The 52,969-nt window shown below is 59.0% G+C and carries 43 protein-coding genes; 9 read left to right on the top strand and 34 right to left on the bottom strand.

Annotated features, from left to right (window positions below; genetic code table 11):
- Positions 1-279: 279 nt before the first annotated feature.
- Complete coding sequence (locus VL547_RS06255) at positions 280-570, top strand: hypothetical protein (protein ID WP_325576364.1); 291 nt, start codon at positions 280-282, stop codon at positions 568-570.
- A 30-nt stretch (positions 571-600) separates the two neighbouring features.
- Here the strand turns inward: VL547_RS06255 and VL547_RS06250 are convergent, their stop codons facing one another.
- The 5 genes from VL547_RS06250 to VL547_RS06230 form a co-directional block, all read right to left on the bottom strand.
- The gene (locus tag VL547_RS06250) at positions 601-2,556 is read right to left on the bottom strand and encodes a protein-disulfide reductase DsbD family protein (RefSeq protein WP_325576362.1); all 1,956 of its coding nucleotides are present in this window, start codon (positions 2,554-2,556) and stop codon (positions 601-603) included.
- Between the two features lies 1 nt (position 2,557).
- Positions 2,558-3,016, bottom strand: a complete 459-nt coding sequence (locus VL547_RS06245; RefSeq protein ID WP_325576360.1) for a protein-disulfide reductase DsbD domain-containing protein — start codon at positions 3,014-3,016, stop codon at positions 2,558-2,560.
- Between the two features lie 49 nt (positions 3,017-3,065).
- Positions 3,066-3,731 carry a phosphoribosylformylglycinamidine synthase subunit PurQ gene (gene purQ / locus VL547_RS06240; protein WP_325576358.1) on the bottom strand — a complete coding sequence of 222 codons (666 nt, stop codon included), beginning with the start codon at positions 3,729-3,731 and terminating at the stop codon, positions 3,066-3,068.
- An 80-nt stretch (positions 3,732-3,811) separates the two neighbouring features.
- The gene (locus tag VL547_RS06235; RefSeq protein WP_325576356.1) at positions 3,812-4,795 is read right to left on the bottom strand and encodes a hypothetical protein; all 984 of its coding nucleotides are present in this window, start codon (positions 4,793-4,795) and stop codon (positions 3,812-3,814) included.
- A 3-nt stretch (positions 4,796-4,798) separates the two neighbouring features.
- Positions 4,799-6,343 carry a hypothetical protein gene (locus VL547_RS06230; protein WP_325576352.1) on the bottom strand — a complete coding sequence of 515 codons (1,545 nt, stop codon included), beginning with the start codon at positions 6,341-6,343 and terminating at the stop codon, positions 4,799-4,801.
- A gap of 68 nt (positions 6,344-6,411) precedes the next feature.
- Here VL547_RS06230 and VL547_RS06225 point away from each other — a divergent pair, with 68 nt between their 5' ends.
- A complete protein-coding gene (locus VL547_RS06225) occupies positions 6,412-7,353 on the top strand; it encodes a TIGR01777 family oxidoreductase (protein ID WP_325576350.1) in 942 nt (313 codons plus the stop codon).
- Here the strand turns inward: VL547_RS06225 and VL547_RS06220 are convergent.
- The 8 genes from VL547_RS06220 to VL547_RS06185 form a co-directional block, all read right to left on the bottom strand.
- Positions 7,333-8,460, bottom strand: coding sequence for a TlpA disulfide reductase family protein (locus tag VL547_RS06220; RefSeq protein WP_325576349.1), 1,128 nt, complete (start codon positions 8,458-8,460; stop codon positions 7,333-7,335). The genes VL547_RS06225 and VL547_RS06220 overlap by 21 nt on opposite strands.
- 14 nt (positions 8,461-8,474) lie before the next feature.
- Complete coding sequence (locus VL547_RS06215; protein ID WP_325576347.1) at positions 8,475-10,859, bottom strand: 3-hydroxyacyl-CoA dehydrogenase/enoyl-CoA hydratase family protein; 2,385 nt, start codon at positions 10,857-10,859, stop codon at positions 8,475-8,477.
- A gap of 34 nt (positions 10,860-10,893) precedes the next feature.
- The gene (locus VL547_RS06210; RefSeq protein ID WP_325576345.1) at positions 10,894-11,697 is read right to left on the bottom strand and encodes a phosphate ABC transporter ATP-binding protein; all 804 of its coding nucleotides are present in this window, start codon (positions 11,695-11,697) and stop codon (positions 10,894-10,896) included.
- Entirely contained in the window at positions 11,673-12,536 is an 864-nt protein-coding gene (pstA, locus tag VL547_RS06205; protein WP_325576343.1) for a phosphate ABC transporter permease PstA, read from the bottom strand. Before pstA ends, VL547_RS06210 begins: the two co-directional genes overlap by 25 nt.
- Positions 12,536-13,387: a phosphate ABC transporter permease subunit PstC gene (gene pstC, locus VL547_RS06200; protein WP_325576341.1), complete on the bottom strand. Its 852-nt coding sequence runs from the start codon at positions 13,385-13,387 to the stop codon at positions 12,536-12,538. The genes pstA and pstC overlap by 1 nt, the downstream gene beginning before the upstream one ends.
- Positions 13,384-14,316 carry a PstS family phosphate ABC transporter substrate-binding protein gene (locus VL547_RS06195; RefSeq protein WP_325576339.1) on the bottom strand — a complete coding sequence of 311 codons (933 nt, stop codon included), beginning with the start codon at positions 14,314-14,316 and terminating at the stop codon, positions 13,384-13,386. The genes pstC and VL547_RS06195 overlap by 4 nt, the downstream gene beginning before the upstream one ends.
- A gap of 31 nt (positions 14,317-14,347) precedes the next feature.
- Complete coding sequence (locus VL547_RS06190; RefSeq protein ID WP_325576337.1) at positions 14,348-15,532, bottom strand: porin; 1,185 nt, start codon at positions 15,530-15,532, stop codon at positions 14,348-14,350.
- A 114-nt stretch (positions 15,533-15,646) separates the two neighbouring features.
- Positions 15,647-16,927: an MgtC/SapB family protein gene (locus VL547_RS06185; protein WP_325576335.1), complete on the bottom strand. Its 1,281-nt coding sequence runs from the start codon at positions 16,925-16,927 to the stop codon at positions 15,647-15,649.
- 126 nt (positions 16,928-17,053) lie between these two features.
- On the opposite strand from VL547_RS06185, the gene VL547_RS06180 reads away from it, so the two are divergent.
- Both VL547_RS06180 and VL547_RS06175 read left to right on the top strand, forming a co-directional pair.
- Entirely contained in the window at positions 17,054-18,418 is a 1,365-nt protein-coding gene (locus VL547_RS06180) for an alkaline phosphatase family protein (RefSeq protein ID WP_325576333.1), read from the top strand.
- A gap of 26 nt (positions 18,419-18,444) precedes the next feature.
- Complete coding sequence (locus tag VL547_RS06175) at positions 18,445-20,214, top strand: cytochrome-c peroxidase (protein WP_325576331.1); 1,770 nt, start codon at positions 18,445-18,447, stop codon at positions 20,212-20,214.
- 47 nt (positions 20,215-20,261) lie between these two features.
- On the opposite strand, the gene VL547_RS06170 is transcribed toward VL547_RS06175, so the two are convergent.
- The 6 genes from VL547_RS06170 to metG form a co-directional block, all read right to left on the bottom strand.
- Entirely contained in the window at positions 20,262-20,729 is a 468-nt protein-coding gene (locus tag VL547_RS06170) for a hypothetical protein (RefSeq protein ID WP_325576329.1), read from the bottom strand.
- Positions 20,730-20,739: 10 nt separating this feature from the next.
- Positions 20,740-21,834: an efflux RND transporter periplasmic adaptor subunit gene (locus tag VL547_RS06165; protein ID WP_325576327.1), complete on the bottom strand. Its 1,095-nt coding sequence runs from the start codon at positions 21,832-21,834 to the stop codon at positions 20,740-20,742.
- A 12-nt stretch (positions 21,835-21,846) separates the two neighbouring features.
- Complete coding sequence (locus tag VL547_RS06160) at positions 21,847-25,062, bottom strand: efflux RND transporter permease subunit (protein ID WP_325576325.1); 3,216 nt, start codon at positions 25,060-25,062, stop codon at positions 21,847-21,849.
- An 8-nt stretch (positions 25,063-25,070) separates the two neighbouring features.
- Positions 25,071-26,477, bottom strand: coding sequence for a TolC family protein (locus VL547_RS06155; RefSeq protein WP_325576323.1), 1,407 nt, complete (start codon positions 26,475-26,477; stop codon positions 25,071-25,073).
- Positions 26,478-26,552: 75 nt separating this feature from the next.
- Positions 26,553-26,933, bottom strand: coding sequence for a hypothetical protein (locus VL547_RS06150; protein WP_325576321.1), 381 nt, complete (start codon positions 26,931-26,933; stop codon positions 26,553-26,555).
- A 109-nt stretch (positions 26,934-27,042) separates the two neighbouring features.
- A complete protein-coding gene (metG, locus tag VL547_RS06145) occupies positions 27,043-29,139 on the bottom strand; it encodes a methionine--tRNA ligase (protein ID WP_325576319.1) in 2,097 nt (698 codons plus the stop codon).
- 87 nt (positions 29,140-29,226) lie between these two features.
- Here metG and VL547_RS06140 point away from each other — a divergent pair, with 87 nt between their 5' ends.
- The 4 genes from VL547_RS06140 to VL547_RS06125 are packed head-to-tail and all read left to right on the top strand — an operon-like array spanning position 29,227 to position 32,661.
- Complete coding sequence (locus tag VL547_RS06140; RefSeq protein ID WP_325576317.1) at positions 29,227-30,228, top strand: LD-carboxypeptidase; 1,002 nt, start codon at positions 29,227-29,229, stop codon at positions 30,226-30,228.
- A complete protein-coding gene (locus VL547_RS06135) occupies positions 30,225-31,130 on the top strand; it encodes an LD-carboxypeptidase (RefSeq protein ID WP_325576315.1) in 906 nt (301 codons plus the stop codon). Before VL547_RS06140 ends, VL547_RS06135 begins: the two co-directional genes overlap by 4 nt.
- A 23-nt stretch (positions 31,131-31,153) precedes the next feature.
- Positions 31,154-31,888, top strand: coding sequence for a class I SAM-dependent methyltransferase (locus VL547_RS06130; protein WP_325576313.1), 735 nt, complete (start codon positions 31,154-31,156; stop codon positions 31,886-31,888).
- The gene (locus VL547_RS06125) at positions 31,885-32,661 is read left to right on the top strand and encodes an FkbM family methyltransferase (RefSeq protein WP_325576311.1); all 777 of its coding nucleotides are present in this window, start codon (positions 31,885-31,887) and stop codon (positions 32,659-32,661) included. Before VL547_RS06130 ends, VL547_RS06125 begins: the two co-directional genes overlap by 4 nt.
- On the opposite strand, the gene VL547_RS06120 is transcribed toward VL547_RS06125, so the two are convergent.
- Both VL547_RS06120 and VL547_RS06115 read right to left on the bottom strand, forming a co-directional pair.
- Positions 32,635-34,650 (bottom strand): KUP/HAK/KT family potassium transporter, encoded by a 2,016-nt coding sequence (locus VL547_RS06120; protein WP_325576309.1) that lies wholly within the window; start codon positions 34,648-34,650, stop codon positions 32,635-32,637. The genes VL547_RS06125 and VL547_RS06120 overlap by 27 nt on opposite strands.
- 43 nt (positions 34,651-34,693) lie before the next feature.
- Entirely contained in the window at positions 34,694-35,905 is a 1,212-nt protein-coding gene (locus tag VL547_RS06115; protein WP_325576306.1) for an S-adenosylmethionine:tRNA ribosyltransferase-isomerase, read from the bottom strand.
- Positions 35,906-35,949: 44 nt separating this feature from the next.
- Between VL547_RS06115 and VL547_RS06110 the strand changes: the two genes are divergently transcribed.
- A complete protein-coding gene (locus tag VL547_RS06110) occupies positions 35,950-36,249 on the top strand; it encodes a hypothetical protein (RefSeq protein ID WP_325576304.1) in 300 nt (99 codons plus the stop codon).
- Positions 36,250-36,402: 153 nt separating this feature from the next.
- Here the strand turns inward: VL547_RS06110 and ftsZ are convergent, their stop codons facing one another.
- The 13 genes from ftsZ to mraZ all read right to left on the bottom strand — a co-directional run bounded on the left by ftsZ (position 36,403) and on the right by mraZ (position 52,574).
- Positions 36,403-38,397, bottom strand: coding sequence for a cell division protein FtsZ (gene ftsZ, locus VL547_RS06105; protein WP_325576302.1), 1,995 nt, complete (start codon positions 38,395-38,397; stop codon positions 36,403-36,405).
- An 88-nt stretch (positions 38,398-38,485) separates the two neighbouring features.
- A complete protein-coding gene (ftsA, locus tag VL547_RS06100; protein ID WP_325576300.1) occupies positions 38,486-39,859 on the bottom strand; it encodes a cell division protein FtsA in 1,374 nt (457 codons plus the stop codon).
- Positions 39,860-39,927: 68 nt separating this feature from the next.
- On the bottom strand, positions 39,928-41,004 hold the full coding sequence (locus VL547_RS06095) for a cell division protein FtsQ/DivIB (RefSeq protein ID WP_325576298.1): 1,077 nt from the start codon (positions 41,002-41,004) through the stop codon (positions 39,928-39,930).
- Complete coding sequence (gene murC / locus VL547_RS06090) at positions 41,001-42,362, bottom strand: UDP-N-acetylmuramate--L-alanine ligase (RefSeq protein ID WP_325576296.1); 1,362 nt, start codon at positions 42,360-42,362, stop codon at positions 41,001-41,003. Before murC ends, VL547_RS06095 begins: the two co-directional genes overlap by 4 nt.
- Before the next feature lies 1 nt (position 42,363).
- Entirely contained in the window at positions 42,364-43,455 is a 1,092-nt protein-coding gene (gene murG / locus VL547_RS06085) for an undecaprenyldiphospho-muramoylpentapeptide beta-N-acetylglucosaminyltransferase (protein WP_325576294.1), read from the bottom strand.
- Complete coding sequence (locus tag VL547_RS06080) at positions 43,448-44,713, bottom strand: FtsW/RodA/SpoVE family cell cycle protein (RefSeq protein ID WP_325576292.1); 1,266 nt, start codon at positions 44,711-44,713, stop codon at positions 43,448-43,450. Before VL547_RS06080 ends, murG begins: the two co-directional genes overlap by 8 nt.
- The gene (gene murD / locus VL547_RS06075) at positions 44,710-46,050 is read right to left on the bottom strand and encodes a UDP-N-acetylmuramoyl-L-alanine--D-glutamate ligase (protein WP_325576290.1); all 1,341 of its coding nucleotides are present in this window, start codon (positions 46,048-46,050) and stop codon (positions 44,710-44,712) included. Before murD ends, VL547_RS06080 begins: the two co-directional genes overlap by 4 nt.
- The gene (mraY, locus tag VL547_RS06070; RefSeq protein WP_325576288.1) at positions 46,050-47,327 is read right to left on the bottom strand and encodes a phospho-N-acetylmuramoyl-pentapeptide-transferase; all 1,278 of its coding nucleotides are present in this window, start codon (positions 47,325-47,327) and stop codon (positions 46,050-46,052) included. The genes murD and mraY overlap by 1 nt, the downstream gene beginning before the upstream one ends.
- 1 nt (position 47,328) lies before the next feature.
- On the bottom strand, positions 47,329-48,795 hold the full coding sequence (locus VL547_RS06065) for a UDP-N-acetylmuramoyl-L-alanyl-D-glutamate--2,6-diaminopimelate ligase (protein WP_325576286.1): 1,467 nt from the start codon (positions 48,793-48,795) through the stop codon (positions 47,329-47,331).
- A complete protein-coding gene (locus VL547_RS06060; RefSeq protein WP_325576284.1) occupies positions 48,795-50,882 on the bottom strand; it encodes a penicillin-binding protein in 2,088 nt (695 codons plus the stop codon). Before VL547_RS06060 ends, VL547_RS06065 begins: the two co-directional genes overlap by 1 nt.
- Before the next feature lie 10 nt (positions 50,883-50,892).
- Positions 50,893-51,186, bottom strand: coding sequence for an FtsL-like putative cell division protein (locus VL547_RS06055; protein ID WP_325576282.1), 294 nt, complete (start codon positions 51,184-51,186; stop codon positions 50,893-50,895).
- A gap of 31 nt (positions 51,187-51,217) precedes the next feature.
- Positions 51,218-52,108: a 16S rRNA (cytosine(1402)-N(4))-methyltransferase RsmH gene (gene rsmH, locus VL547_RS06050; protein WP_325576280.1), complete on the bottom strand. Its 891-nt coding sequence runs from the start codon at positions 52,106-52,108 to the stop codon at positions 51,218-51,220.
- A 7-nt stretch (positions 52,109-52,115) separates the two neighbouring features.
- Positions 52,116-52,574, bottom strand: coding sequence for a division/cell wall cluster transcriptional repressor MraZ (gene mraZ, locus VL547_RS06045; RefSeq protein ID WP_325576278.1), 459 nt, complete (start codon positions 52,572-52,574; stop codon positions 52,116-52,118).
- Positions 52,575-52,969: the final 395 nt, after the last annotated feature.

Here is a 52,969-nt window from a genome sequence, read left to right as displayed (position 1 = left end):
CCCCGTGCGATCCCAAGCGCGTAGGCCGCGGAAGAGGGGTGGGGTGCCTCTTTTACCCCGTTTTGCGAAACGTTTCGCAAAACGGGGTAAAAGAGGCACCCCACCCCTCTTCCGCGGCCTACGCGCTTGGGATCGCACGGGGATAATTCCAAACGCGACGCGCGAAAGCAGCCGCTTGAGAAGTTGGTGCAAGGCCGCGCTTGGAAATGTCAGGGCGTTTTGTAACTTGGTAGACGGTAGGCATCCTACCATAACAAAATTTCACTTAAACGCTATCAGATGAAAAAAATCAAATCGTTGCTGGCGCTGCCTTTGCTGGTGGTGGCGCTCGCGCTGACCTCATTCTCGGCCAAACCAAAGGCAAACCTGGCCGGACCCTTTACCAACTATGCATGGTATACGGTGGACGGGCAGTTTGTGGCCTGGAGTACCCTCGTCAACACCGAGTTCGTTACCGGTGGAGACACCAACCCGGTCAATGGGACGCTGATTTCGGAGGGGTATACGGAAGGGGGGCCGGGCGAACCGCCTTCGGGGACGTTGGTATACAAGATATACTCGCATCCATAAAGAAAAAGCCGGGCGGATTCGCCCGGCTTTTTAGTGTTTGTACGCAGTACTCACGGAATGCAGGATTCCGACGAAGCGTTGTACATCGGGATCATACCCCCCGGCATTCTGGATGATCTTGCCATCGGGGGTTACGAATACGTATTGCGGCTGGGAATTGTTGCCGGTGAGACCGACCTCGAAGTCCAGGTTGCGGGCGCCCATGCTTTCCAGACGGGAGCCGTCGTTTTTGGACGTCACCCATTCCTCTTCGGGCAGGCGGAACTTGTCGTCGACGTACAGGGAGACGACGACGAAACCGTCCTGCAGCAGCTTCACCACCTCCGGGTCGTTGAGCACGGCCCGCTCCATCTTGCGGCAATTCGCGCAGCTGTGACCGGTGAAGTCGATCATGATCGGCTTGTTCTCCGCCGCCGCGGCCTTGGCGGCCTCGTCATAGTCGAAAAAGGTCGTAACACCCCGTATTTCCGATTCCAGGAAGTCGGTGTATTTGTGCGGCTGGGGAGCGATGGAGCCGGCTACGACTGCCGGGGCCACCGCCACCTTGTTGAGGTTGAAGTCCTGCGTCTTCATTTCGGGGAGCCACGCGCTGATGCCGTTGAGGGGCGCGCCCCAGAGACCCGGGATCATATACACCATGAAGGACAGGGCGGCGATCGCAAAGAACAGCCGGGGTATCTTCAGGTGGGGATGACCATAGTCGTTTTTGGGGAGGTCATCGTCGTGGGCGAATTTGAGTTTCCCCAGGAGATACATGCCGAGCAATCCAAATATAACAATCCAGATGCTCAGGTATACTTCCCTGTCCAGCACCCGCCAGTGATACGCCAGGTCGGCGCTGGACAGGAACTTCAGCGCCAGGGCTAGCTCGATAAAGCCCAGCGTCACCTTTACCGTCATCAACCACCCACCCGATTTCGCCATCTGGTTGAGCAGGGAGGGGAAGAAGGCAAACAGCGCAAACGGCATCGCCAGCGCCAGGGAAAAGCCAAAAAAGCCAACGATCGGCGCCACTTTGCCACCGTGCGTCGTCAGCACCGCCAGTCCCCCGATAAAGGGTACCGTGCAGGAGAACGATACCACCACGAGCGTCAGCGCCATAAAGAAAAGCCCGGAGAACGATCCCAGGTTGGCCTTTGAATCCACCCTGTTGCTGATCGAAGCCGGCAGGGTGATCTCGAAGGCGCCCAGGAACGATATCCCGAAGACAAGGAACATCAGGAAAACGAAGATGTTGAAGACGGCACTGCTCGCGAGGTTGTTCAGCGCGCCCTGGCCGAAAACGAGCGTGATCAGGAATCCGAGGAGCGTATACACCAATATGATCGACAGGGAATAATACAACGCATTCTGGATACCCTTCGACCGGCTGGTGCTGCGCTTGGTAAAGAAGCTCACGGTAACCGGCACCATGGCGTAGATGCAGGGGCTTACGAAGGCCCCGAAACCGGCGAGCAACCCACTCACGAAAATGAACCAGAGGGATTTCTCCCCCCCGGTGGGCGCCCCCGGCGCGCCGGCGGTCTCGGCGGGTATGGTCACGGAAAAGTTGTACCCGTTGGACAGGTATTGGTCCTTGACCTTGGCCAGGTAGGTAACGGTGCCTTCCACCGTCTTTCTCCGGCTGGCCGGTATTTTCAGCACCTGTATCCACTGGGCCGAGTCGGTGAAATACCGGATTTCCTGTCCCTTAAAATCGGGCGCGGCCTCCTTGTGCAGGTTGCCGCTCTCCGAAAAGCTGTCCACCAGCATGGGCGTCAGGGCGCTGTCCAGCGTGATCTGCGAATAGGGAACGTCCTCCGAAGACTTCGTGATCGAAAAAAGCCGGGTCCCGGGTTGCACGTGCGCGGTTATGATGACCTTTACCGTGTTTGTGTCCACGCGCCCATAGGCAACGGAGAAACGGGGCGCCAACGTGGAATCCTGCGCCCGCGCACCGACGGCGGCGCCCATCAGCAGCGCCCAGAAAAAAATGATTTTTTTCATACTATCCCCCGATGGCTGCACTAAGGTCAACATCCGTGGGCGGCAGGCACTCGTGGTCGTTGCACACCATGAACTCCACCTTGGAAACAAGCGTCGTTTTGACCGGGGACTTCAATTCCACCAGCTGGACAAAGTCCACCGTGTTCTCGTAATAGTGTACGTTGGACTTGAACGCCTGTTCAAAAACGGTCTTCATCTTCCCAACCTCTTTCGTCTTCCCGCTGAGCGAGAACAACGGGTTGGTCGTAAACTTGAAGGACGTGGGAACCGGTCCTTCGCCCGCATTCTGGGCATAGAGGTGCCAGCCGGCGCCGATCCTGGCGCTCATGTGCACTTCATAGACCTTGGCGCTGATCTTTTTAGCGGAGCAGGTCCATTGTACCTGGGTCGCACTGCCGCTTTGAGCTTTTGTCAGCGCTACCGTACAAAGGGCGAGCGCCAATAAGACGAGTTTCTGCATATGATGGTGATGGGATAAACGTATTCGAAAAACGCGTAGACGCATCGTCTCAAGCCGGTACCTGTTCCAGCAGCAGCGCTTTAAAAACCTCCCGGCCGTCGGTATTGCCCAGCGCCTCCGAGGTGGCGCGTTCAGGGTGGGGCATCATGCCAAAGACCGTCCGGTCCGCATTGGAAATACCGGCGATGTCCCGCAGGGAACCGTTCGGGTTGGCGCCGTGAGTGCCGCTGGCGTCGCAATACCGGTAGATGATCTGGTCGTTGACCTCGAGGGTGTCGAGGGTCGCTTCGTCAGCGTAAAAAGAACCTTCGCCATGGGCGATCGGGATGCGCAGGACCTTTCCGTCCTGGCCTTTGATATGCACATTCTTACAGATGAACTGGCGGTTGGCGTTCCGGAGCAGGGAGCCTGGCAGAAGACCCGCCTCGCACAGGATCTGGAAGCCGTTGCAGACGCCCAGTACCTTACCTCCCCTGTCGATAAAACCGGGCAGGCTTTGCATCAGCGGGCTGAAACGGGCAATGGCGCCGCAGCGGAGATAGTCCCCGTAACTGAAGCCCCCGGGCAACACGATACAGTCGCCGGCGCTGAAACCACTGAGGTCCTTTTCTTTATGCCAAAGCATCCGGACCTCGAAACCCAGGTCGTAGGTCAGGGCGTCATGCATGTCGCGGTCGCAATTGGACCCAGGGAAAACTACCACACCAAATCGCATAGTACTACTATTGAAGCACACAAAGATACGTCATTTATAGAACACCCGTCGGAGGCAATCGACCCCATTGGTTATGGGAATTATTTGTGAAAAACGAAGCACAGCACGATAAACAACACCGTGAGCCAGTGCAACAGCTGCACCCAGTAGATCCTCCTTGCATACAGATACCCCGCCGCGTGGTACACCGACAGGGGAATGGCCGCCAGGACCCAGTACTCCAGACCGGCAAACCCGTTGACCAGGGGCAACAGGAGGGCAAAACATAGGTAACAGAGCAGCAGGGCCACGCTTTTGCGCACCTGGATCAGCATCCGCCCGCGGTTGCGCTGGATATAATACCAGCCGATCAGCAGGGGCAGCGTCAGCAGGACGATACGGGTACAGAAAACAAAGTCGAATTTGAACCTGGGTGGGAAAATGGTCATATTCGGTAGCAATACCGCGAGCGAAAACTGGCCGGAAAGATAGAGATAGAGAAAAAGGAAATAATAGGGGCAAAGGATGCCCACCAGCGCCACCAGCCATTCGGTGATCGAAAACGGCCGGAATATCAGCAGGGCGATCCCCAGGAGCAGGAGGAACAGCACGCTCGGCAGGTAAAAGAAGCTGCAGATACCCAAGGCCAGACCTATATTGAAAATGATGGCCTTAGGTTGGGGATTGTTATACATGGACACCATCCGGGGCCACGCCCAAACCATGACGGAGTTGGTGATCAGTACCGAAGATAGGTAGTTCCATTCCGGGACCAGGGAGGTGATGAGGAGGTAGCTCATGGCCATTAGATAATGCGGTTTGTACATCAACCGCTGCTCTCCGATCAATTGGTTGAAAGTCAGAGCTTGTGTATACAACAGTATATACGCTATCAACGGGTAGATCACTGGATACGAATGACCGAAGGACCCCATGAACGCCAGCAGCTTATAATACAGGAAACCGTCCGCCGGGGTGGCGTCGGGGATGACGGGGTGCGTAAAGTAGGGCAGCTTTAGCAGGAACCCGTAAGCAAAAAGGAGAAAAGCGTTAAAACCGTTGTTTTCCCGGAAAGTATAGACCACCGTTTATGGAGTTGAAGCGTCAAAATCGATAAGGGCGAAGGCAATGCTGTTTCTATACGTGCAAGGTACGATCATTTGGGTGGCGTTCACCTGGAGGCCATACCGGATCAGGAATTCATACCCCCGATCCAGGTTGTGGAGGGGCTCCTGGCGGGTCAGCTGGCCGTCCGGGGTCACCGAATCGTCGGAAAGGATGGGTGTCCGGCGATTCCATTCGTTGTACAGGAAGTGGAGCGCACCGCCCTGGAGCATGATCTGGAACGACAGGCGGCTGTCCTCGTCATCGTCGTACTGGCTTTTGGGGATGATATTGGTCCATTCCAGCTTTCCGTCCTTATCGAGCGCGAACAGGGCGATGTTATCCGAATAGAAGCGGGTAGGCTGGTAGTAACCATAGCGATAATAGGGGTTCCATCCGTAGTTGCTCCAGGGGGAATAATAGTAGTAGTCGTAGTTCGGATAGAAATACGGATTGGCGCCGTACAGGTAGTCATACCGGTTGAAGGGCGTCTGGCGGTTGGTGGAATATTCGCTCTCCGCCGTGATCAGGAAACCCTGGTTGCCGGTGATAATGATGTGCTTGATAAAATAGTCGTTAAAAGCGCCCCTGACGGAGTTTTCCCCCTTTGCCCGGGCGCGGAGGTCCTGGCCAAAAGCGATGGTATCCATTTTGGGGGCGGTCTGCCCGTTCTTGTCGACGATACAGGTGAACAACCCGTCCACGTTCCCGCGGTGGGCGTTCGAATAAAACGAGTTCACCAGGATGCGCTGGTGGAAGTTATCTACTTTCAATTTGACGTCGTCCAGGAAAATATTGCCGATGTCGATCGGCATGGTCTGGAGGGAATCGCCCGCGGCGGGTTTCATCGCCAGCGTCACGTGCAGGATGTTGTCCCGGTTGTTCGGCCGTTCGCAACGGCCAAAGACAAAGTCCCCGTCGTTGTTGACATAAAAGTCCGTAAGCAGGTCACGGTGCTCTTCTACCCGGAAGGTGAACCGGCTCTTCCGTTGGACCGCCAGGTGCTGGTCGAGCAATATGGTGGTAAAGGTGAGGTAGTCACTGGTTTTCCCCTTGATCTTAAAGACCATGATCTTGGATTTGTCCTCGCTATTGATCGTGGAATAGATCTTGTTGTCACCAAATATGCCGATGTTGGTGGTGTCGAGGAGCTGGGGTTCGCCCTGGACCACCCCGTCCGAGCCGATCTTCTGGGCCATGCAATAGACGATGCCTTTTTTCTGGTACTGGAAGATCATATAGGCGAAGTCGCTGTAGGCGACGAAGTCGACGTTGATCAACCGGTCGTTGAGGGCATCCAGGTCCGTGTTCCGGACGATCTTCATGTCCTGGTCGTAAACGGTGATATAGTGTTTTGAGCGGGTATTCTTGTACACCATATAGGTGTTGCCGATCTTCCCCAGGACGTCGAAGCGGAGCTGCCGCATGTCTTCCCGGTCGGCTTCCGAATAGGTAATATGCTGCGCGGACAGTACGGCGGGAAATACCACGAGCCCAATCCAACCCAACAAGAAGCGTACGTGTTGCATAATCATTAAACTTAAAATAAAAGTACTAATTTCCGACCCTCCCGTAACGATAAAAATAAGACAAAAGTATGGCGACCGTCGCAATCTCCGGTGGAACGGGCCTGATAGGAAAGGCATTGACAGGTTTGTTGAGACAAAGGGGCCACCGGGTCGTTGTCCTGACCCGGAAACCACCCCGGGGGATAACCGCTTTCGGATCATCGGACGCCGACCTGACCTACGCCCTCTGGAACGTACGGAAGGGCGAATTCCCGTCGGCTATCTTATCCGAGACGGATTATATCGTCCACCTGGCTGGGGCGAACGTGGCCAAGGGACGCTGGACCAAAAGGCGTAAACAGGAGATCGTCCGCAGCCGGACCGTTTCTGGCGCGCTGATCGTGGAGGCCCTCCGGGCGGGACCGTGCAGGGTAAAAGGCGTCATCAGTGCTTCCGCCACCGGATGGTACGGCCCCGACACCGGCGGGAAGCCATTTAAGGAATCCGACCCACCCGCGGACGATTTCCTGGGTGGCACCTGTACCGCCTGGGAGGACGCCATCAGCCCCGTTACCACCCTAGGCAAACGACTGGTCATCCTGCGTACCGGAATCGTATTGTCCCGTGAAGGCGGCGCGCTGCCGGCCTTCCTGTCATCCTTGAGGCTGGGTGTCGCCGCCATCCTGGGGGACGGCAAACAAGTAATCAGCTGGATACACATCGCGGACCTCTGCCGGCTTTACGTGCAGGCCATCGAGGACCCCGGGATGACAGGCGTATACAATGCGGTAGCGCCAGCACCGGTCTCTAATAAGACGTTGGTGCTGGCGCTGGCCGAACGGCTCCGGGGCCGTTTCTATGTTCCCGTCCACGTCCCCTCCTGGATACTCCGGCTGGGCATGGGTGAAATGAGTGTCGAGGTGCTCAAAAGCTGTACGGCCGACGTGTCGAAAGCAAAGGCTACCGGCTTTCAGTTCGCCTACCCCACGGTCGGGGCGGCGGTTGCGGACCTACTGAAGGACGCTCGATAATTTGCTCACCAGGTCGTCGCCCCGCAGCCCCTTGCCGATGATCTTGCCATCCTTGTCCAGGAGGAAATTCATCGGGATACCGCGGATACCGTACATCGCGGCGGCTTCGCTCTGCCATCCCTTCAGGTCGGATACTTGTCCCCAGGCCAGACCGTCGTCCTTGATCGCCTTGACCCAGGGCTCCTTCTTGTCGTCGAGGGAGACGCCCAGCACCGTAAAACCCTTGGGCCCGTATTGGTGGAAGGCCTTTACGACGTTGGGGTTTTCCCCGCGGCAGGGACCGCACCAGCTTGCCCAGAAGTCCACCAGCACAACCTTGCCCTTGTTATAGTCGGAGAGCTTTATCGGGTGGCCGTCCGGATCGTTGAGGGTGAAATCGGGGGCAACCTGTCCTATGTCGGTCTTTTTGGCGATGGTCAGCATGTCGTTCAGCTGTTGGCCCAGCAAGGAATGCTTGATCGTGTCGCCGAGCGATTGGTAGGCGCTGTCAAAAGCGGGCACGTCCGGGTTATAGGAAAACAGGTTCTTCATCTCCACGGCCGAGACGAACGAGGCGGGATGCGCCTTGATGTATTGCTTGTTAAATGCGGACTCCGACTTATCCAGGGATTTCATCTCCGCTACCAGGCTGTCCTGCGTCTTTTTGGCCCGGGCGGTGTCGCTGCCCTGCGCGGCCGCTTCATACAGCGAATCCAACGTCCCCATCTTGTCGTCGAAGATTTTGGACTCGGCCTTGTACTTCAGGTATTCGTCCTCGGTCGCCCCGCCGGCGACGTGTGCCTGCGGGAGGGAATCGAGCGAACCGGTGACCGTCACGGTACCCGGTTCCACGAAGAACTGGGCGGGTCCGCTGGCCGCGCCCTTGATCACCAGGACGCAGAACATCGGCTCCGTCGTGGCGCCGGTAAAGGTGAACCGGCCCGAAACGATGTTCACCGTATCGGCCTTGGAGTTGACGCTCCCGGCTACCGGGTGGTACAGGAAAGCCTTCCCGGTGTCCGCGCCCTTGATGGTGCCGGTCACGGTATAGGCGTTCCGATCGGAAGATTTGCAGGCGGCCGCCAGGATGACGCCGCTCAGCAGTATGGGTAAACACGAATTTTTCATACCATGAAATTAAATTAATTCCGGATGGGCTTCCCCCCTTTCAAAACGGATTGCAACCGCTCCAGGGTTTTCTTTTCCCCGCACAGGCTGAGGAAAGCTTCCCGCTCCAGGTCGAGGAGATATTGCTCGCTCACCAGGGTGGGCTCGCTGAGGTCGCCGCCGCACATCACCCAGGCCAGCTTTTGCGCGATCTTTACGTCGTGCCCGGAAATATAGTTCCCCCGGAACATCCCGTTGATGCCGGTATACAACATACCCAACCCCATTTTACCGAGCACCTTGATGTCCTTCCGCTGTCCGGGCATGGTATAACCGGCCTCGTGCAGGTCCAGGACGGCGCGTTTGGCTTCACCGATCCGCCGGCCCTGGTTCACGACCACCTCGTCATGCCCCTTGCGGAGGATGCCCAGGCCATAAGCCTCTTCCGCGGACGTGGAGACCTTGGCGGTCCCGATGGTGAAGAAGCGGTTCTTGAGCGTGATGGTTTCGGGCTCGTCTTCGTGCATCTCGTCCGCGGCGCGGAGGGTGAACTCCTTGGTGCCCCCGCCCCCGGGGATCAGCCCGACGCCCAGCTCCACCAGACCGATATAGGTCTCGGCGGCGGCGCACACCTTGTCGGCGTGGAGGCTCATTTCACAACCACCCCCGAGCGTCATGCCGTGGGGCGCGATCACGACGGGTATGGCGCTGTGCCGTACGCGCATGACGGTCTGCTGGAAGGTGCGGATGGCCAGGTCGAGCTCGTCGAACTCCTGCTCCACCGCGAGCATGAAGATCATCCCCACGTTAGCGCCCACGGAAAAATTGGGGCCTTCGTTGGCGATGACCAGTCCCTTGTATTTTTCTTCGGCCAGCGAAATCGACTTCTGGATTCCTTCGATCACTTCCCCGCCGATGGAATTCATCTTGGTGCTCCATTCCAGACCGAGCACGTCGTTGCCGAGGTGGTACAACCGGCAGGCGCTGTTGCTCCACACCGTTTGTTGTTCGAAGTTCCTCAGCACGATAAAGGATTCGGCGCCGGGGATGGGTTTGTAGGATTTGCTCGGAATATCGTAGTAGAGCCGGCGGCCGTTTTCCACTTTGTAAAACGCGTCTACGCCCTCCACCCAGGACGCCGGCGCGTAGCCTGCCTTTTTCATTTCGGCGATTGTTGCCTGGACCCCGAGCAAATCCCAGGTCTCGAAGGCCCCGATCTCCCAGCCAAAGCCCGCCATCATCGCGTCGTCAATCCGGTAGAGCTCGTCGGATATCTCCGGGATGCGGTGCGAAATGTAGGCAAACAGGCCGTAGTGGAACGCCCGGTAGAACTCACCCGCCTTGTCCTGGCCGGCCATGACCAATTTTAGCCGCTGGCGCAGGTCGTCCACCGGCTTAGCGGTCTCCAGGGTGGCGAACTTGGGTTTCTGACGCGGACCGTATTCAAACGTCTTCAAATTCAACGTCAGTATCTCCGACTCGCCGGACGCGCCCTTTATCTTTTTGAAAAAACCTTGTTTGGTTTTATCCCCCAGCCATTTGTTGTCGACCATCTTTTGCAACCAGACGGGTATGTCAAACACCGCCCCGGCTTCGTCCTGCGGGCAGTTATCGTGCACGCCTTTGGCTACATTGACGAGGGTATCGATACCCACGACGTCCGCTGTCCGGAAGGTCGCGGACTTGGGACGCCCGATGACGGGGCCGGTAAGCGCATCGATGGCGTCGATGTCCAGCTGCAACCGCTCCATCAGGTGGAAGATGGCCATGATACCGTATACGCCGATCCGGTTGGCGATAAAAGCGGGGGTATCCTTGGCCAGCACCGTGGTTTTGCCCAGGTACACGTCACCATACTCCATGAGAAAACCGACCACGTCCGGGTCGGTCTCGGGGGTCGGGATGATCTCCAGCAACCGCAGGTAACGCGGCGGGTTGAAGAAGTGCGTCCCGCAGAAATGCTTGCGGAAGTCTTCGCTCCGCTTTTCCGCCAGCAGGTGTATCGGTATCCCCGAGGTGTTGGAGGTGATCAGGGTCCCGGGTTTGCGGAATTGCTCGACCTTGTCGTAGAGGGAGCGTTTGATATCCAGCCGTTCCACCACCACTTCGATGACCCAATCGGCGGTGGCGATGTCCTTCAGGTTGTCGTCGAAGTTCCCGGTCCGGATCAGGGCCACGGCCTCCTTGGTATAGACCGGGCCGGGGTTGGACTTCAGGGTAGCGTCCAGGGCGGCGTTTACGATCCGGTTTTTGACCTTATCGAGGCTGAGCCCTTTGGCTTCTTCCTCGGGTGTCAGGGTCGTCGGGGCCATGTCGAGCAATAAAACCTGTACGCCTATTCCCGCGAAATGACAGGCAATCCGGCTTCCCATAACGCCACTACCGAGTACGGCGACCTTTCTGATGATGCGTTTGTGCATACCCTCTTGGTGTTTGGGAGGGAAGGTACAATTTTCAACTGATAAACCCCTTGACATACTCCCTGGTCAGGCTCTCCCTTGGATGGAGCAGCAGCTCCTCTGCCGGACCGTATTCGATGATCTCGCCCATGTACAAAAAAACGATCGTGTCAGAGAGCCGCCGGGCCTGACGAAGGATGTGGGTGACCAGGATCATCGTATACCGGTTCTTCAGGCGGAGGAACAATTCCTCGATCCGTTGCGTCGACACCGGATCGAGGGCGCTGGTGGGCTCGTCCCCCAATATGATCTCCGGCTCCACCGCCAACCCGCGGGCCAGGCAAAGACGTTGTTGCTGGCCGATCGACAGGCTCCCCGGCGACGCCTTCAACCGGTCCTTGACCTCGTCCCAAAGCGCCGTTTCCCGGAGGTAGTGCTCGACGATCTGGTCCAGGTCGCGTCTTTTGCGGACGCCATGGATACGCGGCCCGTAGGCAATATTGTCATAGATGCTCATCGGCAGCGGGAAAGGCCGCTGCGAGAGCAAGCCCATCTTCTGCCGCATTTCGGTGACTTCTATGTCGCGACCGTAAATATCGACGCCGTCGACCAGGACCTGGCCGCTCACCTTCGTGTCGGGCTGCCGGTCCAGCAGGCGGTTGAGCGCCCGAAGCAGGGTGGTCTTACCGCAACCGGAGGGGCCTATGAAAGAGGTGATGCCCTTGTCGGGTATATCGATAGATATGTTCTTCAGGATGGGACGGTCCCCGATCTGTACGCTCAGGTTCCGGACGCTTACGTGCGGAGTGGCCTTGGGCGCCGCCACGGGGGTCGCTATATTCGATGTCTGGACAGCCATTGTTGCAAGAATTTACCGGTTAAGCTTATCGCCAGCACGATAACGGTGAGGATGATCGCTGCCGCGTAGGCGCGGTTCTGGACCGCCGCCATCGGGCTGGACAACTGGAAGAAGATCGCCAGCGGCAGCGTGGCCGCGGGCTGGTTCAGCGATGTCGGAACGCTATCGGTATACCCCGCGGTAAACAGGACCGTCGCCGCGTCGCCGATCGCCCTGCCAAACGCCAGCAGGATCGCCGTCAGGATACCGGGTAGCGACTGTCTGAGGAGCACCTGCGCGGTTTCCCAGCGCGTGGCGCCCAAAGAATACGTCGCGTCGGACAATTCCGGGGGCGCCAGCCTGACCACCTCATCCATGGCCCTGGCCAGGATGGGCACGATCATCAGCGTAACCGTAACGATACCCGCCAGCAGGGACGTTTTCAACCCGAGGACGACCATGACGGTAAACCCGAACGCGCCATAGACGATGGATGGGATTCCAAACAATACATCGAAGACGAGGCGCGCCAGGCCGGCGAACCACGTCTTTTGACGGCTGTAGGCGTTCAGGTACAATACGGCCGGCACGCTGATGCCAAGACCCAGGACGACCGACCCCAGGCTGATGTATAGGGAGCCGAGGATGGCGTTCAGGATACCGCCGCCCTTCCCGATGTAGAACCCGCCGCCGGGCACCTGCGTGATCATCTCCCAGTTCAGCGAACGGATGCCCTTGGATACGATGCTCCACAGGATGGCGCCCAGCGAGGCAGCGATAACGAGCACGGACGCCAGCATGAGCACCCGGAAAACCCGGGCCTCGAGGCGTCTTTTGCGTGTATGATAGGTCGCCGGCATCAGTAGTTCCTCCTTTCCAGGCGGTGCAGGACCAGCCTCGATATGGCATTGAAAACAAAGATAATCCCAAAAAGCACCAGGGCCGCCAGCATCAGCGCCGAGTCGTACAGGGGGATCGACAGCATGTCGCCGTAGTTGTTGGCGATCAGGGCGGGTAGTGGGTATACCGGGTCCAACAGGGAATGCGGCGGCGTGGCTACGTTGCCGCAGACCATCAACACGGCGATGGTTTCGCCGAGCGCCCGCGACACGGCCAGTATGGTCGCGGCCAGGATACCGGACTTCGACTTGGCCAGGAGCACCTTCCGCACCGTTTCCCAGTCGTTGGCGCCCAGGCTGAGGGAGGCGTCTTTCAACCCTTCGGGCACCGTGCGGAAGACGTCCAGTAAAATGCTGATCAGGAGGGGAAAGATCATTACGGCCAGGACGACGCCCCCGGACAGCGCGGTATAACCGGCCACCGGAACCACTGTCAGTACACCCCAGACCCCGTAGATGATCGGGGGGATACCGCTCAAAAGGTCTATAAACGGCAGCAGCCATTTACGCAGGCGGACGGGGGCGAACTCGGACAGGTACACCGCCGCCAGGACCGATACCGGGAGCGCGATAACGATCGCAAGACCCGTCACGGTCAGCGACCCGGCGATATAACCCCAAAATCCAAAGCGCCCGTCGAAAGGGTTCCAGGTCGACGAGAACAACAACTGCCCGATCGAGTGGGTCCGGGTAATGGGTCTTGCCTTCCACCACAGACCGCCGCCGATCAGCACGACGATCAACACCGCCACCGCCGTAAGCAGGGCGAACAAGCCCCCGCTGGCCTTATCCTTCCAACGTCTCCAGGTCATTTAAGTTTATTCAATCCTTCGGTGATCTTTTCGGGCGCCAGCAGGATATATCCCGAGGCCGTGACGTCTTTTTGACCCTCCGTCAACGCGTATTTTATAAAGTCCGTAACCACCGGGTTGGGTGCGCCCTTGGTGACAAAGTACAGTTCCCGGGCCGGTGGAGAGGGGTATTTACCCGCAGCGATGGCCGCTGTGACCTGATCGAGCGTGGCGTACACCGCCTCGTCCGGGTCGATATGCCCGTTCCCATTCAGGTCGAGGGGCACCGGTACGACCCCTGCCGACGGCTGCTTGGTCGCCGGGTCATAGACAAAGGCGATGTTGTTGAACCCGATCCCATCCGGGTCCTTCTGGACGGCCTGCGCGAGCCCCGGATCGCCAAAGACCGCGGTCCCCTTAAGGTCCTGTTGCTTTTTGCCCAGATAGGCCGCCCAGGTCTCCGCCGCGCCCGCGGCGTCCGAACGCGTATAGACATGGATGGGGTCCTTGCTGGTGAAACCCAGCTGGGACCAGGATTTTACGTCGCCGCTGATAAATATGCCGTAGAAGTTCTCCTTTTTAACCCCGGTGGCCTGGATGTCCTTGACGAGCGGGTTCGTGGCGCTGATGGTCGGCACGACCGCGTCGCGGGTAACGGAGAACGGCGTAGCGCCCTTTTGGATCTCGTCCGGGGAAAGCGCACGCGAAACCAAGCCGATATCCGTCACCCCGCTCAGGACGTCGGTGATACCCTTCCCGGCGCCCCCCGCCTGTACGTCGATCTTGACGTCGGGATGCGCCTTTTTATATTCATCCGCCCACTTTACCGTGAGGGGATAGAGCGCGAACGCGCCGGAGATGCTGATTGACTTCTGTTCTTTACCGGAGCCGCAGCCCGAGACCGCCAGCGTTGCAGCCACGGCGAGTATTAATGTCGTTGAGTGTCGCATGGTTTAATTTTTAAGACGCCTTTTTAAAACTTTAAAACGCCAGTTGGAATTGTGCTTCGAACATGTTGTTGGCCACGTGCGCGTTTTGTTCCTCTCTGGCGCTGTAGTATAGCTGTACTTTTGTCCACACGTTGAAATAATAATTCAGACCGAGGTCGTAATACCGCGTCGTGAGGCCGTCCTTATCGATATTGGCGTTGTATACATCGTACCGGAAGACCGGCTGGAGGTGATGGTGCAGGAAAAAGTAACCCGCCTGGGCGTACCATCCATCATGCCTGGTGGGGTCGGAATTCCCTTCCTGACCTCGGATGTATTCCGTTTTGACCGAAAGGTTATCCAGGCTCAGGGCAGCCTCGGCGCCCCAGCGGACCCTTTCCTGGCTCTTGTTCAGGTTCGAGGTGAATTTGTCGTAACCGTTGTAATAGCTGCCCCCGAAGCTCACTGCCTTTACGGGGTGAAATATCAACCGCGCATCGATGTCCTTGGAATTATTGTTGTCAAGGGTATTGATCCCCGCCCCGTTCAGCACCTGGAAGGTATAGTCGATCAGGTGGTAGTCCTTGATGGGGATGATACTGCCCCCGACCTGTATGCCGATATCCCGTCCGTTCTCATTCCCGAGCGAGTCCACCAAACCGTTTCCGGAGTCGCCTTTCCGGCCGACCAGGGCGTTGACCACCTGGGATCGCTCGATCAAATCGAGATTACGGTCCTGGGTCATGTTCTCCTGCGAGAAAGCGACAATCATTTGTCCGGCCTTGATATTCAGGAACGAAAACGGCTTATAGACGAGGAAGCCTTCAACCAGCATGGGAGAAATCAGTGCGCCGCCTGTCGGAGCGCTACCGTTGGCGCCGCTGTTGCCTACGAAGTCCACGAGCAGCCGGTAGTCGAATTTGCTCGAAAAATGACCTTGGAAGTCCAGCCTGGCCCGTTTGATGGCGAAGCCATTGGTTTTCCCGCTTTGCTGGAAATTCTGGTAAGTCACCTGGGTATAGCCGCTCAGGTCGAGGTTCCGCGCGAGTTTCAACGGGAAGGAATCCAGCCGGTCGTCGATCCGTTGTTGCTGCTCCCGGTAGCTTTTGCGAAGTGAATCCGCCTCACCCTTGGTGATCGTCCCCTTACGCACGAGCAAATTCAGCACGTCGTTATTGGTCTGCGCAGCCGTCACGGCGGCTATAATAAAAAATAGAGCAGTCAGTATAAGTTTCATTGCATGGTTTTTAGTCTACTTATTTTATAGACAAAATAAGTCCACAAAAATAGTAGGGTAATTTGATCGACCAAAATTTATTTTCACCACAAACGGGCGTTCGCAACCGCCGGCCTACGGATGCATAAGCCGCTCGGAAATGCCAAATGAGCGATCGACAAGGACGGCGGCAATACCAGCGGCGATAATGGTCGTCATTTCCCACGTCAGCCGGCGGACGATACGCTTGTCCTTGACCGCCCTCCAGACGATCGGGAGATTGACGAGCGCGCTGGCAAGAGAGGCCACGACGGTGGCGCTCCCAGCCAGGGAAGGGCTGATACTCCCGTGCCGGGCCATCGTGGCAGCGGCGGCGGTCGTGCTGGCGCTGCTGACGAGACCGCCAAAAGCGCTGGTCGCCAGTAGTCCGTTACCACCAAACGCTTTGGTCAGCAGCGTTCCGGAGACCTGTATGGCGATAAACAGCAAACCGAACCGCAGGATCTTGGACAAGGAGATGGGGGAATCCAGCGCCAGGGTGGCCGGCTCCTCGGGGACGTTGCCCTGGCGGCGGAGGTCCAACCCTATCCATAACCCGGTAACGAGCGCCATGGCGATCAGCGGCAACAGCGTAGCCGCAAGCGAGGATGGAGCAAAAAGGGTAGCCAATACCAGGTTACGGACACACATGGCGATCGTCGCAAGAAGACAAAGGACGGTAGCCCTGGAGGCCATCGACACACCCTGTATGCGGGCGCTGACCTCGGCAACGGCGGCGCTGCTGTTGACGAGCCCGCCGAAAATGGCGCCGAGGTAAAGACCACGGGTGCTGTAAACCCGCAGCAGTACGTAGTTCAGAAAGCCGATACCGGCAATGGCGATGATGCTCAGCCAGGCGTCAGATGGGTTGAAAAGTTGCCAGGGGTCGATATAGCGGTCGGGCAGGATCGGGTATATGACAAAACCGATCAGCCCCATGAGTACCGCGCTCCGCACTTCGGAAGGGTGCAAACCGCCGGCGAACCGGTTCAATTCGGACTTCCATGCAAGCAACATGGTAACGATAACGGCGCCGGCCACGGGCGTGAAAATATGCCCCATGCCTACGAGCACCCCCAGGAGGTATATGACCATCAGGGCGGCCGACGTGGTGATTTCCAGCGAACGATCGGTCAATATGCTACGGGTATTGGCCGCGGCCACTAAAAGGAAAACGCCGACCAATCCCGCGATGACAAAATTCTCGCCCGCGAGACTTGCCAGCATGCCCAATAGCGACACGATGGAGAATGTCCTGACTCCGACATCTTTGCTCGACCACTCCCTCTCCAGCCCGACGAGCATGCCGATCCCGACGGACACCGCCATTTTCAGCGCGATGGGCGCCGCGGGAAACGTATGGTCTAAGGTTGGCACTGGATGCTTTTCGGGTAAGAGCACAAAAATAATGCTTGTTTCCCGACCGGGACATACCGACATCCTCCCTACATCACCAGAAAACGGATTTTATATTACCTTTCCAGCTTCACAAAAAAGGAGTATATGGCAAGAGGATGGAATCACGGCCTGGAAAAGGGCGTCATCGGCGTCGCGGTGATCGTGGCGGCGTGTCATGTACAGCGAAAAGCCGCCGCCAAAACGGTTTCCGCCACGGGGATCGGTAAGGTAGGGCACGTGGTGGTAATTTATATGGAGAACCACAGCTTCGACAACTTATACGGCCAATTCGAGGGGGCGGACGGGTTGTCGTCCGCGGGCAAAGTAACGCAGGTGGATAAAGAGGGCAAGCCGTACACCGACCTTCCCCCCGTGCCGGGGAGCAACGCCTTTCCGACGAACCTGCCGAATAGCTATTTCAACATCGATCAGTATGTTCCCTCCGACAAAGAGACGCCGGACGTTCTGCACCGGTGGTACCAGGAGCAGCTCCAGATCGATTCCGGGAAAATGGATAAGTTCGCTGCCTATAACAACAGCCGGGGGCTGGCGATGGGTTACTACCAGACGAACCTGATTCCACTGGCGGCCGTCGCCCATAAGTATACGCTTTGCGACCATTTCTTCCACAGCGTCTTTGGCGGTTCTTTCCTGAACCACCAGTGGCTGATCGCGGCAGCTACACCGGTCTATCCGGACGCGCCGGAGCGGATGCGCGCGAAGATGGATTCTACCGGCCGGTTGATAAAGGACGGCACGGTGACGCCCGATGGATATGTGGTAAATACCAGCTATTCGGTGAACGAGCCCCGCCCGGATAAGACGCCCCGGGAGCTGCTGATCCCCAACCAGACCAACCCGACGATCGGGGACCGGTTATCCGCTAAGGGCATCAGCTGGGTATGGTACGCGGGCGGATGGGACAGCGCCCTGGCGGGCTACCCGGACGCGCAATTCGCTTATCATCACCAGCCTTTCATGTACTATGCGAAATACGCGGATGGGACGGAGGCCAAAAAAGAGCACCTCAGGGATGAGACGGAATTCCTGACGGCGGCCAGGGCGGGTACCCTTCCGAGCGTCAGTTTCGTAAAGCCGAGCGGACTGGAAGACGAACATCCGGGGAGCTCGGACGTCTTTCACTCGGAGTCCCACGCGGTGGACCTGATCAACGCCGTTTTGAACGGCCCCGACGGTAAAGACGCCGTCATCATCCTTACCTATGACGAGAACGGCGGTTTCTGGGACCATGTGCCGCCGCCGGTAATCGACAAATGGGGGCCGGGTACGCGTATTCCGGCCATCATCATATCCCCGTTCGCCAAAAAGGGGTTCGTCGATCATACGACTTATGAGACGGTCAGCATACTGGCCTTTATCGAGAAGAGGTGGGGGCTGGAACCCCTCAACGGTCGCGATGCACAGGCACACCCGCTCGAAAACGCCTTTGACTTTTCCCAGCGGCCGTGATTCGCCCGTGTCTGTACATAGGGTTGGTGGCGGTTTTCGCCGCACTGGGATTTTATCCTTCCCGGCCGGCGCCGCCGGAAGTGTCGGTCGCCCGTTTGTTGAGCAGCCAGGTGGCGGCATTCGACAGCCTGGTCGAACGGCGCTTCGTTACCGCGGTCGGGAACGGCGCCGGCCAGGACGAAGTACAGCGCCTTTTTCTCGAAGCGCGGTTAACGTATAAACGCTGGGAATGGGCCGCGGAATACTGGAACCCGCTGCTCGCCCGCCAATTGAACGGCGAGCCGGTACCGGAGACGGACCCGGTCATCCAGGCCGATCCGACCCCGGAAGGCGGCAACCCCGGACGCTTCAGGGTGGTGACACCCGAAGGCCTACAGGTGATCGAAGGTTTGTTGTTCCCCCGATACGATACCGCCAGGCGGCAGGAGCTGCTCGACCTGTTGCGACGCATCCGGGTGACCGACGGCTGGTACCTGAGGTATTTCGGTGGTGTGGGTTTACTGCCGGGACAAGTTTTCGACGCGGCCAAGCTGGAGGTCTTCCGGGTGATGTCGCTGGGGGTTACGGGGTTCGACGACCCGCTGACTTTGCGCAGCATGCGGGAATCGGCGGAAGCATTGAAGGGGGTTCGGGATGCGATGGGCGCCTATGGACTCGGGAGCATCACCGACCCGGCGATCGACTATTTATCGGGACATACCGGATTCGATACGTTTGACAGGGCAGCCTTTGTAACGGACTACGCCAATCCCCTGACTACGGCTATCACAAAGGCGGTTTCCAGCCTGAACATACCTGTCATACGGTATAACCGCCTGTTGCGGCAAGACGTTTCCACCCTGTTCGACCGGGACGCTTTCAACCCCGACGCATACCTTCCGGAGGGCGGCGTACCGACCGGCGCGGCGCTGGTGGCTCTCGGCAGAAAGCTATTCTATGACCCTTCGCTTTCGGCGACGGGCACACGGAGCTGCGGCTCCTGCCACCAGCCCGAACAGGCATTTACGGACGGCCTGGTACGTAACACCATCCTGGATAGCCACGATCCGCTCGCCCGCAACACGCCTACCCTGTTGAACGCCGCGCTCCAGCCTGCGTTGTTCTATGACCTGCGCGCGTCTTCGCTCGAGGACCAGATCGAAGACGTACTGCACAATTCGCTCGAAATGCGCGGCTCATTGTCCCGGGCCATGGGTCATTTCGCGGGGGACACCGCTTACCGGCGGCTTTTCAACGGCGCCTTCGCCACGGGCGCGCCCGACACCACTGGCATCGTCAGCGCCTTGGCGGCGTATGTCCGCAGCCTCGTGCGATTGGACAGCCGTTTTGACGATTATATGCGGGGGGAGCCGGGGGCGCTTGACACCATGGAGATCCGGGGCTTCAACCTGTTTATGGGGAAGGCGCGGTGCGGGACCTGTCATTATATACCTTTGTTCAACGGGAACTTCCCGCCGATGTACGACCGGATAGAGGCAGAGGTTATCGGCGTGCCGGCGTCCCGTGGAGCGGGCGTTGTCGACCCCGATCCGGGGCAATTCGGGATACTGCCGGCTTCGTTCCTGCGTCATGCTTTTAAGACTCCGACGGTACGGGAAGCGGGCCGTACGGCGCCGTATATGCACAATGGGGTCTTTTCAACGCTGGCGGAGGTCGTCGACTTCTATAACGACGGCGGTGGGCGCGGGGAAGGTGAAAGACTGGACAATCAAACGTTGCCCGCGGATTCACTACGTTTGACGGCCGGCGATAAAAAGGCGTTGATCCGGTTCCTGGAAAGCCTGAACAGCCGGTAAAACGCGGGCGCTCCGCCGGTGGCGGAGCGCCCGAACGTCGTACGATGCTAAGGAACGTTCTCCGCTCTGGTGAGCGTCCCCTGGGGTGAAAAATAGAGCAGGCAATACGCCTGCAGGAGTGCCCCCACACGGTCATCCACGACCCTGCTGACTTTTATGACATAGGTATGGCCATCCTGTCCAACCTGGTCAAACATGCTGTCCACAGACCAGGCGACATAAGCGCTCTCGTGGAAACCCTTCCGGACAGCGGCGGGAAGGCCCCGCATTTGTCGGATATGAGTCTCGGTACGTATCCAGTCGCCACCCGGTGTATAATATGCCCTCCTGGCAAGATGATCGGTCTTGAACGAGGCAATGAAACCGGCGTTAGTCTTTTCCCAATGTGGCTGACAATTGGGATACCTTGTGCCGAAGGCGTGCCCGACGGCCTGTGGAACATCGGTGGAAGCCTGTGCGGCGACGTGGAGCAGGGACAGCGACAGCACGATCGCGATGATGATTATTCTTTTCATTTCTTGCTTTTTACTGGTGATTAGATATAATGGATCCTTCGTTGATGGTATAATCGGCATGCAAGAGCAAACCGTCACCGGCACGGAGGTCGCCGAAAACCTCGGTCGAATCCCCATGGTCGTTGCCCAGGGTGACGTCTATCCAGCGGGCCTTGCCGTCCTGGTTCAACACGACATACTTATGCTCCGTGGTGGTCACCACAGACGCCTTAGGCACCATGAATGCACGGGCATTCCCGCTGACGGGCAGCTCCACTTCCGCGTACATGCCGGGCTTGAAGACGCCGCCGCGATTCGGCACATCCAATTCGATCGCCTCGGAACGATAAGCGTCGTTGAGTGCACCCGACGCCCGGGAAATAGCCGCGGTAAATTCCTGACCAGGCAGCGCGTTGACTGTGAAATGAACCTTGCCCGTCCGCGACAGCTGGGCGGTATATTGCTCCGGGATGTTTACGAGCAGCCTAAGCAGGTCTTGCCGTTGGAGCACCAGCATGGGTTTGGCGCCTTGCACGCCGGGGCCAACCAGGGCGCCGGGATGAACATTCCGTTCCGAGATGACTCCGGCAAAAGGAGCCGTGACCGTAAGGTAGCGGTACAAGTCCTGCTGCGCTTTGTATTCGGCCATAGCGCCCTCGGCCAGGGCGCTGTCGGCCGTCATCTTGTCCCGTGCTGCCTCCAGGTCGTAATCGGACACCGTTCCCGGGGTGCGGCTGATGACCCGCATCCGGTCGTATTTGTCCTTACTGGCCAGGTAGCCCGCGTGGGCCTGGACATACGACAATTTCGCCGAGGCGATCTTGTCCTCCATTTCCGGAGCTTCCAGCTCCAGCAAAACAGCACTGCCGGAAACCTCCGAGCCACGATCCACACGGACAGACTTCACGAAACCGTTGACTTTCGGGAAAATCTGCACCGACTCGAAGGGCAGCAACAGGCCCGGCAGACGGACCTGGCTGCCGGACGGGTGAGCGTACAGCGACATAAACCGGAAGCTGGGGCGGATTGCCGCGGGCGCCACGGGCGTCTCGCTTGCGGCGGGATTGCACGACTCGACGGCGATCGCCGCGAGCGCAAGCCATACTATAGAACGTACAGTATTCATTGTCGATATGCTTTAAATTGTATCAGGTAAAAGAGATGGGTCTTTTAGCGCGGCCCGGCGTTGAGCCCAGGCATAACACTGGGGTACGATCAGCAGCGCCGCGATCGTGGACGCGATCAGTCCCCCGATCACGGCGCGGCCGAGTGGCGCGGTCTGGTCGCCCGCTTCGCCCATGCCGCTGGCCATCGGGATCATTCCCGCTATCATGGCCAGGGAGGTCATCAGGATCGGCCGGAGACGTATAGAGGCAGCGACGGCGGCGGCTCTTCGTGCGTCACCTCCATAATCCCTCCGTAGGGTCTCGGCGTTGGTAACAATCAGGATCGCGTTGGCGACGGAGACACCCACAGACATGATGATCCCCATATAGGATTGGAGGTTCAGCGTAGAACCCGTGGCCAGCAAGAGCAGCAAGGCGCCCAGTAATACCGCGGGCACAGTGGACAGCACGACCAGCGAAAGGCGGAAGGACTGGAAGTTGGCAGCGAGCAACAAGAAAATGACGATAATCGCGAAGACGAGGCCGCTTTGCAGGCTGCCCAGGGTTTCAGTCAGGAGCCCGGACATGCCTTGGACCGTTATCGACAGCCCTTTCGGCAATGCTCCCAACGACACGATCGACGACTGCACGCGGTCGGTGGCCCGCTGGAGGTCCGCCTTGTACAGGTTGGCGCCGACGGTCAGGTAACGCAGGGGACCCACCCGGTCATATTCCCCGGCACTGGTGTCGATCCGGAAGGTGGCGACGTCCTGGAGAACCACCGAACTGTGTCCCGGTCTCAAGGGGATTTCCTTCAGGTCGTCCAGATCGCGTAACGCGTACTGGGGCATCTGTACCTGCGCCTGCCAGGTAAATGCGCCCTTCTCGTCCAGCCAGAGGTTCTTCTCCGTGAACCGGCTCGTGGCGGTGATCGCCGTCACCGAGTTGATGACGTCGTCGATGTTCAGACCCATTTCGGCGACCTTTGTACGGTCGATCGTAATATTGATCGCCGGAAAATGCAACGGCTGCTTGATATGGACGTCCCGGAGAAAGGGTATCCGCTGCATACCGGACAACAACCGCCTCGCGTAAACAGTGATCGAATCCATGTCCTTACCCGCCACTTGTACCTCTATCGGCGTCGCAGCGCCCTGGCTCATGATCTTCTCCGTCAGCTCGATCGGCTCGAAGTCCAACCGTACCTCAGGGAAATCCCTTGCTACCGTCTCCCGGACAGCCTCCTGGAAAGCGTCCTTGTCCGGCTTATAGCGTTCATCTACGGCGAACTGCAAGGTCGCCTCCTGAGGACCATTGTTCTCGATGTACAGGTTGGTGGTCGCGAAGTTGCTCGGGATAGTGCCGGCATACGCGGATGTGACGGAGATATGATCGTGCGTAAGCGTGTCCAGGATACCGATCACATGGTGAACCATGTCCTCGGTGCGCTCCACGCGGGTACCGTCGGGGAGCTTCAGCTTCAGCTGGTACTGTCCCGTATTTGTCTTGGGGAGCAGGTCCTTTCCGATCCAGAGAAAGCACAGGGCCGCCAGGCCAAGCACGGGGACCAGGTAAAGTATGACGTTCCGTGGACTGTGGGGGATGACCCTGTTCAACAGGCCCAGAAATCGCAGCTTGAGCCGTTCGAAAAAGTCGTTCTTCTCCGGTTCCTTTACCTGGTGTTCGAGGTGGGTATTGACCTGCCGGGTTTCATCCTCGTCCATCGCCTGGGCGGCCCTGGCGTGCGGTTTCCCGTGGTGATACTGGTACCTCTCCGCCTTCAACAGTCCGTTTGACAGTATCGGGACCAGGGTCTGCGCGAGGATATAGGATACGATCATCGCAAACCCTATGGACAATGACAGGGGAAGGAACAGCGCCCTGGGAACCCCCTGCATCACGAAGGAAGGTGCGAACACGGCAATGATACATAGGAGGATCAGCAGCAGGGGAAAGGCTACTTCCGCGCAAGCGTCGTAAATCGCGTTCCGCTTGGGTTTCCCCATTTCCAGGTGTTGGTGGATGTTCTCGATGGTAACGGTAGCCTGGTCCACCAGGATGCCGATGGCCAGCGCCAGGCCGCTAAGGGTCATGATGTTGATTGTTTGCCCCGCCAGTTTCAGACAGAGAACCGCACTCAGGATGGACACCGGGATGGTGACGACGACCACCACGCAGCTTCGCCAGTCCCGCAGGAACAACAGTACCATTAACCCGGTAAGGAGGGCGCCTATTACACCTTCGGACACCAGGCTTTTGACGGCATTGATGACAAAAACCGACTGGTCGAATACATAGGAGATATGCACGTCGTCCGGCAGGAGGGCCTGCATGGAGGGTATCTTCGCCTTCAACCCCTGGACGACCTCCCACGTGGAGGCGTCCTGGGTTTTCACGACGGCCATATACACCGACCGTTTCCCGTTGATCAGCGCATACCCGGTCGTCCAGTCCATGTCGTCCTGGACCGTACCGACGTCTCCTATGCGGACAGTATTGATACTGTCGGAATTGATTGGAATGTCGGCAAAGTCCGAGACGTTTTTTGCCAGCGAATTCACGGTCGTCAGGTACACGCCGTTCCCGATCATGATGTTCCCGGAAGGCGCAATCCGATTGTTCTTCGCCAGGGCCGCCACGACCTGTTCCGGGTCGAGGTTATGGCTCCTCAGCTTATCGGGGTCGATGTTGAGCGTGATTGTCCGCTCGTTGGACCCGATCGGGGGAGGGGCGGATAGACCGGGCACGGTGGAAAACATCGGACGGATACGGGTCGAAACCAGGTCGTTGATCTGCCCCATGGACTCCGTTTCGCTGGTGAAAACCAACGAGCCCACGGGCAGCGACGATGCGTCGAAACGGAGGATTTGCGGGGGCACCGCGCCAGGCGGGAAGAACTTCATCGCCCGGTCAAGGTTCCAACCGACCTGCGCGGAAGCCTCCGCCATGTTGGTGTTGTCGAAGAACATCAACTTTAGCACCGTCAACCCCTGGATATTCCGGCTGCTGATGGATTTGATGCCGTTCACGAACAGGAACTGGTTGAGCAGCCGCGTCGCGAAAAAACCCTCCATCTGCTGGGGTGTCATCCCGCCATACGGCTGGATGACATAGATCGTGGGGAGGTTCAGGTTGGGGAATATGTCTATCGGTATGGTTCTTATCGCCAGGAAGGAGCTTAAGAAGACGGCCCCGACTATTACCAGGGACGTCACCGGCCTCCTGAGCGAGCTGGATACAAGACTCATGGATCGTGTCAGTTTAGATTGTCGATAAAGGCGTCGAGGCGATTGCCGAGGCCGGCCTTGACGCTGAGGAGTTGCAAGAGTTGATCCTGGGTGATGACATAGCTCGTCTCACTGCGCCTGAGCACATAGAGGGCGTTGGTCACGTCGATCAGCGTTGCCATTCCACCCTTGTACAACGCCAGCTGTTGACCATAGGCCTCGAGCGCCGCCGCGCGTTGCACACGCAGATCCTGGAGCTGCCGGACCGCAGTGGCATAGGAGGCGCTGGCCAGTTGGATGTCCTTGTCCAGGGCCAACTGTTCGTCGGCCAGGGCGTCCTTGCTGGCCTCCGCCGCAAATCCGCCCGCCTTCAACCGGTCGTGGCGTTTCTTGATATCGAACACGTTGTAGGTGATGGATAAGCCCACCAGGTAGCTATAGCGTTGATAGCCGAACCCATCGGCAAAGTCGCCATAAGCCCCGTCGGGGCCGACGCTGGAACTGCGGGACCAGCCCGCCGCCTCCAGCCCGACGGTTGGGAGGTATTCCCTCGCTATGGTCTTGTTTTCCGCCACGGTTGCCCTGTATCGCGCCTGGTAACCCGCCAGCAGCGGGTGGGTGACCGGCACGTTTTCTACCGGTTGGAGCAATCCCGCAGAGACGGTCTGCAAGTGTTCGGGCAGGAGCGTATCGGGCGTAACCCCCGCGGTGTCCAGACCGGTAAACCGGGAAAGCGCTATCTTATCCGACGTGAGGTCGCTCTGCGCCTGTTCGAAGGCGAGCAGCGCATCGGCAAATTGGGCGGCGGCGGTAACGCTGTCAACCCCTGGCCGGAGACCTCCGGCGGCGATGGCTCGGATGGCCACGAGGATGGCTTCGTTACGGGAGACGTTATCCCTCTCCACTTCCACCAGCCGGGCTTTTTTCAATGCATCCAGATACAGGCCCGCTACCTCCATCGTCAACAGGTATTTATCCCGGTCGAGACCCGTCCTGGTGGCTTCGAGGTCGGTCAGCGCCTGGCGCTCGAGCGCGTTGTAGTAACCGAAGCGATAGACGTTCCATTGGAGGAAGGTCGTCGCTACGTTCCCCGAGTTCGCCTGCCAGACGTTGGTTGTAGCCACGCCGCCCACGGTCGAGGGCACGATGCCCATACCGAAATAGGCGCTGTTGACGGAATTGTTGGTTCCCGCGGTCCACTGCTCCTGAAGGGTCAATGACGGCAGGCGCTGGTCTTTGGCGAGGGTGACGCCAGCCTCGCTGTTTTCTATTTCGGCCTGGCGTTGTCGGATCAAAGGGTATTCGCTCAATGTCCGGCCTATCGCTTCTTTTAAGGACAATACCTGGGCCTGTCCGCTGGCAGGCACGACCAGGAGCGCGTACAAAAGCACGCGTGTCGCACACCCCCTTGGGTGCGCCCAATCTTGTTTAGTCATGAGGGAAAAAGACTTACCTGAAGCCCTATCGGGCTTCCATTTCGTGATGAATTACGTTAACGGCTAATTGGGGTATCAGCCCAGGCAGGGAGGGCCCCTGAAAATACCGTATCGCGCCTGGTTTTGAACGCAGCTGACAGCATGGATGGGATAAAAGACCGGACGGTCGGAGGGAACCGCTACCGGGAGCTCACAGACCGGGTTTGCCGGCAGGCAGTAGGTAAGTCCTCCCCTTTCCATGTACCGCTTGTAATAACGGAACATGGTAGCCGAGCCATGTTTGTGCGTGACCTTTGCCTCCTGTAGCGCCGTCGGTTGGCCGGGATAGCCCCAGCCGCTGACATCGTAGGTGCCATGATTGACAACCGGCGCCTCGGTAAAAAGCCTCCCATAGGCGAGGGCCGAGAGGATCGACACCGCCGCAAGAAAAAACACCGATTTCCAGGTATGCCTCATATGGAAAAAGTGGAGACCCCCAAAAATAGCGGAAAAATGCATTTGCGCTACACCATCCAAAACGTTAAATAACCATTGGTAGTAGGCCTTTCTCCCAGCCGCCCGGGGCCTACGAAATCGTACTGCCGGGGGCGATGTCCAGTTGGGGGTTGATAAAGTGGAGCTTGCCACCCGGGTCTTCGGCCATGAGGATCATCCCATGGCTTTCCACGCCCATCATTTTGCGCGGGGCGAGGTTGGCCACGACGGTTACCTGCTGGCCGATCAACGCAGCCGGGTCGAAATGCTTCGCCACGCCGGACAGGATCGTCCGCTGTTCGACGCCGAGGTCGACGGTGAAGCGGAGGAGCTTGTCGGACTTCGGCATCTTTTCGGCCGTCAGGATCTTGCCGACGCGCAGGTCGAGCTTGGCAAAGTCGTCGTAGACGATCGTGGATTTGACCTCGGGGAGTGGTGTCGGTGCGGCGGGGGCGGCCGGGGCGGGGGCCGTCGCGGCAGCGGATGCCACGAGCCCCGCGCGGAGCTTCGCGACCTGCGCCTCGACCTGGGCGTCCTCGATCTTGGCGAAGAGCAGCTCCGGGGGGCGAAGGCTGTAGCCGACGGACAGCAACTTCGTTTTGCCCGCGTTCTCCCACTCCAGCATCTTATCCACCGTCTTCATCATATGACTCATTTTGCGGGCGGAGAAGGGGAGGAAGGGGTTGATCAGGATCGCAAGGTTGGCGGTCAGCTGGAGGCATACGTGCAGACAGTTGTCGATCTTTTTCTGCGCGGTCGGATCGGTCGGGAGGTCGCGGGCGACGATCCAGGGTTGTTTTTTCTGCAGATATTTATTGCCTTCGCTCGAAAGGGCGATGACCTCGGACAGGGCCTCGCGGAAACGGTAGGTCTCCAGCGCGGCTTCGACGCGGGTCCTGGTCAGCGCCGGGGCCTCCAGCATGGCGCGGTCCTCGTCGTCGAGGACGTCGGCGTGGAGCGGTGGCACCTTACCGCCGCACAGCTTGTGCATCATCACCATAGTCCGGTTGACGAAGTTGCCGAATATGGCGACCAGTTCGCTGTTGTTGCGCGTCTGGAAGTCCTTCCACGTAAAATCGTTGTCCTTGGTCTCGGGGGCGTTTGCGCAAAGCACGTAGCGCAACACGTCCTGGCCGTCGGGGAAGTCGCGCAGGTACTCGTCGACCCAGACAGCCCAGTTACGGCTGGTGGACACCTTCTCGCCCTCGATGTTGAGGAACTCGTTGGCGGGGACGTTGTCGGGCAGGACAAAACCGCCGTGCGCCTTGAGCATGCTCGGGAATATGATGCAGTGAAAAACGATGTTGTCCTTCCCGATAAAGTGCACCAGCTTGGTATCCCCTTTACACCAGTAGTCGGCCCAGTCGGGCGTGAGCTCCTTGGTGGCGCTGATATACCCGATGGGCGCGTCGAACCACACGTACAGCACCTTCCCCTCCGCGTCCGGCAGCGGCACCTTTATCCCCCAGTTGCTGTCCCGTGTCATCGCCCGGGGCTGCAGCCCGCTGTCCAGCCAGCTTTTGCACTGGCCGTACACGTTGTTTTTCCAGACATCCTTTTTCCCCTCCACGATCCATTCCTTCAGCCAGGGCTCGTATTGCTGGAGCGGGAAGTACCAGTGCTTTGTTTTTTTCAGGACCGGCGTGGCGTCGCTCAGGGCGCTGCGCGGGTTGATCAACTGGTCGGGGCTGAGTGAAGAACCGCACCGTTCACACTGGTCCCCATAGGCGTTGGGGTTAGCGCAAACGGGACAGGTACCGATGATGTAGCGGTCCGCCAGGAAGGTCTTTTTCTCCTCGTCGTAGTATTGCTCGCTTTCCTTTTCCTCGAAGAGTCCGTCGTCGTACAATTTTTTAAAGAAAGCGGAGGCCGTCTCGTGGTGAACGGGGTTCGACGTCCTGGAATAAATATCGAAGGAGATGCCCATCCGGGCAAAGCTGTCTTTGATGATCGCGTTGTATTTATCCACCACCTGCTGGGGCGTGATCCCTTCCCTCATGGCGCGGATGGTGATGGGTACGCCGTGTTCGTCGCTCCCGCAGATGAACTTGATGTCCTGTTTGCGGGCGCGTTGATAGCGGACATAGATATCCGCGGGTAGATAGCAGCCGGCCAGGTGGCCGATGTGAACGGGGCCGTTGGCATACGGTAGGGCGGCCGTAACCAGATAACGCTTGAATTCAACCATGCGCGAAGTTACCCAAAAGTGCGGAGGGTCCCAAAAGCCCGTGACGCCCAAAGGCCAAAAGCGCTGCGATTCCCCTAATTTTATCGCATGAACCGCAAAGATTTCGTGAGTAGCCTGCTCCCCCTGGCTATGCTGGGCGCCGACTGGAAAGACCCCGACCCCGTCACCGTCCCCCCCTATCTGAAAACCGGCGACACCATCGGCATCACCTGCGGTTCCGGCCCCATAGACCTCAAGGAAATACAGCCGTCCATCGCCGTGCTCCAAAGCTGGGGCTACCAGGTCCGGATCGGGGACACCATAGGGAAAAAAGACGGCATGTTCGGCGGCACCGACGAGGAGCGAACCAAGGACATACAAACCATGCTCGATAGCCCCGACTTGCAGGCCATCCTCTTTGCCCGGGGCGGGTACGGGATGGTGCGGATCATCGACAGCCTGGACTTTACGCGTTTCAAGTCGTCCCCGAAGTGGTTGATAGGTTTCAGCGACGTCACCGTGATTCACGCCCATGTCCACCGGAACTGTCGCATCGCGACGATACACAGCAAGATGTGCAACAGCTTTCCTGACGTCTACGACAAAGCCGAACCCATCATCAGGGACTGTATCGACTCCATTGGTAAAACGTTGAGGGGAGAACAGATGAATTACCTGGCCCCTTATTCCCCGCTGAACCGGCCGGGCAGGACCGAGGGCCAGCTCATCGGCGGGAACCTGCGCACCCTCGAAAACCTGGCAGGCACCGCATCGGACATCGACACCACCGACAAGATCCTCTTCATCGAAGACGTGGAGGAATACTACTACAACCTCGACCGGATGCTCTGGAGTTTCCGGAGGACCGGGAAGCTGCAAAAGCTCCGCGGCCTGATCGTGGGCGGGTTCAACCGGATGATGGACGACCCCAAGGAGCCCATGGGCAAAAACCACTACGACATCGTTACCTTCCACACCAAGGACTTTACCTATCCCGTTTGTTTCGACTTCCCGGTCGGACACCAAAAGGATAACTACGCGCTGCGTTGCGGACAGATGCACCAGCTCGATGTGTCACGGGACGGGGTCCGGTTAACCAGCATCGCATGATATTCCCTCCCTACCTCCAACCGGGCGATACCATCGGCATCGTTTGCCCCGCGGGCCAGATGGAGGCCGCCAGGGCGCAGGATTGCATCGACACCCTCCAGGCCTGGGGATACCGGGTGCGCGTAGGACGTACCCTGGGTCACGCCTGGCACTATTTTTCCGGGACCGACCAGGAGCGGCTGGACGACCTGCAGGCCATGCTTGACGACCCGGAGGTAAAGGCAGTCCTTTGCGGCCGGGGCGGCTACGGGACCAGCCGGATCATCGACCGGCTCGACTTTACCGCCTTCCGTCGGGCGCCCAAATGGGTGATCGGCTTTAGCGACGTCACCGTCCTCCATGCCCATCTGTATACTTTTTGCGGGACAGCATCCCTCCACGCACCGATGGCCGGCGCCTTCCAGGGCGAAGGCGCGGCGGGCGCCTCGGTGGCGTCGCTCAAAGCCGCCCTGGAAGGGGGAAAAGCCGCCTACACGGTCGCGACGCACCCCGCCAACCGGGAAGGCCGCGCGGAAGCACTGTTGGTCGGCGGGAACCTGACCCTCCTGGCGCACCTGGTCGGATCGGTCTCGGACATCCCCACCGACGGCGTCCTGCTGTTCATCGAGGACATAGGCGAATACCGGTACAACCTGGACCGCATGCTGATCCAGCTCCAGCGGGCGGGTAAGCTGGAAGCCCTGGCCGGGCTTGTCGTCGGCGGTTTTACCGACCTCAAGGACACCGTCGTGCCCTTCGGACAAAGCGTGGAAGAAATGATCCTGGAAAAGGTAGGCGCGTATGGGTATCCGGTCTGTTTTGGTTTTCCCACCAGCCATCACGGTGACAACTATGCGCTCAAGGTCGGCGGCCGCTACCGGCTGGACATCCAGGACGCGGGCGTCACCCTGGGTGAAATATAAATCCCTATCTTTAGCCCCCTTTTATGAAGCTACTGATACGGAAATCCAATTCTTTTATAAAAGACCTGCTCCTGGCGTCCAGGGTAGGCATCCTCTTTGCGCCCTTCCGGCACGCCCTCCGGTTCCTGTTGAATTTTTCGCTCCTGTCGTCCTGGATCGCCAAGCACAACAAGGCCGTCGCCTACACTACCTGGTACAAGCCCTTCCGCAACTATACCGACCGCGAAAAACTACACCAATACGTCGTCGACCACGAGCAGCTCGCCACGCGCCCCGTCCACTACTTCGAGTTTGGCGTCGCGGGGGGTTACTCCTTCCGGTGGTGGCTGAGCCATTGCACCCACCCGGGATCGGCCTTCTTTGGCTTCGATACGTTCGAGGGGTTGCCGGAGGACTGGCACTTTTTTAAAAAGGGGGAGATGGCCTATGACGTGCCGCAGCTGGAGGACACGCGCGCCCGTTTCCTCAAGGGCATCTTCCAGGACACGCTCCCGCCCTTCCTGGAGGAATATCCCCGTCGAACCGACGCGGTGCGGGTGATCCATATGGACGCCGACCTATATTCCTCCACGCTCTTTGCCCTTACGGCGATGGCGCCCTTCCTCAGGAACGGGGACGTCGTCATGTTCGACGAGTTCAACGTACCCAACCACGAGTTTGCCGCCTGGAACGAGTTCGTCAAGTGCTACTACGTCAAATACGAGGTGCTGGGGTCCGTCAACAATTATTACCAGACCGCCATCAAGATCGTTAAATGAGCCTGAGAGAAACCTTGCTACGGATATTGGGGGAAAAACGATACCTGTCCACCCTCTCCTCCACCTTCCAGGTTCTGCACCGGAATGGCTGGCTGAACAAGTCATTTTACCGGGACGTTTATTTCCTGAGGGAGCACATCCGCCCCGGGGATGTATGTATCGACATAGGCGCCCACCTCGGTTATTATACGTTCGAGCTGTCCCGCCTGGTCGGTCCCTCCGGCTCCGTATACGCCGTCGAGCCCATTTCGAAATTCAACGCCGTGATCGAGGCGCACATGGGCGGCCGCACCAATATCCACCTGCTAAAGGTGGCGCTGGGCGGCGACAGCGACACCGTCGAAATGGGTATTCCCCAGGTCGGCGCCCGCAAGCGTTTCGCCTACGCCAAGATCATTGAAAAGACCGACGATTTCAACTACGTGGAAACGGAGCGCATCCGCAACGAGGATCCAAACACGCTCTTCGGGAACCTGCCGAAGATCGACTTCATAAAGTGTGACGTGGAGGGTTTTGAGGTCCGGCTGTTCACCAAGATGCTGCCCACCGTAGCGAAATACCGGCCCAGGATCGTATGCGAGCTGCTGTCCACGGTAGACCGGGCGGACCTGGCGCGTTTGGTGGCGCCGCTCGGGTATGGGTGCTACGCGCTGGAAGGCGGGCGCTGGCACAAGATCGACGCCTACAGCGACGTCACGTACTTTCCGCACAATTACTACTTCCTGACGGCAGAGTACGCGCGCGACTCACCCCTCGTGGTTCACGCGCCGTAGGCGCAGGTGCGACACCGGCGTCACGATCAGCGGGAACTTCTCCACGGTAACGTACGTTGGGTCGAGGCCAAAGCCCCTTTCCTCGGACAGCGAAATTTCCTTCAGGTAAAAATACGCCCGCATGATGACGCGCTCCCAGAAGGGCAGCTCGTTGTCGTGGGACAGGAACTTCTCCAGCACGATAAACTGGAAATCCCCCACCACGTTGTTGCGCTGGAGGGACTCGTACCGGCTCACGATATTGACCTCCTTGTTGAGCACCATGTCCTCGACCACTTTACGGAACATCAGCTGGATGCGCTGCTCCACCCGGAACCCGAACCGGAACTCGACGCGGATCACCTCGTTGGGGATGATCGTATCCACCACGTATTCGCAGGTATAAGGGTCGTCCAGGATTTCGACGTGCACGAACCAGTATATATCCGCCCGTTTTGGCTTCCGGTTGAGGATCGAGTACATGATCTTGTGCTCGATCTCCTTGGGGTTGTTGGCACTGGTCATAAACACCAGGTGGGTGGAATACTTGGTGACGGTCATGTCGTTGGACAGCTCCTGGAGCATCGGCAGGTAGTGCTCCAGCCGGACGAACTCCACGTACCGGTTTTTGATCTTGCGGGACCGGAACCAGACGTACATCACCAGGAACAAGAGACCGCCCACGATCACGGTCACGAAGCCGCCATGGGGGAACTTCTCCAGGTTGGCGTACAAAAAGCTCAGTTCTATGGTCAGGTAAACGATGAGGTATAGGTAGATCCATCGTTTCCTGACGCGCCTGGACACCAGGAAGTTGGCGAACAGGATCGACGTGGCCAGCATACACAGCGTGATGGCCAGGCCGTAGGCCGCCTCCATGTTGGACGAGGAGCGGAAGTAGGCTACGATGCCGCAACAACCGATGAACAGGAGGACGTTGATCCCGGGGATGAACAGCTGTCCCCTTTCCTCGGTGGGGTAGTTGATCTTCAGCTTAGGCCAGAGGTTGAGCCGCATGGCCTCGCTGATCAGCGTAAACGACCCGGAGATCAGCGCCTGGCTGGCGATGATGGCCGCCATGGTAGCGATGATGTTGCCGGGGACCTTGAACCAGTCCGGCATGATGGAGAAAAAGGTATTCTGCAGCGGTACCGCCGAAGGGAACCGGACAAGGAAGTGTGCCTTTTGGATCAGGTCGTCATTGGCGAAGATCATCCCGCGGTGCGCCATCAGGTACGCGCCCTGACCGAGGTAATTCAGGATCAGGCAGGTTTTGACGAATATCCACGATATCCGGATGTTGCCCCGGCCCACGTGGCCCAGGTCCGAATACAGGGCTTCCGCCCCGGTGGTACAAAGAAAAACGGCGCCCAACAGCCAAAAGCCCCCCGGGTATTTTGTCAGCAGCACGATCGCGTAGTGGGGGGAAAGCGCCTTGAATATGCCCCAGTCGTCGGAAATATGGCTCAACCCCAGCACAGCCAGCATGACAAACCAGATAAACATGATCGGGCCGAACAGCTTCCCGATGTTCATGGTCCCGAACTGCTGCATAAAGAACAACACCACCAGGATCCCCAACACGATGTACATGATGGTGGTCTGATTGATGTCCGCAAAACGGGGGATTTGCCGTAGCCCCTCCACGGCGGAGGTCACGGTGATCGGCGGCGTGATCATCCCGTCCGCCAGGAGCGCGGCGCCCCCGATCATCGCCGGGAAGGCCAGCCACTTCCGCCGCCTGCGCACCAGGGCATACAACGAGAAAATACCACCCTCTCCTTTGTTGTCAGCCTTGAGCGTCAGGATCACATACTTCACCGTCGTCTGTAGCGTGAGCGTCCATATGATACAGGAAAGGGAGCCGAGGATAAGGTCTTCGCTGATGACACGACCGTTGATGATGGCGTTGAAAACATAGAGCGGAGAGGTGCCGATGTCGCCATAAATAATCCCCAGTGCTATCACTAATCCAGCCGCCGAGACGCTGTTTAACGTTGTCTTCCTCAAGGTTGAGAATGTTGGTTATGGTGCTTAAAGGTAGGCAAAACCGCTAGAACCAAAGAAGACTCCCGTCTCCATAGCTTAAAAACCGGAAATCATTATCCAGGGCGTAGCGATAGACTTTTCGCCAGTCGTCCCCCAGCAAGGCGGCCACGAGCAGGAGCAGGGTCGAACCGGGCTGGTGGAAATTGGTTACCAACCCGTGCGCGATCCGGGGGCGGTAACCCGGCGCGATCAACAGCTGCGTCTGTGCGATCAGTCGTTCGCCCATGCGCCCGAGCAGCGCGTCCAGCGCATCCCGCCTTGCCATGTCTTGCGGGAGCGTATCATATATTTCCCACTGGGTCAGCGGCTCATCGGTGCCCTTCACCCCCATCCAGTACAAGCTTTCGAGCGTCCGTAAGGCTGTCGTGCCCACCCCCACCACCGGTCCTTCGTGGGCCCGCAGCCGCTCCACGAACGCCCGCGTCACGTCGATCCACTCCGCGTGCATCACGTGCTCCTCCATGCGTTCGGCCTTTACCGGTTTGAAGGTGCCCGCGCCTACGTGCAACGTCACGAAATCGGTCGTCACGCCCTTTTTACCGAGCCGCCCCAGAAGGTCCTGTGTAAAGTGCAACCCCGCGGTTGGCGCCGCGACCGATCCGTCGAAGCGCGCATAGACCGTTTGATACCGCTCCGCGTCGAGCTCCTCCATCGACCTGTTCAGATACGGGGGCAGCGGAACGAGGCCCGCCCGGTGGAGCATCCCGGCGAAATGCAGGTCTCCGGGCGTCCAGCGAAACCGGACCCGGTACCCATCGGGGACGGTCCCCAGTTTTTCCACCTCCAGACGGAGACCATTCTCCCAGGTCCGCACGAGCGGTCCCGTTTTCCACTTCGCCGCGCCCCCCACGAGACACTTCCAGGTCGCGCTCCCCTGTTGCATCATTGCCCGGGAAGGCTCCGCATCCAGGGGTTCCAGGCAAAAGATTTCGATCTGTCCCCCGGTCTCCTTCCGGAAGAGCAGACGGGCCTCGATGACTTTCGTGTCGTTGAAGACCATCAATGCGTCACCGGGAATAATCCCCGGCAGGTCCCGATACCGCGCCTCCGTGATCGCCCCGCCCTCGTAAACGAGCAGCTTCGAGGCGTCCCGCTCCCCAAGGGGGTATTGCGCCACCCGGTCTTCGGGCAGGTCGTAGGTATAGTCCCCGATACGCAGGTCGCGCGGACCTTTTGCGCTGCTATGGGCCCCGTCGGGCCCCGCCTTTTCGTCCATGCCGTAAAGGTAGGATCGGGCGCGGATTTTCACTATCTTCCGATATGCACCTCGCGTTATTGCTTTTGCTGCTCCATGCTGCCACGCCGACCGTCCGGCAGGGTCCACCCGGGGATACCATCCGCATCTTCATGCTGCAACCCGGCTACCGGTTGGCGCTGCGCGACAGCGTATACCTATGCCGGACGACCGGACAGCTCAGGACATTCCTGAGGCAACACGCAAGGGTTATCACCCACGCATCCATAGAGACCGCCCCTGAAGAGACTGTCGATTCGGTTATGGATTTGATGGAGCTGTTGCACAGGCGCCACATCCGGGTGGTTGTAACAACAAGGGGCTGACACCTGGTCAGCCCCTACCACAACTACAAAAAACGCACGTGCCTGAATGAGTTGGCGCCAAAGCGCCCACGGATATAGGTTACGGTTCCTTGATCGACTTTTGTCCCGGACGCGGCGGGTGGCGCGCACCCCCGGGGCGTCTGCGCTCGCGCGCTAGTCCGGCTTCTTTCCCTCCAGGAAGGTGTTGATCGTGCTGATCTCCGCCTTATTGTCTTCTGAAGGCTTCACGGTATAATTGCTGTAGAAATTCTCAATCGAGTTCACCGTGTTATACAACTCCATGTTCCGGCGCATATAGGCGGGCACCGCCTCGAATTCATTGCCGGCGTCCTGGGCGTTGACGTTGAACGACAGGTTGCGCAGCTTTTGCAGACGCTCGGCGGCCTTGCGGCGCTGCTCGTCCATTTCATCGGCGCCGAGCGGCGTAGCTTCGTGCGCCGGCGGCAGGATCGGGTTCTGGCGAACGGGCGGCTCCTGGCGAACGGGCGGTTCCTGGCGGGTGGGCGGCTCCTGACGGGCGGCCGGTTCCGGGCGGGCGGGCGGCTCGTTCTTGATCACCAGCTGCATATCGAAGGTGGGTGTCTCTTCGGGAAATACCGGTGACGCCTTGGGCGCTTCCTCGCCGTCCTCATAGATATTGGACGGCCGCGACAGGAATCCACGCTGACCGGGACGGGGCGTCTCTTCCTTGGGAGGCTCGACGGGCGGCATGACGGTACGCGTTGCTCCGGGGGCCGCGCTCCGCACCGGCTCGATATACGGCGCCTTCCGGACGGGCTCGACAGGCGGCTTTGCCGGTTCGGGCTTTATGGGCTCGGGTTTGACAGGCTCCGGCGTGGGATCCGACAGGGTAAACCTAATGGGTTCCTCCGGCTGCGCCGGTTTGGCGGGTTCGGCGACGCGGCTCATAAAAAATCCGGCTGCCGGGGCCTCGGCCACTTTTGGCTCGACCAGCGTCGGGGCCATTTCGTCGGGCGCTACGGGCGCGGTTGCCACAGACGCCGTGGAAGCGGTTGCCACGGGCGCAGCGGGCATGGTTGCTACGGGCGCCGGCGCGGCCTCGGGGAACAGCGCCTGCTGACCGTAGTGCTGCTTTTCGGCCTCCATATTCAGCGTCATCATGATCTTCTCTTCAGTGGCAGGGCGGTGGGTGGCGGCCTGTTCCGCGGCAACCGCCTCTTCCGTGTGGTCGAAGCCGGTAGCGATCAGGGTAATACCAATCTTGCCCTGGAGGGTGTTGTCGTACCCCAGACCCATGATGACATCGGAGTTGGAACCGGCCTGGCTGAGCAGGTAGTTCTGGATGATATCGACCTCGTCCATGGTGAACTCGTGTTCGCCCTCGGCGGAGTTGATGTTGATGAGTATCCATTTGGCCCCGCGGATGTCGTTGTCGTTGAGCAGGGGGGAATTGAGGGCCTGCTCGATGGCACGCTGGGCACGGTTGTCGCCTTCGGCGGCGCCGCTGCCCAGGATAGCCACGCCTCCGTTGCGCATGACCGTGCAAACGTCGGCGAAGTCGACGTTGATCTGCCCGGTGCTGTTGATGACGTCGGTGATACACTTGGCGGCCGTGGCCAGGACGTTGTCCGCCTTGGCGAAGGCCTCCTTCATCTTCAGATTACCATACTGGTGCCGCAGCTTATCGTTGCTGATGATGAGCAACGTGTCGACGTTCTCCTTTAGCCGGCTGATACCTTCCTCCCCCTGGAGGATACGCTTCTTGCCTTCATAGGCAAAGGGCGTGGTCACGATCCCTACCGTGAGGATACCCATCTCTTTACAGATACGGGCTACGATGGGCGCGCCCCCGGTGCCGGTGCCACCGCCCATGCCGGCGGTGATGAACGCCATCTTGGTGTTGACCTCGAGGATGCGCCGGATCTCCTCCAGGCTCTCTTCGGTCGCCTGGCGCCCGATCTCGGGATTGGCGCCGGCCCCCAGCCCCTGGGTGAGGTGGGGCCCCAGCTGTATCTTGTTGGGCACCTTGCTGTTCGAGATAGCCTGTGCGTCGGTGTTGCAAATGATGAAATTTACCCCCTCTATGCCCTGGCCGTGCATGAAATTCACGGCGTTGTTCCCACCGCCACCGATACCGATGACCTTTATGATGGAAGACTTTTCCTTGGGCAAATCAAAATGGATCATACTCGCTGTTTTTGCGCTGCAACCCCCGGTTGCAGTGGTTAGTAAATAAAATGGTTAGTAAGTAACGGGCACAGGGTACGGGGGTTTTTTATAACTGACTGTCTTCTTCTTCCTTGAACAGGTCGATCAGGCCGTCCTTGATCGAATCCATAAAATTCTTCAGGTTCTTTTTGCGTTTCTTGACCTTGACGGCGCCTATCCCTTCTTCACGGTCGATCATCACCTCGGTCGTATCGGGCTCTTCCTCCTTGAACGCGCGGACCTTTGTGCCGGTGTTGTGGAGCAGGTTCTCGTGGTTCTCGAACACGTTGTACCCCTTCAGGATAAGACCGATACAAGTGGCGTACATGGGTTTGGCCAGCTCTTCGATGTGACCCGCCGCCAGGTGCTCGTTCGGGTAACCCGTCCGGGCGTTGAGACCGGTGACGTATTCGGTCAGCTGGATCAGGTGCTTGAGCTGGGCGCCGCCGCCGGTCAGGATGACGCCGCCGTTGAGCAGCCGGTTATCCAATCCCACCTGCTTCAGGTGATAGGTCACGAAGTCCAGGATCTCGCTCATGCGGGCCTGGATGATGTGCGCCAGGTTCTTGACGCTGATCTCCTTTGGCGCCATGCCCCTCAGCCCCGGGATAGTGATGAAGGCGTTGCCCTTGGCCTCGTCCGCCAGGGCGGAGCCGAACTGCACTTTCATCTGCTCAGCCTGAGTTTTTAATACGCCCAGCCCGGTCTTGATGTCGTTGGTGATGTTCTCGCCGCCGAACGGGATGACTGCGGTATGCTTCAGGATACCCTCGTAGAATACCGCCAGGTCCGTGGTGCCGCCGCCAATGTCCACGATGGCGACGCCTGCCTCCAGGTCATGCTCGCACATCACCGCCGCGGCCGATGCCAGCGGCTGCAGGACAAGGTCCCGGGTGCGCAGCCCCGCCTTGTCCACGCTCCGGTGGATGTTGCGGATGGCGTTCTTGTCACCGGTGATGATGTGGAAGTTGGCCCCCACCTTCACCCCGCTGTAGCCGATGGGGTTGGGGATGTTCTGGAAGTTGTCGACCGTGAACTCCTGCGGAATGACGTCGATGATCTGGTCCCCCGCCGGTATATAAGTCTTGTACTGGTCGTTGATCAGCTGGTCTATTTCACGCTGACAGATCTCCTCGTCCGTGTTCTGGCGGACGATGTCCCCCCTCGTCTGGAGGCTCTTGATATGATGACCCGCGATCCCTACATAGACCTCGTTGATCTCCAGGTTCGGGTTGGAGGCATAGCAATTTTCCAGGGCCGTTTGGATGGCCTTTATGGTCTGGTCGATGTTCAAAACCATACCATGCTGGACGCCGTTTGAGTTGGCACGACCAAACCCCAGGATCTCCAGTTTGCCATATTCATTTTTCCGGCCCGCTATGGCTGCGATCTTCGTGGTCCCGATGTCGAGGCCGACGATGATGGGTTGTTCGTTATGCATATAATACCGCTGTTTTTTTGTTGCTCATACAATATATAATAGCGGCCTTGCGGCCAGGTGTTTACTAGTCAGTGCCTTTTCGGGGGCATCACCGCCGCCGGCTTCGCGCCCCCCGGTTTCGCGGCCGCGGGCCGCGCGGAGCCGCTTTTCTCACGGCGGAGCGCGGTCTGTGGCTGCGCCGGGACGTCGGAAACAGAGCCCTCCGACGGTTCCAGCGACCGCGTACTATCTATATCCGGCACCAGGTCCCGCGGCACCGGCGCCACGCGCACCGCGGTGTCGCGCATCGCGTTGCGCCCCTGCTCGATCAGCTCACGGAGCAGCGCGGAGGCGCGGGCGGTATCGACGGCGGCACTTTGGCCGTCCCGGCGGACGCCGATCACCTGACCGGCATAGCGGGCGTCGAGCGCGGCGTATTTGTTCCAGCCCACGTGCGGGATCACGCGCTCATAGAATACCCGCAGCCGGTTGAACTTCTGGTCCAGGTCGCTGGTGTCTCCTATCCGGAGGACGTTGTCGCCTATGGACGGCACCAACTCGAACTCCCGGCTATCGGTGACGTCCACCTGCTGGACCATCGACATCCAAAACGGGTTTGCTGCCAGGTACCGGCTCAGCACCGCGATCTCCCGGGCCAGGGCGGTGTCGGTCTTTGTCCAGGTCCGCCGCTGAAGCGGGCAGGAGGTAAAGACCGGCAATTCCACCGGGTAGTTGTCCTTCAGGGGGAGACGACTTCCGTCTCCATCTATATAAAAAGACACGCCCTCATCCGTAAAGAGCCGGGCCACCGGTTCGCGTTCGGTAACCTTGACCCAAAGCACCTGTTTGCTATCAAAGAACAAATCCGCTTTCTTCACCCAGGGGTTGTCGCCCACCTTTTTCTCCAAACGCCGGATCGAGATGTCTCCCGAGGGCGTGCCCACCAGCCGGCGGGAATGCCCGTCGGTCAGTATCGACTCCAGCTCCGCGCTGTCCACCATCCGACGGTCCACACCCCCGATCACGATCCGCACGGCCTTGCAAACGCTGTGGTTCTGGTGCCGGATCGCCGCGATCAGCAGCGTGGCGCAGCCCGCCCCTACCAGCAACCAGACCCCCAGGATAAGGAGGCGCCTGAATTTGCCATATCGTCCGGGCGTCGTCATGCCCTCACATTCAGTTTTTCGGCCACGGGCTCCACAAGCGCATCGATGTCGCCGGCCCCGGCCATAATGATGAGGCGCGGTGAGGCGCCGGCAGGCGCGCCGGCCCAGGCCAGCAACGCCTCCTTACTCATGATCCGCCGGTGAGGATTCTTCATCCGCTCCAAAATCATCCCGCTGCTCACCCCCTCCATCGGCAATTCCCGCGCCGGGTATATCGGTAATAAGATCACTTCATCCGCCAGGTCAAGCGCCGCAGCAAATTCCGCCGCCAAATCGCGGGTCCGGGAATAAAGGTGCGGCTGGAAAATAACCGTACAGGTCCGCTCGGGGAAAAGATCCTTTGCCCCTGCGAGCAACGCCCGCAACTCTTCCGGGTGGTGCGCGTAGTCGTCCACCAATACCACCGAAGGCGTCCGCAAAACGTACTCGAACCGGCGGCGCACGCCCTTGAAGGCGGCTACCGCGTCCCGGATGGCGTGGGACTTGATGCCCAGCTGGTGCGCTACGGCGGCCGCGGCCAGTGTATTCTCGACGTTGTGGCGGCCGCCCATGTGGAGGACGAAGCCCTCCAGCCGGCCACCGGGTACGACGATATCGAAGGCGTAGGCGCCGTCTTCGGCCCGCAGGCCCTCTGCATGCACGGAAGCCGCGGCATCGGCCAGGCTGTAGGTGAGGTGCTGTGACGCGGCGAGCTCCGCACCGCGCGGGAGCCCGTGCTTGCTAAGCAACCACCCACCCGGCTTGATCCGCCCCGCGAAGGCGATAAACGCCTCCTCCATGGCCGCGGCGGTGCCGTAGATGTCCAGGTGATCCGGGTCCATGGCGGTGATGACGGCCAGGGAAGGGTCGAGTTTCAAAAACGAGCGGTCGTATTCATCGGCCTCGACCACGCACACGTCGTTATCGCTGCTCCAGAAGTTGGTGTTGTAGTTCCCGGAGATACCCCCCAGGAAGGCCGTACAACCGTAGCCGCTGTGGCGCAGGATGTGCGCGGTCAGCGTCGTGATCGTGGTCTTGCCGTGGGTGCCGGCGATACAGATGTTAAAGGTGTCTGCCGTGATCCGTTGCAGGACATCGCTCCGTTTCATCAGCGCGACACCGCGATCCCGGTAGTAGGTCAACACCACGCTGGTCGCGGGTATGGCGGGCGTATAGACGACCCATTCCGCGGCAGGGTCCACGGAAGACAGCGCATCCTCAAAGAAAATGCTGGCGCCCTCCGCCGACAACGCGTCCGTCAGTGACGTCCGGCTCCGGTCGTACCCCGACACGCGCGCGCCCCGGGACAGGAAATACCGGGCCAGGGCGCTCATGCCGATGCCGCCTATGCCTACGAAATATATGTTACGCGGTTCCACGTTATTTTACGATCAGTTTTAGTACCTCCCTGGCGATACGCTCGTCGGCGTCCGGTATGGCCAGGGTAGCAATATGGTGCACCAATGAAGCCTGAAGCACAGGGTCCCCGGCCAGTGACAACAAGGTCGGCACGAGCTGCGCCGCCGCCTCGCTGTCCTTGACGATCAACCCCGCCTCGTGCCGCACCAGGTTCATCGCATTGACGGTCTGGTGGTCTTCCGCCGCATAGGGATACGGTACGAACACCACCGGTTTGGCCGCCACGCAGAGCTCGGCGATGGTGGAGCCGGCGCGGGATACCACCACATCGGCCGCGGCATACGCCATCTCCATATGCGTGATGAAGGCCGACGTCCAGACGCCCTTGCGGCTGGCCGCCACCCGGGAAGCCTTTTCTTCATAGAGCTTCCCGGTCTGCCAGATCAGCTGGTAGCCGTTGTCCAGTATACGGTCCAACCCCGCGTCGATGGCCTCGTTGATGCTCCTGGCGCCAAGGCTCCCGCCGGTCGCCAGGATGACCTTGCGCGACGGGTCGAGCTGGAAATAATTGATGCCATCCGCGCGGGTCGCTTTGCTGGCGGCAATGGAATGCCGTACCGGGTTCCCCGTGACGACGATCCTGTCTGCCGGGAAAAACCGATCCATCCCGTCGAAAGCGACGCAGATCGTCCGTGCGCCCCGGCCCAGTATCTGGTTGCTCTTGCCCGCAAACGAATTCTGTTCCTGGATCAGGGTCGGTATTCCGTGTTTCTGCGCCTGCCGGAGCATGGGGAAACTCGCATATCCCCCCACGCCCACCACGACGTCCGGTTTGAATCGGCGCAACACGGACTGCGCCGTGAACAGGCTCTTCACCAGCTTCCAGGGCAGCGAAATATTTTTCCACGGCGCGCTCCGGTTCATCCCCGCTATGTCGAGCCCGACGATCGGGAAACCCGCCTGCGGGACCTTTTCCATTTCCATTTTCCCCTTCGCGCCTACATACAACAACTCCACCTGCGGGTCGAGCCGCACCAGGGCCTGTCCAATGGCGAGGGCGGGGAAGACGTGTCCACCCGTGCCGCCGCCTGCTATGATGACCTTTTTAGGCATATGCTTCCTCCTCTTCTGAATCGATGGCCTCAGGGCCCGTGGCCTCGGAGGCGCCTTCGTTCTGTTCGACATTCCGGCCGACACTCAAAATGATGCCGATGGCCAGCGCCGTAAATAAGAAACTGCTCCCTCCCATGCTCACCAACGGCAACGTCACTCCCGTCACCGGGAAAAGGTTTACGTTCACCGCCATATTGGCCATGGCCTGTATGACAAGCGTAAAACTCAACCCCAGCGCCAGGAAAGCGCCAAAGGCATACGGGCATTGCCGGAATATCCGTATACAGCGTATCAGGAAAACCAGGTAGATAAAAATGATAAGCGCCCCTCCGATCATCCCATACTCTTCGATGATGATCGCATAGATAAAATCGCTGTACGGGTGGGGCAGGAAATTCCGCTGCGTGCTGTTCCCAGGGCCCACGCCCACCCAGCCGCCCTTGGCGATGGCAATCTTGGCCTGTTGGATCTGATACGGGGCGTCGTCTTTCCTGGCGTAGACGAAGTCCTGCACGCGGCCGATCCAGGTGCCGATGCGCCCTTTCGATTTAAGGGTCGTTACGACGCCAGGACGTGAAGCGTCCGCGACGCCGGCTCGCGCGGCCTCGTCGTGATGCCCGTCGTACGTCGCCATCGCTATCCCCACCAGCAGCACCACGGGAATCGCCGCGACGACAATCGTCAACAGGATGTGCGCGATCCGCACCCGCCCGATAAAGCACAACAACAAACCGGTCGCACCGGTCAGCAAAGCCGTCGACAGGTTGGCCGGGGCGATGAGCAGACAGGTGATCGCAATCGGGGTGATGACCGGCAGGAACCCCTTCTTGAAATCCTTGATGACCTCCTGTTTACGGCTAAGCTGGCGGGAAACATACATGAACAGCGCGAGCTTGGCCATATCCGAGGTCTGGAAGGTCATATTGATGACCGGGAGCCGGATCCAGCGGTTGGCGTCGTTGAGGTTGGTGCCGAAGAACAGCGTATAAATCAGCAGAGGTATGGACAACAAGTACAAAATGAGCGCGACGCGGGAGTACACGATGTAGTTCACCCGGTGCGCAAACCAGATAATCAGGATACCCAGCGCAATGAAGGCGAATTGCTTGAACAGGTACACCTCCGTCCGCCCCTTGTACATCTTGTAGGCCAGGGAGCCGGTGGCGCTATAGACGACCAGGAGGCTGGTGACGGCCAGCAAAACGACCATCGTCCAGATCACCTGGTCCCCTTTTGTCCTGTTCAAAAATATGTTCATAGGTTCTTTACTGCTTCTTTAAATTGGTTACCCCTGTCCTCGTAGTTACGGAACAGGTCGAAACTGGCGCAAGCGGGGGACAGCAGCACGACGTCACCTTTGCCGGCCAGCCGGAAGGCTTGTTGTACCGCCTCCTGGGCGCTGGCAGTGTCGACCATGACCGGCACCTTGTCTTCGAGCGCTTCGTGTATCTTGGTGTTGTCCACGCCCATACACACGATCGCCTTGACCTTCTCCTTGACGCCGTCGTACAACAGGGAGTAATCGTTCCCCTTGTCGACCCCGCCCAGGATCAGCACCGTCGGTTTGGCCATGCTCTCCAACGCATACCAGGTGGAGTTGACGTTCGTGGCCTTGGAGTCGTTGATGAACTCCACGCCCCGGATATTGGCGACAAACTCCATCCGGTGTTCCAGGCTCTGGAAGGTCGTTACGGCCTCCCGGATCTTTTCCTTCCGGATACCCATCGTCGCAGCCGCCACACCGGCCGCCATGGTATTGTACTGATTATGCTTTCCCTTGATCGCAAAATCGTCGACGCTCATGATGAGGGGTTCATCCCCTGTCTTGACGTGCATTTCGTGGTTCTTGATAAACGCGCCTCTGCTCGGTTCCTGGTTCATGCTAAAAGGTAATGGGTTAGATAAAAGGTGATATTGCTTCAGGTACTTTACGGTGACCGGGTCGTCCGCGCAATAGATGAAGGCGTCCTCCGGTTTCTGGTTCATGGCTATCCTGAACTTGGACCGGATATAGTTTTCGAATTTGTACTCGTAACGGTCAAGGTGGTCTTCGGTGATGTTGAGGAGCACGGCCACTTCCGGGCGGAACAGGTCGATGTCGTCCAGCTGGAAGCTGCTGATCTCGGCCACGTACACCGGTTTGGGGTCGAGGGCCACCTGTTTGGCAAAGCTGATGCCGATGTTCCCCACCAGGGCGGCGTCGATACCGGCCGTCCGGCAAATGTGGAAGGTCAGCGCCGTTGTGGTGCTTTTGCCGTTGCTGCCGGTGATGGCGATGATCTTGCTATCACCTTTGAAGCGGAACGCCAATTCGATCTCGGAGATCACGGGTATGCCCGCGGCACGGATCTTTTTGACCATCTCGTTTTTCTCCGGGATACCGGGGCTCTTCATGATCTCGTCGGCAGCCAGGATGCGATCCTCCGTATGCCGGCCTTCTTCGTACCGGATCCCGTGCTCTTCCAGTTCCTCCTTGTAGGGTTCCTTGATGGTGCCTGCGTCCGATACAAAAACATCATACCCCTGCCGCCTGGCAAGGATCGCCGCGCCAACACCGCTCTCGGCCGCACCCAGTATGATGAATTTCTTTGACATCAGCGAATCTTTAAGGTTACGATCGCAAAGGCGACGCACAGGATGGTCACGATCCAGAACCGTGTCACTATTTTTGCTTCGTGGTACCCTTTCTTTTGATAATGGTGGTGGAGGGGGCTCATCAGGAATATCCGCCGCCCTTCGCCATATTTTTTCTTTGTATACTTGAAATAGGTAACCTGGATTACCACGCTCAGGTTCTCCATCAGGAAGACCCCGCAAAAGATCGGGATCAGGAGCTCCTTGCGGACGATGATGGCCAGGGCCGCGATGATGCCCCCTAGCGTGAGGCTGCCCGTGTCGCCCATGAACACCTGCGCGGGATAGGCGTTATACCAGAGAAAACCCACACAAGCTCCGATCAGCGCGCCAATAAAGATCGAAAGCTCCCCCAGGTTCGGGATATACATAATGTTGAGGTAGTCCGCAAAAAGGATGTTCCCCGACGCGTAGGCAAAGATGCCGAGGCACACCCCGATGATGGCGCTGACGCCCGTCGCCAGGCCGTCGAGACCGTCGGTCAGGTTGGCGCCGTTGGAGACGGCGATGACGATGACCACGATGATGGCGATATAGAGCAGCCAGCTCAGACCGCGGAGGGCCTGCGGCAGCAGACGGGCATAATTGAACTCGTGGGTCTTGACAAAGGGGATCGTCGTGATGGGCTCTTTGGCCTGGACGAAAACCCTGTCTTTCCCGTTGAACGGACGGTGGATCATAGTCGAATCGGTGGGCGGTTTCTCCCCCGTGAATTCCCGGTATGTTTTCGCGTTGTTGTTGAAGAGCAGGGTCGCGCCCACGGCCACGCCGAGAACGATCTGCCCGAGGATCTTGAACCAGCCCGCCAGGCCATCCTTGTCCCCTTTTTTATAGACCACGCCTTGCTCGCGGGCGATACGCTTGGCGCGGAGTTTCAAATAATCGTCGACAAAACCCACTATCCCCAGCCAAACGGTTCCGAAGAGCATGAGCCGGATATAGGCCTTGTGCAGGTCCGCCAGGAGCAGGGTGGGTACGACGATCGCCAGGATGATGATGATCCCGCCCATGGTGGGTGTACCCCTCTTCTGCTGCTCCCCCGCCAGCCCGAGTTCCCGGACCGACTCCCCGACCTGGCGCCGGAGCAGGATGTTGATCAGTCGTTTGCCAAAAAGCATGGTGACGACCAGCGACAGGATGACCGCCAGCAGCACCCGGAAGGTGATGAACTGGAACAGGGCTCCCCCGGGAACCTTGACCCCGCTGTTTCGCAGCCATTCAAAGAGTTGGTACAGCATATTATTTTTCTAGTAGTGCAAACAAATCGCGCAACACCGCTTTATCGTCGAAGGGATGTTTCACCCCCTTTATCTCCTGGTATTTTTCGTGACCCTTTCCCGCCACGAGGATGATGTCCTTTTTCCCCGCGAGCGTAATGGCCGTCTTGATCGCTTCGATCCGGTCCGGCACCACCAGGTATTTCCGCCTGGCGGCGCTGCCCAGCCCCATTTCCATGTCTTTGATGATGTCCATCGGGTCTTCGCTCCGGGGGTTATCCGACGTCAGGATTACCCGGTCGCTGTGTTCGCAGGCCACCTCCGCCATGATGGGTCGCTTGGACTTGTCACGGTCTCCACCGGCCCCGACGACGGTAATGATCTGTTCCCCGCTTTTGCGGAGCTTCTCTATCGTGCCCAGGACGTTCAGGAGGGCGTCCGGCGTATGGGCGTAGTCCACGATCCCCATGATCCGGTCCACCGGCGAAACGATATATTCAAACCGCCCTTCCGCCCCCGTAAGGGTGCTCAGCACCTGCAGGACGCTGCTTTTATCTTCCCCCAGCGCGACGGCCGCTCCGTATACGGCCAGAAGGTTGTAGGCGTTGAACTCCCCGATCAACCGGAAGTGCACCTCGATGTCGTCGATCGACATCACCAATCCCGTCAATTCATTCTCAAGGATCTTGCCCTTTACTTCCGCCAGCGTCCGCAAGCTGTAATAAGCCTTGCGCGCGGGCGTGTTCTGGAGCATCACCGTGCCTCTCTTATCGTCCAGGTTGCTGAGCGCAAAGGCCGTGGACGGCAGGTTATCGAAATATGATTTTTTGACCCGGATGTATTCATCAAAGGTCTTGTGGTAGTCCAGGTGGTCGTGGGTGATATTCGTAAAGATCCCGCCCGCAAATACCAACCCCGCAATGCGCTGCTGATGGATGGCGTGGGAGCTGACTTCCATAAACGCGTGCGAGCAACCGGCGGCCACCATGTCTGCCAGGAGGGCGTTGAGCTCGATCGGGTCCGGGGTGGTGTGCGTGGCCGGCACCACCTTTCCCCCGATCTCGTTCTGGACCGTGGACAAGAGTCCGCAGCGATAGCCCAGGCCGCTAAAAAGCTTGTACAGCAAAGTGGCGACGGTGGTCTTGCCGTTGGTGCCCGTTACCCCCACCAGGGTGAGGTGGGCGCTGGGCTCGCCATAAAAGTGATGCGCCATCTGCCCGGCGGCGGCGGCGCTGTCCCGGACCTGCACATAGGTCACGCCCGGCTTTTGCTCCGCGGGCATGACCTCACAAACGATGACGTGCGCGCCCTTGTCGACGGCGGCCTGTATAAAGGCATGCCCGTCGGACAACGTGCCCTTGATAGCGATAAAGCAATCTCCCGCCTGCACTTTTCGGGAATCCAAGGTCAGGGAACGGACATCCCTGAGGGTATCGCCCCGGATTTCCAAAATGTTTACCTTATATAGTATGTCCTGCAGTATGCGCATCAGTCGAGTTGTAAATAAATGGTTTGTCCCTTTTTGATCGCGGAGCCCGCGGACAGCGATTGGGCAAGGACCTTACCCCTGCCCCGTACCGCTACCCGGAGACCTTTCTGTTCAAGAAGATATAGGGCGTCTTTCAACCCCATCCCCTGCACCGACGGTACGCTGTCGCCGGCGGCTTCTTTTACGAACGTCCACCGGAAATTCGTTTGGGGACCCGTCGTCCCGCTTATCCAACCGGTGTCCGGGATGCGCATCCCCAGGCTGGCAAACACCGACCCGGTGCCCGAAAACCGGATGTCCGCGCTGTCCCTGGCGATGTCCGTCAAACGCTGGCGTCCCTGGGTGTACAGCGCAAAGAGGCGGTCGGATACTTCCTTGAATACCGGCCCCGCCACCTTGGCGCCCAGATAAGTTTCCGCGTGCGGCTTGTTCCGTATCACCACGATACAGGTGTATACCGGCTTCTCCGCCGGAAAATACCCGACGAAGGAGGATTGATAGATATGGTCCTTATAGCCGTTGGCGCCGTTAGCCACCAGGGCGGTCCCCGTTTTGCCGGCGATCTGGTACTCCGGTGTGTTCAGCGACTTCGCGGTGCCTTTCGGATCGCTGACAACCCCGATCAGGCATTGCCTGATCAACCGGAGCGTGGCGTCGCTGCATACTTTCTGTTTTAGCACCACGGGGCCGAACTGGCGGACCGTATGACCATAATCCCTGATCTCGTCCACCAGGTAGGGTTTCATCATGGTCCCGTTGTTAGCGACCGCGTTGTACAGCGTGAGCGTCTGTAGCGGGCTGACCAGCTCCTCGTAGCCGAAGGCCATCCAGGGGAGTGTCGTAGCGCTCCAGCTGCGGTTCTTCGGCGTCTTTATCACGGGCCTGCTTTCGCCGGAAAGGTCGATACCGGTGACCGAGTCCATCCGGAGCGCGCGGATGTGGTTGATGAAAGCGTAGGGATTGTCTTCATACGCCCCATACGCCAGCTTGGCCATCCCCACGTTGGAGCTGGCTTCGAAGGCCTCCTTGACGGTGACGTCCGATTCGGGGTCGTGCTCCGCGTCATGCACCGTTCGCCCGTTGACCGTCCAGACGCCGCCGTTGATGTTGACGTGGTCGTCCAGGGTTACTTTACGGTCCTCCAGCAGGGACATGAGCGTCACCAGCTTAAAGGTCGAACCCGGCTCGGTGGCCGAGACCGCGTAGTTGTAGTCTTCCCAGTAGGACCCGTCCTTTTGCTCGCCGAGGTTGGCCATCGCCTTGATCTTGCCGGTGGCCGTCTCCATGACGATACAGGTGCCGTGCACCGCCTCGTTCTGCTGCATCATCCTGAGCAGGGCGTTCTCCGCAATGTCCTGTATGGTCACGTCTATGGTCGTCACGATGTCTTTTCCGTTTTCCGCGTCGATCTCGGCGCCCTCTACCGGCACCATGGTGCCACCCGCGATATAGCGCACCAGCCGTTTGCCGGTCACGCCCCTCAGCGCGCTGTCGTAGGTCGCCTCCAGGCCGACATTATGCACGTTCTCCCGGGCCAGCCCTATGGTGCGGTTCGCCAGGAGCTCATATGGGGTCAGCCGCTTTTCGTGCACCTCCTCGATAAAACCGCTCTTGTTCCGCCCCAGCCGGACCAGGGGGAAAGTGTGCAGGAGGCGGTATTGCTCGTAGGACATGTTCCGTTTCAAGAGGTAGTAGCGGTTCTTTGCGTTAAAACCTTGTTCCAGCATTTTTTTGTATGTCCCCGCGCGCTGGTCGCCGAAGAGCCTGGCCAGACAGAGCGACAGGGAGTCCAACGACTCCCTGAAGCGCTGACCGTTTTTTTCCCTTAAGCCGTCCGCCCCGAAATCCACGTAGACGTCGAAGTAGGGGATCGACGTGGAGAGCATATTGCCCGCGTCGTCGTAGATCGTCCCCCTTTCCGCGTCCACCTCCACATAGCGCTGGTGCAGGCTGTCGGCCATGCTTCGCCAGTGCGCTCCCTCGATATGCTGTATGTAAAACGCGCGCCCCAGGATGACCAGCCCGAGCACCACTATGCCGAGATAACTCAGGTACACCCGCCATAATATGTCGCGCTTTACTTCCAAGGCTGCTGTTTTATAGACTGTCCGTAACCGGTATCGGGGGCGCCGACAGGGGTTTCAAACCCAGGGGCGCCACCGCCTTTTCCACCTCGCTTTCCTTACTCCTGAGCAGGATCTCCCCCTTTACCGTTTTGTACTCGTATTCCATCTGCTTCAATTCACCCGAGGTCCTGCTGATGTTGCGGGAAACCTTATCGGCGTAGTGGCCGTTGTAGATGTAGACGATCGCCAGCCCCGCCAGGAACAGGAAGAAGACCATGTTATCTACCAGCCAACGGTATCCCAACCAACGTTTCCAATTCGCCATAGGTGTTCGTTTTTCCGGAATGCTTCCGGGCTTACTTCTTTTCCGCGACCCTGAGCTTGGCGCTGCGGGACCTCGGGTTTCTCTTACGTTCGTCCTCCGTGGGCAGCACCGGCTTGCGGGTGATCACCGTAAAAGGCGACTCGGGCCGGTTGCTTTCGAAGGGATGGTCGTCCGCCACCTCTTCCCAGTGACCGGTTTTGAAGAACTGCTTCACCAGCCGGTCTTCCAGGGAATGGAAGGTGATGACGACCGCCCGTCCCCCGGGTTTCAACGCCGCGGGCATCTGCTCCAGCAGCGTCTGCAGCGCGCCCATCTCGTCGTTGACGGCTATCCGGAGCGCCTGGAAAACCTGGGCGAAATACTTTTTCGGATTGCCCTTGACCACGCCGGAGACCGCCTGCATAAAACCCGGGATCGTCGCCAGCGGCATCACCCTCCGGACCTCCACGATCTTACGCGAAAGCGTCCGGGAGTTGGTGACTTCGCCGTATCGTTCGAAGAGCTTGTGCAGCTCCGGTTCTCCATAGTCCGCCAGGATGCCCGCCGCCGTTAGCGACTGGCGCTGGTCCATCCGCATGTCCAGGTCGCCCTCCGAGCGGGTTGAGAAACCCCGTTCCTCTTCGTCGAACTGGTGCGAGGATACCCCCAGGTCCGCCAGGATCCCGTCCACCTCCGTCACCCCGTGGAGCCTCAGGAAGCGCGACAGGTGCCGGAAATTCTGCGGGACGAATAACACGCGGTCGTCCGCGGGCACGTTGAGTGCCGCGTCCTGGTCCTGGTCGAAGGCGATCAGTTTCCCCTCCGGACCGAGCCGTTCCAGGATGCCCCGGCTATGCCCCCCGCCTCCGAAGGTGCAGTCGACATAGGTTCCCTCCGGCTTGATCGCCAATCCCTCCAACGCCTCCTCCAGCAGTACCGGCACATGGTACTCAGACATCGTCCAATCCCCCCATCACTTGCTGTGCCAGGTCACTGAAGGCGCTGGCGTCGTATTTATCAAAGAGCTGTTGATACGTTCCCTTGTCCCACACCTCGATCTTTTTGACCGCGGACGTCAGCACGATGTCCTTGGTCAGCCCCGCGTACTCCGCCAGGTTCTTCGGAATCAGGAACCTGCCCGCCGTATCGGCCTCCAGCAGGGTCGCCCCATTCAGGAAATACCGCCGGAACTCCCGCACCTTGGGGTCGAAGTCGTTAAGCCGGCTGATCCGTTCGAAGATGGGGTCCCAGGTGGGTTTGGGGTACAGCGTCAGGCATTTCTCGAACCCCCGGTTGATCACGAAGGGTACGGTGGTATCATCCCCTAACTGGCGCTTGAAACCAGCCGGCAGCAAAAAACGCCCTTTGACGTCCATTGTCGCTTCGTACTCACCTAGAAAACCTAACATTCAGGGATTATTTGCCTTCCTTACACACAAAATAACATATTTTCCCACTTTTTCCTCCAAAACCCGTTCCACATTTTTTTTCCACACCGTAATGCGCGCTGGGACTCGCTTTGGGCCTGCCTTTGGGGATAAGGACTGCGTCAGCTGTGCATGAACGGTGTACAACCTGTGAGAAACCCCGTCTTTTCTGTGGATTCGCTGTGTATTACCGGTCATTTCGCCCCCTACCGCCTCTATTGCCGCCATCGTCCCTCCCCCCTGCCGCTTCGCCTTGCGCGCGCTTCGGCCGCCGCCCCCTGGTCTGGCCCTTGGGTTGCCGGCCCCGGGGAGTGGGGTGGGATGCCTCTTTTACCCTGTTTTGCGAAACTTTTCGCAAAACAGGGTAAAAGAGGCAT

This window comes from Dinghuibacter sp., from assembly GCF_035492835.1.
Classification (GTDB): domain Bacteria; phylum Bacteroidota; class Bacteroidia; order Chitinophagales; family Chitinophagaceae; genus Dinghuibacter.
The sequence above is the reverse complement of the archived record's forward strand: the minus strand, read 5'-3'. Positions and strand labels throughout refer to the sequence as shown.

Excerpts from the sequence above, each read along its gene's own strand:
- mraZ (WP_325576278.1), bottom strand. The coding sequence starts at position 52,574 with ATGTTAGGTTTTCTAGGTGAGTACGAAGCGACAATGGACGTCAAAGGG.
- VL547_RS06210 (WP_325576345.1), bottom strand. The coding sequence starts at position 11,697 with ATGGCTGTCCAGACATCGAATATAGCGACCCCCGTGGCGGCGCCCAAG.
- pstA (WP_325576343.1), bottom strand. The coding sequence starts at position 12,536 with ATGCCGGCGACCTATCATACACGCAAAAGACGCCTCGAGGCCCGGGTT.
- VL547_RS06180 (WP_325576333.1), top strand. The coding sequence starts at position 17,054 with ATGGCAAGAGGATGGAATCACGGCCTGGAAAAGGGCGTCATCGGCGTC.
- VL547_RS06215 (WP_325576347.1), bottom strand. The coding sequence starts at position 10,859 with ATGCACAAACGCATCATCAGAAAGGTCGCCGTACTCGGTAGTGGCGTT.
- VL547_RS06195 (WP_325576339.1), bottom strand. The coding sequence starts at position 14,316 with ATGCGACACTCAACGACATTAATACTCGCCGTGGCTGCAACGCTGGCG.
- VL547_RS06165 (WP_325576327.1), bottom strand. The coding sequence starts at position 21,834 with ATGAATACTGTACGTTCTATAGTATGGCTTGCGCTCGCGGCGATCGCC.
- VL547_RS06140 (WP_325576317.1), top strand. The coding sequence starts at position 29,227 with ATGAACCGCAAAGATTTCGTGAGTAGCCTGCTCCCCCTGGCTATGCTG.
- VL547_RS06160 (WP_325576325.1), bottom strand. The coding sequence starts at position 25,062 with ATGAGTCTTGTATCCAGCTCGCTCAGGAGGCCGGTGACGTCCCTGGTA.
- ftsZ (WP_325576302.1), bottom strand. The coding sequence starts at position 38,397 with ATGATCCATTTTGATTTGCCCAAGGAAAAGTCTTCCATCATAAAGGTC.
- pstC (WP_325576341.1), bottom strand. The coding sequence starts at position 13,387 with ATGACCTGGAGACGTTGGAAGGATAAGGCCAGCGGGGGCTTGTTCGCC.
- VL547_RS06250 (WP_325576362.1), bottom strand. The coding sequence starts at position 2,556 with ATGAAAAAAATCATTTTTTTCTGGGCGCTGCTGATGGGCGCCGCCGTC.
- VL547_RS06115 (WP_325576306.1), bottom strand. The coding sequence starts at position 35,905 with ATGGACGAAAAGGCGGGGCCCGACGGGGCCCATAGCAGCGCAAAAGGT.
- mraY (WP_325576288.1), bottom strand. The coding sequence starts at position 47,327 with ATGCTGTACCAACTCTTTGAATGGCTGCGAAACAGCGGGGTCAAGGTT.
- ftsA (WP_325576300.1), bottom strand. The coding sequence starts at position 39,859 with ATGCATAACGAACAACCCATCATCGTCGGCCTCGACATCGGGACCACG.
- VL547_RS06230 (WP_325576352.1), bottom strand. The coding sequence starts at position 6,343 with ATGCAACACGTACGCTTCTTGTTGGGTTGGATTGGGCTCGTGGTATTT.
- VL547_RS06080 (WP_325576292.1), bottom strand. The coding sequence starts at position 44,713 with ATGAACATATTTTTGAACAGGACAAAAGGGGACCAGGTGATCTGGACG.
- VL547_RS06225 (WP_325576350.1), top strand. The coding sequence starts at position 6,412 with ATGGCGACCGTCGCAATCTCCGGTGGAACGGGCCTGATAGGAAAGGCA.
- VL547_RS06110 (WP_325576304.1), top strand. The coding sequence starts at position 35,950 with ATGCACCTCGCGTTATTGCTTTTGCTGCTCCATGCTGCCACGCCGACC.
- VL547_RS06095 (WP_325576298.1), bottom strand. The coding sequence starts at position 41,004 with ATGACGACGCCCGGACGATATGGCAAATTCAGGCGCCTCCTTATCCTG.
- metG (WP_325576319.1), bottom strand. The coding sequence starts at position 29,139 with ATGGTTGAATTCAAGCGTTATCTGGTTACGGCCGCCCTACCGTATGCC.
- VL547_RS06255 (WP_325576364.1), top strand. The coding sequence starts at position 280 with ATGAAAAAAATCAAATCGTTGCTGGCGCTGCCTTTGCTGGTGGTGGCG.
- murG (WP_325576294.1), bottom strand. The coding sequence starts at position 43,455 with ATGCCTAAAAAGGTCATCATAGCAGGCGGCGGCACGGGTGGACACGTC.
- VL547_RS06220 (WP_325576349.1), bottom strand. The coding sequence starts at position 8,460 with ATGAAAAATTCGTGTTTACCCATACTGCTGAGCGGCGTCATCCTGGCG.
- VL547_RS06150 (WP_325576321.1), bottom strand. The coding sequence starts at position 26,933 with ATGAGGCATACCTGGAAATCGGTGTTTTTTCTTGCGGCGGTGTCGATC.
- VL547_RS06155 (WP_325576323.1), bottom strand. The coding sequence starts at position 26,477 with ATGACTAAACAAGATTGGGCGCACCCAAGGGGGTGTGCGACACGCGTG.
- VL547_RS06245 (WP_325576360.1), bottom strand. The coding sequence starts at position 3,016 with ATGCAGAAACTCGTCTTATTGGCGCTCGCCCTTTGTACGGTAGCGCTG.
- VL547_RS06125 (WP_325576311.1), top strand. The coding sequence starts at position 31,885 with ATGAGCCTGAGAGAAACCTTGCTACGGATATTGGGGGAAAAACGATAC.
- VL547_RS06135 (WP_325576315.1), top strand. The coding sequence starts at position 30,225 with ATGATATTCCCTCCCTACCTCCAACCGGGCGATACCATCGGCATCGTT.
- murD (WP_325576290.1), bottom strand. The coding sequence starts at position 46,050 with ATGTCAAAGAAATTCATCATACTGGGTGCGGCCGAGAGCGGTGTTGGC.
- VL547_RS06065 (WP_325576286.1), bottom strand. The coding sequence starts at position 48,795 with ATGCGCATACTGCAGGACATACTATATAAGGTAAACATTTTGGAAATC.
- purQ (WP_325576358.1), bottom strand. The coding sequence starts at position 3,731 with ATGCGATTTGGTGTGGTAGTTTTCCCTGGGTCCAATTGCGACCGCGAC.
- VL547_RS06190 (WP_325576337.1), bottom strand. The coding sequence starts at position 15,532 with ATGAAACTTATACTGACTGCTCTATTTTTTATTATAGCCGCCGTGACG.
- VL547_RS06055 (WP_325576282.1), bottom strand. The coding sequence starts at position 51,186 with ATGGCGAATTGGAAACGTTGGTTGGGATACCGTTGGCTGGTAGATAAC.
- VL547_RS06130 (WP_325576313.1), top strand. The coding sequence starts at position 31,154 with ATGAAGCTACTGATACGGAAATCCAATTCTTTTATAAAAGACCTGCTC.
- VL547_RS06170 (WP_325576329.1), bottom strand. The coding sequence starts at position 20,729 with ATGAAAAGAATAATCATCATCGCGATCGTGCTGTCGCTGTCCCTGCTC.